Source organism: Streptomyces sp. NPDC026672 (genome assembly GCF_040638185.1).
GTDB lineage: Bacteria > Actinomycetota > Actinomycetes > Streptomycetales > Streptomycetaceae > Streptomyces.
In genome coordinates this window covers 1-57,120 of sequence record NZ_JBEZXS010000041.1, presented here as the reverse complement: position 1 = coordinate 57,120, position 57,120 = coordinate 1, and the positions used below count along the sequence as shown (strand labels likewise).

The following is a 57,120-nucleotide window of genomic DNA, read 5'->3' as shown; positions in this document are numbered from 1 at the left end:
CCCGCAACTGGGCGGGGCACGCCCGCGCGTTGGGGCAGCGCAGGTCGATGTCGCCCTCCTTCATGGGGCGCAGCGGGGTCCCGCACTCCGGGCACTCGGCGGGCATCACGAACTCCCGCTCGCTGCCGTCGCGCAGGTCGACGACCGGGCCGAGGATCTCGGGGATGACGTCGCCCGCCTTGCGCAGCACCACCGTGTCGCCGATGAGGACGCCCTTGGCCTTGACCACGTCCTGGTTGTGCAGGGTGGCGAACTCGACCTCGGAGCCCGCGACCGTGACCGGCTCGACCTGGGCGTACGGCGTGACGCGGCCGGTGCGGCCGACGCCCACCTTGATGTCGACGAGGCGGGTGTTGACCTCCTCCGGCGCGTACTTGTACGCGATGGCCCAGCGCGGGGCGCGCGAGGTGGAGCCGAGGCGGCCCTGGAGGCGGATCTCGTCGAGCTTGACGACGACGCCGTCGATCTCGTGCTCCACGGAGTGGCGGTTCTCGCCGTAGTACGCGATGAACTCCCGTACGCCGTCGAGGTCGTCGACCACCCGGTTGTGCGGCGAGGTGGGCAGGCCCCAGGTCTTCAGCAGGTCGTACGCCCCGGAGAGGCGGTCGAGGCCGGTGTAGCCCTCCAGGGCGCCGATGCCGTGGACGACCATGTGTAGCGGGCGGGTGGCGGTGACGCGCGGGTCCTTCTGGCGCAGTGAACCGGCCGCCGCGTTGCGGGGGTTGGCGAAGGGCTTGTCCTCGGCGGCGACCAGGCGTTCGTTCAGCTCGGCGAACTTGTCCATCGGGAAGTAGACCTCGCCGCGGATCTCCACGAGGTCGGGGACGTGCTCGCCGTCCAGCCGGTCCGGGATCTCGGCGATCGTCCGGACGTTGGGCGTGATGTCCTCGCCGGTGCGGCCGTCGCCGCGGGTGGCCGCGCGCGTGAGGCGGCCGTGTTCGTAGGTGAGGTTGACCGCGAGGCCGTCGACCTTGAGCTCGCACAGGAAGTGGTACTCCTGGTCCCCCAGTTCGCGGTGGATGCGGTCGGTCCAGGCGGCGAGTTCGTCGTCGTTGAAGGTGTTGTCGAGCGACATCATGCGCTCGCGGTGCTCGACCGCCGTGAACTCCGTCTCGTACGACCCGGACACCTTCTGGGTCGGCGAGTCGGGCGTGCGCAGTTCGGGGTGCTCCTCCTCCAGGGCCTCCAGGGTGCGCAGGAGCCGGTCGAACTCCGCGTCGCTGACGACCGGGGCGTCCTTCACGTAGTACCGGAAGCGGTGCTCCTCGATCTGCTCAGCGAGCCGCGCGTGCTTCTCCCGTGCCTCGGCGGGCACTGCCGTCTCCGCCTGCTGCTTGTCGCCGGCCACCGTGTGGTCCTCCCGTTACTCTGGGTTGTCCGCGAGGGATCTCGCCGCCCGGACGCAGTGGGCGAGCGCCGCGCGGGCGTACGCGGGGGAAGCGCCCGCGAGGCCGCACGACGGGGTGACCGTGACGGCGTCCGCGAGAAGCCCCGGATGCAGCCCCAGCCTGCGCCACAGCGTCCTGACACCCATGACGCTACCGGCAGGGTCTGACAACGGGGTGTCCGTGCCGGGGACGACACCGGCGAACAGCCGTGTCCCGCCCTCCACGGCCTCGCCGATCGCCTCGTCGTCACGTTCGGTGAGCAGCGAGAAGTCGAAGGAGATGCCGCGGGCGCCGGTGCGGCACAGCAGGGCGAAGGGGACGTCGGGCGCGCAGGAGTGGACCACGACCGGGCCGTCGCCGTGGACGCCGACGACGTCGCGGAGGGTGGACTCGACGAGCTGGCGGTCGACGGCGCGGTGGGTGCGGTAGCCGCTGGCGGTGCGGACCTGGCCGCGCAGCACGGGGGTGAGGGAGGGTTCGTCGAGCTGGAGCACGATGCGGGCGCCGGGGATGCGGCGGGCGACCTCGGCGAGGTGCTGGCGCAGGCCCTCGGTGAGGGAGGCGGCGAGGTCGCGGCAGGCGCCGGGGTCGGAGATCGCTGCCTCCCCGTTGCGCAGTTCCAGGGCGGTGGCCAGGGTCCAGGGGCCGACGGCCTGCACCTTGAGGGGGCCCTCGTAGTCCTGGGTGAACTCCTCCAGGGCGTCCAGGTCCTCGCCGAGCCAGGAGCGTGCGCGCCGGGTGTCCCGGCCGGGGCGGTCCCCGATCCGCCAGCCGCTGGGCTCCACGCGCGCGTAGACCTCGACGAGCAGGCCGGCGGTACGGCCGATCATGTCGGCGCCGGGGCCGCGGGCGGGGAGTTCGGGCAGGAACGGGAAGTCCTCGAAGGTGCCGGTGACGGTCCTGGCGGCTTCCCGGGCGTCGCCCCCGGGCAACGATCCGACGCCGGTGGCCGCGCCGAACCTGGGCTGGCTGTTTTCACTCACGGCCCGAAGCCTAAGTCCCTGCGGGGGCGGCCGGCGGCCAACGGTGACCGGGCTGTTCCGTCGCTCCCGGGGCTGTCCTCCTGTCCCGGGGGCTGCCGCCCCCGAACCCCCGCACGGCCCGAACGGCCTCGTCCTCGAACGCCGGACGGGCCGAGTCGTGGTGCCGGTCGGCCTTCAGCGGCCCGGGCGGACCGTCAGGTCGTCGATCTCCGCGTCCCGGGGGAGGTCCAGGGCCGTCAGGATGGTCGTGGCGACCGATTCGGGGTCGATCCAGCGGGCGGGGTCGTAGTCCTTGCCCTCCTGCTGGTGGACCTTGGCCTGCATGGGGCTGGCCGTGCGGCCGGGGTAGACGGAGGTGACGCGGACGCCCGCCGCGTGCTCCTCGGCGCGCAGGGAGTCGGCGAGGGCCTTCAGACCGTGCTTGGACGCCGCGTACGCGGACCAGTCGGCGCTCGCCCGCAGTCCCGCGCCCGAGTTGACGAACAGCACGTGCCCGCGCGTGGCGCGCAGCTGGGGCAGGAACAGCCGGGTCAGCTCGGCGGGGGCGATCAGGTTGACGTTGAGCTGGTGCCGCCAGGACTTGGGGGTCAGTTCCCCGACCGGCCCGAGGTCGACGACGCCTGCGATGTGCAGCAGGGAGTCCACCCGGTCCGGCAGGGTCTGGTGGGAGAACGCCCACGACAGCCTGTCGGGGTCGGCGAGGTCCCCCACCAGCGTTCTCGCCCCGGGGAACTCCGCCGTCAGTTCCTTGGCGCGGCCCGCGGCCCGCGCGTGGAGGACGAGTTCGTCACCGCGCGCGTGCAGCCGGCGGGCCACGGCCGCGCCGATGCCGGAGCCCGCCCCGGTGATCACATGAGTAGCCATGACGGCCATGCTCGCATCACCGCATGCCGAGGCTCTCCTCCAGGTAGGCCAGTGCGCCGACCGGCTCCTCGGCGAAGAACACCAGCTCACCGAGCGGCCTCGGCAGGAACCCCTCGGCCTCCATGCGCCGGAACTGCTCCTTGAGGCCGTCGTAGAAGCCCGCGGAGTTGAGCAGGACCACGGGCTTGTCGGTGTGCCCGTGCTTCTTGAGTTCGAGGATCTCGGTGGCCTCGTCGAGCGTCCCGGTGCCGCCCACCATGATCACCACGCCGTCGGCCTTCTCCAGCAGCAGCCGCTTGCGCTCGGCGAGGTCCGCGGCGACGACCATCTCGTCCGCGTCGGGCCGCGCCTTGGCCTGGAGGAACGTGACGGAGACGCCCACCAGCCGGCCGCCCGCCTCCTGCACCCCGTCGGCGACGACCTTCATCAGGCCGACGTCGGAGCCTCCCCAGACCAGGGTGTGACCGCCCTTGCCGAGGAGTTCCGCGAACTCGCGCGCGGGGCGCGTGTAACGGACGTCGAGGTCGGCGGCGGAGAGGAAGACACAGATGTTCATGCGCCTCACCGTACGCGGGAAGAACCGGGCGCCCGCGAGCGCTCCTGTGGGGAGACCGAAGGAGACGTGATTATGGCCGACGGACACACCATCACCATCGAGCGGGGCGAGCGGCACGTGCGCGTGGTGCACGGGGACCAGGTGCTCGCCGAGTCGGACCGCCCCCTCGTGCTGCGCGAGACGGGCTCGCCCGTGCGGTACTACATCCCGGCCGAGGACGTGCGCCTCGACCTGCTCACCCCGTCCGACACCCACACGATCTGCCCGTTCAAGGGCACGGCGTCCTACTGGTCGCTGCCGAACGCGCCGGACCTCGTGTGGGCGTACCCGGAGCCCAAGGAGGGCGTCGAACAGATCAAGGACCACCTCTGCTTCTACGAAGTGGAAGTGTCGTGACCGATTAATCCCGTGCCCGGTGGCAGTCTGCTCAGGCATGGACAGGCAGATCATCTCGCGCGACGGCACACCGATCGCGTACACACGCGGCGGGCGGGGCCCGGCGGTCGTCCTGGTGAGCGGTGCCATGTCGACGGGCGGCACGCTGGCCCCGCTCGCGGCCCGGCTCGCGGACCGCTGCACGGTGGTCCCGTTCGACCGCCGGGGCCGCGGCGCGAGCGGTGACACACCGCCGTACGCGGTGGCGCGGGAGGTCGAGGACCTGGCCGCGCTCATCGAGGTGGTGGGCGGCACGGCGTCGCTCTACGGCGTGTCCTCGGGCGGCGCGCTGGTGCTGGAGGCGGTGGCGAGCGGACTGCCCGTCGAGCGGGCGGCCGTCTACGAGACGCCGTACGCCGACCACGGGGGCGGTGTGCCGGAGCGCGTCGAGTACAGCGAGCGGCTGGCGCGGGCGCTCGGCGAGGGGCGGCGCGGGGACGCCGTGGAGCTGTTCCTGCGGCTGACCGGGCTGGCCGAGGAGATGATCCAGGGTGCCCGCCGCTCCCCCATGTGGGCCGGGATGGAGGAGATCGCGCCCAGCCTCGCCCACGACGACGCGGTGATGGCCGGCGGTCTGGTGCCCCGGGAGCGGATCGCGTCGATCGGCGTGCCGGTGCTGGCGATCGCGGGCGGCGCGAGCCCGGCGTGGCTGCGGGCGGCGGTCCGGGACGTCGCCGACGTGGCGCCGCGGGGCACGTACACCGTCCTGGAGGACCAGACCCACATGGTGGACCCCGACGTCCTCGCACCGGTCCTGGCGGAGTTCTTCACGGCCTAGGGGACCGCGCCGCTCCCACGCGCGGGGTCGTCCCGGGTCGCCCGCGTGTGGGGTCACCCCAGGTCGGCGCGGACGGTCTCCCGGCCGGGGGCGCCGGTCCGCCACGGCTGCGGCGCGAGGGGGACGGCCTCGGTCACGGGGTCGTGGTGGATGCGCCCTGGCGGCAGGCCGAGGGCGGTCAGCCGGTGCACGGCGGTGGTGACCAGGGCGGGCGGGCCGCTCACGTACACGTCGCGCGTGCCCCGGGCCGCGGCGGCGCGGGTCATCGCCTCGACCAGCGCGGACGGCCCGGCGACCGGCGGGCCGTCGTCGACGACGGTGACCGCCCTCAGCCAGGGGTGACGATTCTCCAGCCGGGTCAGCGCGGGGGCGTCGTACACGTCGTCCGCGCTGCGGGCGCCGAGGTACAGGTGGACGGAGCAGCCCGGAGCGCGCCGTGCGGCCAGGTCCTCGACGAGTGCCCGCGCGGTGGCCCAGCCGGTGCCGGCCGCGACGATCAGCACGTCGCGGGTGAGCGGGTCGTCGAGCGTCATGGCGCCCTGCGCGGGTCCGAGCCGCAGGGTGTCGCCCACGCCGGTGCGGGTCACCAGCGCGTCGCTCACGCCGTCGGGGCCGGTGCGCCGGACGTGGAACTCCAGCTCGCCGTCGCGGCCCGGTGGGGCGACCACCGTGTAGGGCCGCCAGGTGTGCGGCAGCAGCGGGGTCTGGAGGGTCGCGTACTGGCCGGGGCGGTACGGATACGGCTCGGAGGGGCGCACCCGCAGCACGGCGAGGTCCTGGCGGCGGCGCTGGTGGTCGGTGACCGTGCCGCTCCAGTACGCCGGTTCGGCCAGCGCCTCGCGGGCGCCCTCCGCCATGGTGTCGGCGGCGAGGCGGATCATGCGCAGCCACGCCTGCTCCGCCTCCTGGTCGAGCGGGCCCGCCGCGGACCGCCGCAGCGCCTCGGTGAGGGCGTCGGCGAACAGCTCGTAGTGCACGGGCAGCACCCCGAGTTTGCGGTGGTCGCGCCCCAGGCGGGCACAGAAGGCGGTGAGTTCGTCGGGGTGGTCCAGGTGCTCGATCAGGAACCAGAACGCGCGCTCCAGCCGGCTGCGCTGGAAGTCCATCGACGCGGGGAACAACTGCCGCAGATACGGGTGCCGTTGGAACAGGACGTCGTAGAGCCGCCCGATGAGCGCGTCGAAGGGCGTGACGCGGGCGAGGCCGCGGGTGATCAGCTCCTGGTCCGCCGCGGTGTCCTGGGCGCGGGGCCGGCCGGGGGCGTGCGCCGCGCGTGGGGCGGGTGACAGCAGCCGGTCCCGCAGGCGCATGGCCTCCCGGCGGGCGAGCAGGGCGTGGTAGTCGTCGCTCACGGGCGCGCCTCCCCCACGCGGGTGGGGTTCCCGCCGCCCCGCGCGCGGAGGGTCGGGGCCGGGGTCGGTGGGGCTGGGCGGGGCGTCACGGCGGTGTCCTGTCGGCTCTGCGGCGGTGTCCGCGCCGCCGCCGGTCCGGGCGGGGCGCCTCGGCATCACACCACCGTCGGCGGTCCGCGGGCGGCGGCCGAACGGCCCCGCCCCCGGGGCCGTTCGCCCCTTTCGCTCGCCCGTGGGGGCTACGCGACCGCGGCCGTCGCCCGCTCGGTCGTCGCGATGGTCGCCGAGCCGACCACGCGGGTGCCGTCGTAGAGGACGACGGCCTGGCCGGGGGCGACGCCGCGGACCGGCTCGGTGAAGCGCACGCGCAGTTCGCCGTCGACCGGTTCCGCGGTGACCCGGGTCTCGCCGCCGTGGGCACGCAGCTGGGCCGTGTACGTGCCGGGGCCGGTGGGGGCGGTGCCGCACCAGCGGGGCTTGATCGCGGTGAGGGCGACGACGTCCAGGGCGGCGGCCGGGCCGACCGTGACCGTGTTGTCCACCGGGGAGATGTCGAGGACGTAGCGCGGCTTGCCGTCGGCGGCCGGGGTGCCGATGCGCAGGCCCTTGCGCTGGCCGATCGTGAAGCCGTACGCCCCCTCGTGCGTGCCCACCTTGGTGCCGGACTCGTCGACGATGTCGCCCTCGGCCCGGCCGAGGCGCCGCGCGAGGAAGCCCTGGGTGTCGCCGTCGGCGATGAAGCAGATGTCGTGCGAGTCGGGCTTGCGCGCGACGGCGAGGCCGCGGCGCTCGGCCTCGGCGCGGATCTCGTCCTTGGTGGTCACGGTGTCGCCGAGCGGGAACAGGGCGTGGGCGAGCTGCCGCTCGTCGAGGACACCGAGGACGTACGACTGGTCCTTCGCCATGTCGGAGGCGCGGTGCAGCTCGCGGGTGCCGTCGCGACCCATGACCACCTGCGCGTAGTGGCCGGTGCAGACGGCGTCGAAGCCGAGGGCGAGCGCCTTGTCCAGGAGGGCGGCGAACTTGATCTTCTCGTTGCAGCGCAGGCACGGGTTGGGGGTGCGCCCGGCCTCGTACTCGGCGACGAAGTCCTCGACGACGTCCTCGCGGAAGCGGTCGGCGAGGTCCCAGACGTAGAACGGGATGCCGATGACGTCGGCGGCGCGGCGCGCGTCGCGGGAGTCCTCGATGGTGCAGCAGCCCCGCGCGCCGGTGCGGAAGGACTGCGGGTTCGCGGAGAGCGCGAGGTGGACGCCGGTGACGTCGTGCCCGGCTTCCGCGGCGCGGGCGGCGGCGACGGCGGAGTCGACTCCGCCGGACATGGCGGCGAGGACGCGGAGGGGGCGCTGCGGGGTCTCAGTCATAACCCTTCCAGGGTACGGGGCGGCGGGAACCAGGGCCCGCGGGTATCCGTTGACGATCACATGGGGGACACTCAGGCCGACGCGAAGCGCGGCGACTCGGACCGCCGGCTGGGGCGGCGCGCCCTGCTCGTGGGCGGCGTCGTGGCCGCGGTGGGCACGGCGGCGCTGGCCCGCGAGGAGCTGGACCGGCTGTGGTGGCGGCTGCCGGGCGTGGAGCGGCCACGGGTGGCGGGCGCGGTGGACTTCCGTGGCGCGCGCTGGATCGCGGCGTCCCCGGCGAACTACCGGCGGGCGGACCGGCCGGACGACTACCGGATCGACCGGGTGGTCGTCCATGTCACCCAGGGCGGCTACGACAGCGCGGTGAAGGTGTTCCAGGACCCGGGGCACGGGGCGGCGGCGCACTACATCGTGCGGCAGGACGGGCGGGTCACCCAGCTGATCCGCGAGCTGGACGTGGCGTTCCACGCGGGCAACCGGGAGTACAACGAGCGCAGCGTCGGCATCGAGCACGTCGGCTTCGTGGAGAAGGCGTCGTCGTTCACGGACGCGATGTACGCGGCGTCGGCGCGGCTGACGGCGGCGATATGCAAGCGGTACGGCATACCGGTCGACCGGGAGCACGTCATCGGCCACTCCCAGGTGCCGGGCACGGACCACACGGACCCGGGGCCCCACTGGGACTGGGACCGGTACATGAGGCTGGTGCGGGAGGCCCGTGCCGGCCTCGACCGGCCCGCACCGCAGGAGACCCGGGCCGACGCCCCGAAGGGGACGTGAACCGGCGCTCCCCGGTGGAGCGTTGAACCGGCGCCTCGGAGCGGGGGCGAGCCCGGCGGCGCCCCGGTTTCGGGCGGGCGCCCCGGCTCAGGTGAGGCCGGCCGCGCGGGCCCGTTCGACGGCGGGGCCGATCGCCTTGGCGACCGCTTCCACGTCCGCCCTGGTCGAGGTGTGGCCCAGGGAGAAGCGGAGGGTGCCGCGGGCCAGGTCCGGGTCGGTGCCGGTGGCCAGCAGGACGTGGCTGGGCTGGGCGATGCCGGCGGTGCAGGCGGAGCCGGTGGAGCACTCGATGCCCTGGGCGTCCAGCAGGAGCAGCAGGGAGTCGCCCTCGCAGCCGGGGAAGGTGAAGTGGGCGTTGGCGGGCAGCCGGCCCTCGGGCGCGGGGTCGCCGCCGAGGATCGCGTCGGGCACGGCCGCGCGGACGGCGTCGGTCAACTCGTCGCGCAGGGCGCCGATCTCGCGGGCGAACCAGGCCCGGCGCTCGGTGGAGACGCGGGCGGCGACGGCGAAGGAGGCGACGGCCGGCACGTCCAGGGTGCCGGAGCGCACGTGCCGTTCCTGGCCGCCGCCGTGCAGCACGGGCACGGGGGTGTGCTCCCGGCCGAGGACGAGCGCGCCGATGCCGTAGGGGCCGCCGATCTTGTGACCGGAGACGGTCATCGCGGCGAGCCCCGACGCGGCGAAGTCGACGGGGACCTGTCCCGTGGCCTGCACCGCGTCGGAGTGCAGCGGTACACCGAACTCGGCGGCGACGTCGGCCAGTTCACGCACCGGCATGATCGTGCCGATCTCGTTGTTGGCCCACATGACGGTGGCGAGGGCGACGTCGTCGGGGTTACGGGCGATGGCCTCGCGCAGGACCTCCGGGCGGACGCGGCCGTGGGCGTCGACGGGCAGGTACTCGACGGTGGCGCCCTCGTGCTCGCCGAGCCAGTGGACGGCGTCGAGCACGGCGTGGTGCTCGACGGGGCTGCTGAGGACGCGGGTGCGGGCGGGGTCGGCGTCGTGCCGGGACCAGTACAGGCCCTTCACGGCGAGGTTGTCGGCCTCGGTGCCGCCGGCCGTGAAGACGATCTCGCTGGGCCGGGCGCCCAGTGCCTCGGCGACGGTCTCCCGGGCTTCCTCGACCGTGCGGCGGGCCCGGCGGCCGGATGCGTGCAGGGAGGACGCGTTGCCGGTGACGCTCAGCAGGGCGGTCAGAGCCTCTGCCGCCTCGGGAAGCATCGGGGTGGTCGCGGCGTGATCGAGGTAAGCCATGATGGGCCCGATTCTACGGCGCCCCGTTTCCGTGGTCGGCTCCGGCCGGGTGCCTTCCCGCCGCGGCCGGATCGGGGGCCGCGGCGGGGCGTTCGTACCGTCAGAAGCTCCACGACACCGTGTGGTCCGCCTGTACGAAGGCCAGCAGGACCACGAGGTCGGCGACGCCCAGGGTGAGGCCCAGCAGGGCGCGGCCCGGGCGGGTGGTGCCGCGCCGGAGGGCGACGCCGGCCAGGACCATGGCGAAGGGGCCGAGGAAGAGGTTCAGGACGAGAAGGCCGAGCAGGCCGAGGACGAAGGACGCGACGGCCATGCCGTCGGCGTCGCGCGTGCCGGTGCGGCGGGTGGCCGCTGCGGTGAGCTGCATGGTGTCGGCTCCCTGTGGTGGGCGGTCGCGGGGTCAGTCCGTGGACGCGGCGTGCCGGCGGTGGCGCTCGCGCAGGGCGAAGACGCCGAGCCAGACGGCGATGACGGCGGCGGCGAGGGCGGTGAACGGCAGCGGCGCGTGGGCGACGGTGCCGATCACGACACCGAACAGCAGGAGCGCGGCGACGATGAACAGCATGGGCGGTGGCCCCCCTCCGGGACACTCGGACGAGATGTCGGCGATCGGATGCGGTGAACTCTGCGGTGAACTCTTTCGGTAACAACTGTTCACTGACCGACGAGTCTAACGCGGGCGTCGGGTTTGCAATCCCGGAGAACAGTTGTTAACTGGATGACATGAGTCACACTCTTGGCGTCCGCGAGGCACAGAAGCGGAAGACCAGGCAGGCGCTCCTGGACGCGGCGCTCGCGCTGCTGGAGGAGCAGAGCCTGAGCAGCCTGGGCCTGCGCGAGGTCACCCGGGCCGTCGGAGTCGCCCCGACCGCCTTCTACCGGCACTTCCGCTCCACCGCCGACCTGGGCGTGGCCCTGGTCGACGAGGCACTGGACGGACTGCACCCGATGGTCGGCGCGACGGTGTCCTCTGACGGCGACGCCGAGGCGCGCATCGCCCGCGCCGTCGGGCTGATCGCCCGTCATGTGGCCGAGCACCCCGCCCACGTCCGGTTCGTCGCGCGCGAGCGGCACGGCGGGGTGCAGCCGGTGCGGGAGGCCATCCGCGCCCAGCTGGACCGGTTCGCCGAGGAGGTGCGGGCCGAGCTGGCCGAGGACCCGGAGTCGGCGGGCTGGAGCGACGACGACCTGCTGATGCTGGCGCACGTCTACGTCGACCAGATGCTCGTCACCGCGTCGCTGTTCCTGGAGGCCCTGGAGGGGTCGGAGGAGGAGCGCGAACACGTCACCCGGATCGCGGCCCGCCGACTGCGCCTGATCAACACGGGTCGCCGCCACTGGCTGGACTGACCCCGCCGCCGCCCCGGCCGGCCCTCACTCCGGGCCGGCCCCCGGCTCGCCGTACAGCCGCGCGACCGAGCGGACCGCCGCCATGATCTCCTCGCGCACCTCCGGCGGGCCCACCACCTCCACCTGGTCGGAGAACGCGAGGAGCTGGCGGGTCGCGCGCAGGACGGGGTAGGCCGTCCTGGCGGTCACCCAGGCGCTCTCGCCGTCGTCCTCGTCCACGTCGACGAGGGACGCGGCGGCCATCCGCCGGAACATGTCGAGCCGTTCGCGCCGCACCCGCACCGTGACCTCGATCCCCCCGCCGCCCTCCTCGACCTGGCGGCGCAACACCTCCCAGACGTCGGCCAGTTCGACACCCGGACGCCGCCGTACCGGATCGGCGAGCAGCCGGGCCGAGCACACCCGGTCGGCCCGGAACAGCCGGGGCTTCCCGCGCCGGTCGGCGACCAGGTACCAGACGCCCGCCTTGGCGACCAGGCCGTACGGATCGACGGTGTACGTCCGCGGCTCCCGTTCCCCGCTGTGCCGGTAGCGCAGTCCGAGGCGCCGGTCGGCGAACACCGCCTCCTGGAGCGTCTCCAGGTCGGCCGTCGCCCCCGGGCCGCCCTTCCAGCGGGTGGCGTCGACGAGGATGCGGCGGCTGGTGACCTCGGCGGCCGGGCGGTACGGAGCGGGCAGGGCGGCCATCACCTTGCGCAGCGCCGAGCCGAGCGCCGCGTCCAGGCCGAGCGCGGCGTGCGCGCCCTGCGCGGCGAGGACGAACAGCGCCCGGGACTCGTCGGCCGTCAGCCCCGTGACGTCCGTGCGGAACCCGGCGAGCAGTTCGATCCCGCCGTGCCGGCCACGTTCGGCGTACACCGGCACACCGGAGGCGGACAGGGCCTCGACGTCGCGGTAGACGGTGCGCACCGACACCTCAAGCCGCTCGGCGAGTTCCCGCGCGGGGACCCGGCCCCGGGTCTGGAGGAGCAGCAGGATCGACAGCAGCCGGTCGGACTTCACGGCGCCCAGGATCCCGCCCGGCCGGGCGTCCGGCAAATGTTGACGGGATCTGTCAGGTTATCCGCGGATGCTCGGTCCACGGACGCACGGAAGGACACCGGCGCACGACGGGACACCGCCGTGCGCCGGGCCGGACGTGCGAGAAGGCACCGACTCACCGGAGGACACCGACATGACCACCGCTTCCCCCGACCCGCGCCCCGTCTACACCCGCGCCACCGAGCAGGCCGCCGCGCTCATCGGGACCGTGCGGCCCGAGCAACTGGCCTCCCCCACCCCCTGTACCGAGTTCGACGTGCGCGCCCTGCTGAGTCACATCGTCGGCGGCAGCCGGCGGATCGCGGTGGTCGGCGAGGGCGGTGACGGGGCCGCGGTGCGGCCGGTCGCCGAGGGCGTCGCCGACGACGGCTGGTCCGCGGCCTACGAGGACGCCAGGGCCCGGGTCATCAGGGCGTGGGAGAGCGACGAGCGGATGGCGACGCCGGTCCGTGTGCCATGGGGCGAGGTCCCGGGGAGCGGGGCACTGTCCGGCTATGTGATGGAGCTGGTCACCCACACCTGGGACCTGTCCGAGGCGCTCGGCCGGCCGCGTGCACTCGACCCGGAACTGGCCGAGTCGCCCTCGCCACCGCGCGCGCCACGCTTCCGCCGTCCCGGCCGAGGGACGAGAACGTCCCGTTCGCACCGGCCGTCGAGCCCTCCGGGGACGCCGACGCCTACGGCCGCCTCGCGGCCTGGCTGGGCCGCACGCCGCTCACGTCCCGGGCGTGACCCCGCTCGCCCGCCCGCCGGTCGTGCCCCGGAACCCCACCGGCCCCGTGATCAGGGCAGTCGGACGCGGGCGAGCTGGCGGGACTGGGCCACGAGGCGGTCGTTCGTGTCCCAGATCTCGGCGTCCTCCTCCAGGAAGCCGCCGGCCAGGTTGCGCGTGGTGATCGACACCCGCAGCGGGCCGGGCGCCGGGCGCTGCCGCACGTGGACCGTCAGCTCGACCGTGGGCACCCAGCCGGACAGGCCGAGCTCGAAGGCGGTGGGCGGCAGGGTGTCCACGGCGAGGAGCAGGGAGAGCGGGTCGGCGTCCCGTCCGTCCGCGAGGCCGAACCAGGCACGCATCTCGCCCCTGCCGGACGGCGCCCCCAGCGCCCAGCCGAGGGTGGCCGGGTCGAGCCTGAGCCTCAGCCGGTCGGCGAGGGGGGAGCTGCCGGCGAGCGGGGAGGGACCGTCCTCGGGGCCGAAGCACCGTGCCGGCGGGGGCAGCTCGGGCGGTACGGCGGTCGTGCGGACGTCGTCGGGGAGGGCGGTGAGGTCGCCGTAGGAGGCGAGGACGCGGATGCGTTCGACCTCGCGGCCCTGCTCGTCGTACTGGAGGAGGGACGCCTGGCCGGTGGAGAGGGTACGGCCGGTGCGCACGGTCTCGGTACGGACGACCGCCGGGCCCGGCCGGGAGGCGGTCAGGTAGTGCGCGGAGATCGTGAACGGGTCCGGGTGCGGCAGCGTGTCCGCGAGGGCCCGGCCGAGGACGGCCAGCAGATAACCGCCGTTGACCGCGTCGAAGACGGTCCACCCGGCGGAGAGGTCGATGTCGTGGACGCCGGGCTCGCGGCGGGTGACCGCCGTGTCGCGGTCGAACTCGCTGTCGCCGATCGTGGCGCGGCGGTCGGGGACGGTGGCTGCTTGGGGCATGGATGAACCGTACAACATCACATTACTAAGCAGTAGCTTTGGCCTGAGTGAGATGCGCCCCGGACAGTCATTCCTCCGTCACCGTCGAGCGGCGGTTCCACGCGCGCGGCGCCCGCCAGTGGAACCGCATCGCCAGCAGCCGCAGCACGAAGGCGGTGACGACCGCCACCCCGCTGGTCAGCGGGGTCAGCGCGTCGTAGCGGATGCAGACCACCACGATGAGGGCGCCGACGATCGCCGGGACCGCGTACAGGTCGCGGTCCCAGCGCAGCAGCGAAGGCACCTCGTTGGCGAGGACGTCGCGCAGCACACCGCCGCCGACGGCGGTGGCGAGGCCGAGGGCCGCGGACGCGGTGAGGTTGAGGCCGTAGGCGTACGCCTTCGTCGTGCCCGTGACGCAGAACAGGCCGAGGCCGGCCGCGTCGAAGACGTTCACGCCGACCTGGATGCGCTCCACCTGAGGGTGCAGGAAGAAGACCAGGAGGGCGGCGAACAGCGGGGTGACGAAGTACCCGTGGTCCGTGAAGGCCGCCGGGGGCACGGCGCCGATGACCAGGTCGCGGAAGAGCCCTCCGCCCAGCGCGGTGACCTCGGCGAGGACGGCGATGCCGAAGACGTCGAAGTTCTTGCGCACGGCCAGCAGGGCGCCTGAGATGGCGAACACGAAGATGCCGACGACATCGAGGGTGTGCTGGACGGATGGACTGAAGAATTGCTGGAACACCCACATATTCTCACCCAACAACGAACCCCCGCCTTACATTGCAAGGCGGGGGCTCGTCTCAGGCTTGGTGTTCTACTTGTTGTCGGCCTCGGGCGCGTTGTCCTCAGGAGCGTCGGTCGCCTCGACGGCCTCCGTCGCCGCGACCTCCGCGGCCACCGCCGCCGACGTCTCGGCAGACTCCGCGAGGACCTCGTCGGCGACCAGCTCGGCCGCCTCCTTGGCCGCGGTCAGCAGCACCGTGTCCTGCGGGGCCTGGTCGGCGAAGTTCTCCGGGTGGTGGCAGGCCACGCGCTGACCGGGCTTGAGCTCCAGGAGCTGCGGCTCGGTCGTCCGGCAGATCTCCGTCGCCTTCCAGCACCGGGTGTGGAAGCGGCAGCCGCTCGGCGGGGCGATCGGCGAGGGGACGTCGCCCTTGAGCAGGATGCGCTCGCTCTTGGCGTTCTTCCGCCTCGGGTCCGGGATCGGCACCGCCGACATCAGCGCCTTGGTGTACGGGTGCATCGGCGCCTTGTAGAGCGACTCGCGGTCGGCCAGCTCGACGATCTTGCCGAGGTACATCACCGCGATCCGGTCCGAGACGTGCCGCACCACGGACAGGTCGTGCGCGATGATCACGTACGTCAGGCCCAGCTCCTGCTGGAGGTCGTCCAGCAGGTTGACGACCTGCGCCTGGATCGACACGTCAAGGGCCGACACCGGCTCGTCCGCCACGACCAGCTTCGGGTTGAGCGCGAGCGCGCGGGCGATGCCGATGCGCTGGCGCTGACCGCCGGAGAACTCGTGCGGGTAGCGGTTGTAGTGCTCGGGGTTGAGACCCACGACCGACAGCAGCCGCTGCACTTCCTTCTTGACGCCGCCCTCGGGCTCGACGCCCTGGAGCCGGAAGGGAGCACCGATGATCGTGCCGATGGTGTGCCGCGGGTTCAGCGACGAGTACGGGTCCTGGAAGATCATCTGCACGTCGCGGCGCAGCGGACGCATGCCGCTCACCCCGAGGTGCGTGATGTCCCGGCCCTCGAACTCGACCGTGCCGGCCGTCGGTTCGAGCAGCCGCGTGATCAGCCGGCCCATGGTCGACTTGCCGCAGCCCGACTCGCCCACGACGCCGAGGGTCTCACCGGCCTTGACCTCGAAGTCCAGGCCGTCGACCGCGCGGACCGCACCGACCTGCCGCTGGAGCAGGCCCTTGCGGATCGGGAAGTGCTTCTTGAGCCCCGTCACCTTCAGCAGGGTCTCGCCGGGGGCGGCGTCCTTGGCGAGGACGGCACCGCCGCTCTGCGCGGGGATGGTCACTGCTTTTTCGTCGCTCACAGCTTCGGCGCAATCTCTTCGGTCCAGATACGCTCCCGCTGCTCCTGCGTCATGTGGCAGGCGGCCCAGTGCTGGCTGCCGACCTCGGTCAGCTCGGGGCGGACCGTGCGGGTGACGTTGTCCTTGGGGACGTCGGCGTACGGGCAGCGCGGGTTGAAGGCACAGCCGGACGGCACGTTGATCAGCGAGGGCGGGGAGCCCTTCACCGGGATCAGGCGCTCCTGCTGGTCGCGGTCGAGCCGCGGCATCGAGCCGAGCAGGCCCCAGGTGTAGGGGTGGCGGGGCTCGTAGAACACCTTGTCGGCCGGACCGCGCTCGACGCAGCGGCCGCCGTACATCACCAGGAGGTCGTCGGCCAGTTCGGCGACGACGCCCAGGTCGTGGGTGATGATGATGACCGCGGAGCCGAACTCCTTCTGGAGATCGCGGATGAGGTCGAGGATCTGCGCCTGGACGGTCACGTCGAGGGCGGTCGTCGGCTCGTCGGCGATGAGCAGTTCGGGGTTGTTGACCAGCGACATGGCGATCATCGCGCGCTGGCGCATACCGCCGGAGAACTCGTGCGGGTAGCTGTCCACCCGCTTGTCCGGCTGCGGGATGCCCACGCGGTCGAGCATCTCGACCGCCCGCTTGCGGGCGGTCTTCTTGTCGACGTCGTGGTGGACGCGGTACGCCTCCACGATCTGCTGGCCGATCGTGTAGTACGGGTGCAGCGCCGACAGCGGGTCCTGGAAGATCATCGCCATCCGGCGGCCGCGCAGCTTGCGCACCTCGTCCGGGTCGGCGGACAGCAGCTCGGTGCCGTCCAGCCAGATCTCGCCGGAGATCTGGGCCTTGCGCTTGCCGTACTGGCCGGCGGTGTGCAGGCCCATGATGCCGAGCGAGGTCACCGACTTGCCGGAGCCGGACTCGCCCACGATGCCGAGGGTCTTGCCCTTCTCCAGCGTGAAGCTGAGCCCGTCGACGGACTTGACGAGGCCGTCGTCCGTCGGGAAGTGCACCTTCAGGTCGCGCACGTCCAGGAAGGTGGACGGCGCGGGCGAGGCGGAGGTGGGCTCGCCCACGGCTGCTCCGGTCTTGCTGAGTTCAGTCATGACAGCCTCACTCGGGGGTCGATCACGGCGTACAGGATGTCCACCACGAGGTTGGCGATCAGCACCGCGAGGGAAGTGATCAGGGTGACGCCCAGGATGATCGGCAGGTCCTGGTTCTTGATGGCGCTGAGCACCGCCTGTCCGAGGCCGGGCAGGTTGAACGTCGACTCCGTCAGGATCGCGCCGCCGATGAGGGCGCCGAGGTCCATGCCGAGCATGGTCAGGATGGGCGTCATCGTCGAGCGCATGGCGTGCTTGCCGATGACGGTGCCCTCCTTGAGGCCCTTCGCGCGCGCCGTGCGGATGTAGTCCTCACCGAGGATCTCCATCATGGTCGCGCGGGTGATCCGGGCGTACATCGCGGCGTAGAGGAACGCGAGGGTGATCCAGGGCAGGATCATGGCGCCGAACCAGCCGGAGAAGCTGTCGTCCAGCGGCACGTACTTCGCGTCGATCCATTTCAGCCCGAAGGCGAAGATCGCCAGGGAGAGCATGCCGGTGAAGTAGATGGGGAGGGAGACACCCGACAGCGCGACGACCATCGCGCCGCGGTCCCAGATGCTGCCGCGCTTGAGCGCGGACAGGACACCCGCCGCCACGCCGAAGACCAGCCACAGCACGGCGGCACCGAGCGCGAGACCCAGGGTCACCGGGAAGCGGTCGGTGAGCACCGGCCACACGGCCTGCTCGCTGCGGAAGGAGTAGCCGAAGCACGGCGCGGCACAGTGCGTGACGTCACCGCCGGCCGCGTACGTGCGGCCCGCGAAGATGCCCTTGAAGAACTCCCAGACCTGAGCGTAGATCGGGTCGTTGAGTCCGAGCTTCACCCGCACCGCTTCGACGGCGGCAGGGTCGGCCTGCTTGCCCACGAAGCTCGTGGCGATGTCCACCCCCGCCCACTTGGGGATGAGGAAGAAGATGCCGAAGACCACCATGATGATGACCACGAGCATCACTGCGGCGGCGAACAACCGCCTGATGAGGTAAGCGAGCACAGCTCTCGGCCCGTCGCGGACCGCGGGCCACCGGAGGTCTTCCGGTGGCCCGCGCTCACACGTCGCCGGCCTTCACCTGCCTTTCGTGCCGTTCGGCGGGTGTGCCGGGTTTACTTCGCGGACTTCAGGCCGAGGTTGACGAAGTCGTACATCCCGCTGTAGCCGTCGGTGGTGTACACGTTCGCCAGGTTGTCCCCGCGCCAGTTGATGAACTTCTCGAAGGTGAAGGGCAGGTAGTAGCCGCCCTCCATGACCTTGTGGTTGATCTCAGTGGCGATCTTGGTCTTGCCGGCGTCGTCGAGCGTGTTGACGTAGTCGTCGAACAGGCCGTCGATCGCCTTGTCCTTGATCAGCGCGTAGTTGTTGTTACCGCTCTGCGCGATGTACTTGCTGTCCCACAGCGGCAGACCGAAGCCCTGCACGGACGGGAAGTCCGGGCCCCAGCCCATGATGATGATGCCGTAGCCCTTCTTCTGCACGTTCGAGGGGCTGCCGATGATGCCGGTGGTCTGCGAGCCGTCGTACTGGTCGATCTGCGCGGTGATGCCGATCTTCTTCAGCGACGCCTGGAGCGACTGGGCGGTGGCCACCTCGACCGGCTTGTTGTTGCGGACCGCGATGGTGGTCGAGAAGCCGTTCGGCTTGCCGCAGGCCTTCAGGGCCGCCTTGGCCTTGGCCTCGTCGCCGTTCTTGCCGGCACCGGCCAGCGCGAACGGGTCGTACTTCTGGCCCTCGGAGCCCGGGACGGACGGCGGGAGCATGTTGGTGCCGATGTCACCACCGGCGACCGGGCCGCCACGAGCGGTCTGGAGCGACACGTGGTCGGCGCCGTAGATGACGGCCTTGCGGCACTCGATGTTGTCGAACGGCTTGACGCTCTGCGGGAAGACCGCGTAGCGGATGTAGCCGGACACCGGGTTGTCCAGGTTGCCCTTGTGCTCCTTCAGGGCGGTGGTGCGGCCCTGCGGGGACATGCCGGTCTGGTTGATGTCCAGGTCCAGGTCACCGTTGAGCAGACGCTGGTCGAGCTGGTTGGCGTCCGAGAAGAACTGAACGGTGATCTTGTCCGGGTAGGCCTTGCGGATCGGGTCCGAGGCCTGCTTCCACTGGTCGTTGCGGACCAGCGTCAGGTCCTTGTTCGGGCTGTACGACTGGAACTTGTACGGGCCCGAGGAGAACGGGTGCAGACCGTACTTGGACTTGGTGTCCTTGTCCTGGCGGACCGGGGACGCCGAGACCAGGGCCAGCATCTCCTCGAAGTCCGAGTTGGCCTTCGGGAGGTGGAAGACGATGGTCTTGTCGTCGGGCGTGTCGATCGCCTTCAGACCGAGCTTGTCCTTCGAGGTGTCCTTGTAGGGGCCCTTGTACTCACCCTTGGGGTCGAGGACGTCCTTCAGGTACGTCGGACCGCCGGACAGCACGTCCTGCGCCCAGACGCGCTCGATGCCGTACTTGACGTCCTTGGACGTGATCGCCTTGCCGTCCTCCCACGTCACGCCGTCCCGCAGCGTGTACGTGTAGGTCTTGCCGTCGTCGGTGACCTTGGCGAGACCGGTGGCGAGGTCGGGGGCGAGCTGGGCGCCGGCCTTACCGGGCTCCGTCTTGTTCGTGACGAGCTGGCGGCTGTAGTACCGCGCGAAGTTCCACATGAAGCCGTAGTAACCGCGCGTGGTGTCCCACGAGTCGGCGTCCTGGGCCCCACCGAAGCGCAGCGTGCCGCCCTTCTTGGCCAGGTCCGCCTGGGCGACCTTGTTGTTGGCGGCGTCGAAGCCGGCGGCGCCGGTCTTCGAACCGTTGTCGCCGTCACCGCTGTCACTGCCGCCGCACGCTGCCGTGGTCAGCAGCGCAGCGACCGCGGCAGCAGCGGCCAACGCCTGCTTACGCCGCCCTGAGGTGCGTTGGGTAGTCACGATCTCGGATCCTCCGGATTAGATGAGAGACCCCGTGTTGGTGCCACGGGACGCTTGGGGTGCAGCGGCTCAGCGGGAGCCCTTCGGGTCGAGCGCGTCTCGCACGCCGTCGCCGAAGAGGTTGAACGCAAGAACGGTGATGAAGATCGCGACACCCGGGACGACCATGTACATCGGGTCCGACTCGAAGTAGTCGATCGCGCTCGACAGCATCTGTCCCCAGGAGGCCGTGGGCGGCTTCACGCCCACGCCCAGGAAGCTGAGTGCCGCCTCGGTGAGGATGTTCGTGGGGATCATCATGGTCGTGTACACGATGATCGGGGCGACCAGGTTGGGGAGCAGTTCCCTGAACAGGATGTACAGGCGCCCGGCGCCCAGGGAGCGGGCGGCCTCGACGTACTCGCGCTCGCGCATCGAGAGGGTCTGGCCGCGCACCACACGTCCGATGTAGGGCCAGCCGAAGAAGCCGATCACCACGATCATCACGAACACCCGCACGCTGGAACCGGTCAGGCCGAGCAGGTTGTTCGGCATGACGGAGACCAGGGCGATGGTGAACAGCAACTGCGGGAAGGCCAGGAGGCCGTCCATGACGCGGCTGATGAGCGCGTCCACCCAGCCGCCGAAGAAGCCCGCCAGGATGCCCAGGACGACGCCCAGGACCACCGCGACGACGGCGGACAGGAAGCCGACCAGCAGGGAGATCTGAGCGCCGTAGAGGACGCGCGCGAAGATGTCGCGCCCGTTGACGGGCTCCACGCCGAGCAGGTGGTCGCCGCTGATGCCGCCGAGGGACCCCGTGGGGGTGCCGAACAGCGGGTCGATCAGGTTCTCGTGGTAGGCGTCCGGGTCCTGCCCGACCAGGTTGGTGATCACGGGCGCGAGCAGCGCGACCAGGATGAGGAGGAGCACGACGATGCCGCCCGTGAGGGCGAGCTTGTCCCGCTTCAGGCGCTCCCAGGCGATCCGGCCCAGGGAACGTCCCTGTACGGCCTTCGCCGCGGCGCTCGCCACCGCCGCTTCCTCGGCCGCGCTCGGGGCCGCTTCCGCGGTCGGCTCGTGCAATGGTGCCGTCATCTGGCAGGGACCCCTCTCAACCGGCGGTAGCCGGCCCGCACTTGCCGCGGTAGCGGCGTGATCAGTCCGTAGTACACAGGGGCTAAAGACCCCTGGTGCGGGAGTCTTCAACGCTTCGGCGATCTGTTGCCAGACTTGACGGCGAATGGATGCGCAAACGTGATGCTGTCAGGAGGGTTCCGTTATCCGGACAGTGGGTAACGGGGGCCGGACGGGGCACAGGGTGGCGAATGGGGCGGAGTTGGTCGTTCCACCTCGCTCTACGCGCGAAGAAACGTTCGCCTCTGTCCACTGACCGGACGGTCGCCGACGCGTCGGCCGGAGGGTCAGTACCGTCCCTGGACCGGCGGATACCCGTACCCCGCCGCCGGGGACTGGACCGGGGCCGTGGCATGGGACTCGCGGTCGTAGAACGGACGGGCGCCCGCGCGCATCCACATCACGACCGGGTCGTGGTCGTCGGTCATCGCGACCGTCGAGACCGGCAGCCCGTCCGGCACCACGCCGACCGACTGCTGCATCATCGCGCGGACCGAGTCGACCGCCTGCGGCGAGGTGTCGTACACGTCCAGCCCGATGGCGAGGTACGGCGCTCCGAGCGCGGGCTGGACCCAGGCGCGGCGCAGCGAGCGGACCACGGGCGTGCGGTGGGCGTTCTGCGCGAGCAGGGCGTAGAACTGGGGGATCTCGATGGCAGGCTCGGACAGCCGCAGCGGGCCGGCCGGCTGGCGGTCCAGGCCGGTCGCGATCCGGCGCAGGTCGAGCCAGGGGACGCCCACTCCGCCGCCCGGGGCGTGCGGATTGAGCCAGAGGCCGTAGCGGTCCGGATAGAGGGTGCGGGCGACGTCGATGCCCTCGACCACCTCGTAGGAACGGTTCCAGCCGCTGGCGGAGAGCTCCTGGGCCGAGGTGACGCACGGCGCGTAGCCGTAGCCGTCGATCTCCATGTTCCCGTACTGGGCGTCCGGGGAGCCGGCCTGGCCGTGCCACAGGAGCATCCAGACCTGGCCAGAACCGGGGGTCGCTAGGGCGCGCAGCAGCGCCTCGTACGCGTCGTAGCGCCCGGGCGTGACCTGGCGCAGCATGTGTTCGACGCCGGCGCTGCGGCTCGCGCTCACGTGTGGTACCGCCCCTCGATGAGTCACCCCGTGTCGGGGGACAGCTTATGCGCCCACCGGCCGTGGCCCCTCGGCCGCGGCCGGAAGGGGCGCGGGGAACCGCGCGGCCGACCGTGCCGGGCCCGCGCACCGAGGAGGGCCCGTCGCGGCCCTCCCGGCGGGGTCCTCAGTGGCCGTGCTGGTGGAAGGGGCGGACGTTCTCCCGCATCCAGTGGGCGACCGGGTCGTCCGCGACGTCCAGCAGGACCAGGTTGACCGGCCAGGGCACGGGGACCGCGCCGAGCGCCTTGCCCAGGGCGTCCAGGGGCAGGGCCCGCAGGTCGCCCTCCCACTGGGAGAGTTCGACGCCGATGAACAGCACCGGCTCCGCCGTCTCGATCGCGGCGAGGCAGCGGCGGGCCGTGGCGACCACGCCCGTCGCGGCGAACTCGGCCGCGGCGGCGGAGAGGAAGTCGACCGGGTCGTCCTGCCAGTCGGGCTCGAAGAGGCGGACCCGGCCGCCGACCGCCGGGCCGTCGAGCGGGGTGCTGCCCGCGCGGCAGATCTCGGCGACGGCCTCCGGCGGCAGCGGCACCCCGACCACGCCGCCGGGGTTGACGGCCAGTCCGACCTGCGGGGGCAGCCCGCGGGCGAACTCGACGGCGGGGGCGATGGTGAACGAGAGGTGGGCGCCGACGACCTGGCGGTACTGCTCCTCGGAGCTGAACACCGGGACGTACGCCTGGCCGTCGATGTCCACCGTGGGCAGGTCCAGCGAGCCGCTGTCCGGGCCGCCCCCGGAGGGCAGGGGTATCCAGACGAAGCTGCGGCCCAGGACCTCGATGATGCGGCCGCCGGCCGAGGGCACGCCGAGGGACGCCGAGAGGACCTCCTCCAGTTCGTTGCCGGGCCATCCGCCGTGCGGCTGGGGGTGTGCCTGTGCCGGGAAGTCAGCGGGGATGTCCGCCGGGAAGTCCATGTGCCTACCGCCTGCTGGGAACCACGGGTCTGGCTGAAAAGGCTAGCGGGTGCCGCCGACAGTGCCTCACTCCCCGAATCCGATCCGGTGCAGCACGTCGGCGGCGTCCCGGTCGAGCAGCACCGCCGAACCGCAGCCCTCGGGCAGCCGCCCCCGCTCCACCGAGCGCAGGAGGCGGCCGGCGGCCGTGCGGTGGCGCAGGAACGCGTAGCGGGAGACGCCCCGGCCGCGCTCGCGCTGCCCGGCGAGCGCGGTGTCCGCGCCGACGTCCAGGAACAGCAGGTGCAGGGTGCCGCCGCGGCGCCGGGCCTCGCGGGTCAGCCAGCCGCGCACCCAGCGCTGGGTGCCGCAGTCGTGCACGACGACGCCCTCACCGGAGCGCAGGGCGCGGCGCAGCCCGGCGTAGTGGGCCAGCCGGACCAAGGGGCGGTAAAGCGCGTAGGGCACGAACCGCGGGAGGCGGTGCTCCCAGCGGTCGCGGGTGTCCTGGGAGTCGACGCGCCGGCCCTCGACCGCGCGGTGCATCAGGGTCGACTTGCCGCTGCCCGGAAGGCCGGTGACGACCACCAGGTCGCGGGGTCCGAACAGCAGCTCGCGTGTGCTGTGTCCCGCGCGCTCGCGCAGGTCGCGGACGACGGGGGCCGGGAACTCGGCCCAGCGCGCGCGGGTCGGTGCTGCGGGGCGCTTCGGCAGCGCTAGGCCCGTGGTCGTGGCGTACGCCGTGGTCCTGTTCACCGTGATCGTCCTCCCCTGGGGCTCGGAGATCCCCTGCCCGTCGAGTGTAAAGAGAAGGTAATGCCCGGTGTCTCTGGTTTCGTCCGCGTACTGCCACAGCTCGGTCACGGAAAGTGGGGCCTGCCGCCCGCGCGCCGGGCGTGCGATGATGTGCGCGCCAACTGCATATCGGCCGTTTGAATCCGCGCGGGAGAGTCCCCGGCCGCACGCCGACCGGGGCGCCGAAGGAGCAAGTCCCTCCCTTGAATCTCTCAGGCCCCGTTACCGCGCGGGCGAGGCACATCTGAAAAGCGGGCCGCTGCGACAGCGGCCCCACCCAAGGTGCAAGTCCTGACCCGCCCGTGTCGGCGGTCATGGCGAACCTCTCAGGTCCCGATGACAGATGGGGAGGAACGACCTCGCCCGTCCTTTCCTGGGAGACGACCGTCCGATGAGCAGCACCGAATCCGCAGCATCCCCCGGAGTCCGCCGCACCGCGCTCGACGCGCTGCACCGTTCGCTCGGCGCGACGATGACCGACTTCGCCGGCTGGGACATGCCCCTGCGCTACGGCTCCGAGCGTGACGAGCACGTCGCCGTGCGGACCCGGGCCGGTCTCTTCGACCTGTCGCACATGGGCGAGATCACGGTCACCGGCGCGCAGGCCGCCGCGCTGCTGGGTTACGCCCTGGTCGGCGACATCGCCTCCGTCGCCGTGGGCCGGGCCCGCTACACGATGATCTGCCGGGCCGACGGCGGCATCCTGGACGACCTGATCGTCTACCGCCTGGCCGAGACCGAGTACATGGTCGTGGCCAACGCCTCCAACGCCCAGGTGGTCCTGGACGCACTCGTCGAACGCGCCGCGGGCTTCGACGCCGAGGTGCGCGACGACCGCGACGCCTACGCGCTGCTCGCCGTCCAGGGCCCCGAGTCCCCGGCGATCCTCGCGTCGCTCACGGACGCCGACCTGGACGGCCTGAAGTACTACGCGGGTCTGCCCGGCACCGTCGCCGGCGTCCCCGCGCTGATCGCGCGGACCGGCTACACCGGCGAGGACGGCTTCGAGCTGTTCGTGGCGCCGGAGCACGCCGTCGAGCTGTGGCACGCGCTGACCAAGGCGGGCGAGGCCGCCGGCCTCGTGCCCTGCGGGCTGTCCTGCCGCGACACGCTGCGCCTGGAGGCGGGCATGCCGCTGTACGGGCACGAGCTGACCACCGCCCTGACCCCGTTCGACGCGGGGCTCGGCCGGGTCGTGAAGTTCGGCAAGGAGGGCGACTTCGTGGGCCGCGAGGCGCTGACCGAGGCCGCCTCCCGCGCGGAGACCGACCCGCCGCGCGTCCTGGTCGGCCTGGTCGCCGAGGGCCGCCGGGTGCCGCGCGCCGGGTACCCGGTCGTCGCGGGCGGGGCGGTGGTCGGCGAGGTCACCTCGGGCGCCCCCTCCCCCACGCTGGGCCGGCCCATCGCCATGGCGTACGTCGACGCGGCGCACGCGGCGCCGGGCACGGCCGGCGTCGGCGTCGACATCCGGGGCAGCCACGAGCCCTACGAGGTCGTGGCGCTGCCCTTCTACAAGCGCCGCAAGTAGAACCGTAGAACCGGAAGCAGACCCGGAAGCGGAACGGAAGCGGACACCGGGCGCGGTCACCCGCGCGCGGGCCTGCGGCCCCGAGCGGGCCGACGATCCCCCCTTTTCACCAGCACATCCCCGCGTACAGGAGAATTCAGGCCATGAGCAACCCCCAGCAGCTGCGCTACAGCAAGGAACACGAGTGGCTGTCGGTCGCCGAGGACGGCGTCTCGACGGTCGGGATCACCGAGTTCGCCGCCAACGCGCTCGGCGACGTCGTCTACGCCCAGCTCCCCGAGGTCGGCTCCGCGGTGACCGCGGGCGACTCCTGCGGCGAGCTGGAGTCGACCAAGTCCGTCAGCGACCTCTACTCGCCCGTCACCGGTGAGATCACGGAGATCAACGAGGACGTGGTGAACGACCCGTCGCTGGTGAACTCGGCCCCCTTCGAGGGCGGCTGGCTGTTCAAGGTGCGCGTCACGGAGGAGCCGGCCGACCTGCTCTCCGCCGACGAGTACGCCGCCCACACCGCCGGCTGAGGAGTCACCGACCGCATGTCGCTTCTGAACACCCCCCTGCACGAGCTCGACCCGGACGTGGCCGCCGCGGTCGACGCCGAGCTGCGCCGCCAGCAGTCCACGCTGGAGATGATCGCGTCGGAGAACTTCGCTCCGCTCGCGGTCATGGAGGCGCAGGGCTCGGTCCTCACCAACAAGTACGCCGAGGGCTATCCGGGCCGCCGCTACTACGGCGGCTGCGAGCACGTCGACGTCACCGAGCAGATCGCGATCGACCGGCTCAAGGAGCTGTTCGGCGCCGAGTACGCCAACGTCCAGCCGCACTCCGGCGCCTCCGCCAACCAGGCGGCCCTGTTCGCGCTGGCCCAGCCCGGCGACACGATCCTCGGCCTGGACCTGGCCCACGGCGGCCACCTCACCCACGGGATGCGGCTGAACTTCTCCGGCAAGCAGTTCGACGTGGTCGCCTACCACGTCGACCCGGCGACCGGTCTGGTCGACATGGCCGAGCTGGAGAAGCTCGCGCGGGAGCACCGCCCGAAGGTGATCATCGCGGGCTGGTCGGCGTACCCGCGGCAGCTGGACTTCGCCGAGTTCCGCCGGATCGCCGACGAGGTCGGGGCATACCTGTGGGTCGACATGGCGCACTTCGCGGGTCTGGTCGCCGCCGGTCTGCACCCGAACCCGGTGCCGTACGCGGACGTGGTGACCTCCACCACCCACAAGACGCTGGGCGGTCCGCGCGGCGGGATCATCCTCGCGAAGAAGGAGTTCGCGAAGAAGCTGAACTCCTCGGTCTTCCCGGGCTTCCAGGGCGGTCCGCTGGAGCACGTGATCGCGGCCAAGGCGGTCTCCTTCAAGGTCGCCGCCTCGGACGAGTTCAAGGAGCGCCAGCGCCGTACGGTCGAGGGGGCGCGGATCCTCGCCGAGCGGCTGACGGCGGAGGACGCCCGCGCGGCCGGTGTGAACGTGCTGTCCGGCGGTACGGACGTGCACCTCGTCCTGGTCGACCTGCGCGAGTCGGAGCTGGACGGTCAGCAGGCCGAGGACCGGCTGCACGAGGTCGGCGTCACCGTGAACCGCAACGCCGTCCCGAACGACCCGCGTCCGCCGATGGTCACGTCCGGGCTGCGTGTCGGCACGCCGGCGCTGGCCACCCGCGGCTTCCTGGCGGAGGACTTCGCCGAGGTCGCGGACGTGATCGCCGAGACGCTCAAGGCACCCGCCCCGTTCGGGGAGGCCGAGGCGTCGAAGCTGAGGGCCCGGGTCACCGCCCTGGCCGAGAAGCACCCGCTGTACCCCGGTCTGGGCAAGTAGTCCCCTTCGCGGGGTGCCGCGCGACACTCGTAGGTGGGCGCGGCACCCCGCCCCCGCACCACCCCGTATTGAGGAGTCACCGTGGCCGTCTCGGTCTTCGACCTGTTCTCGATCGGCATCGGCCCGTCCAGCTCCCACACGGTCGGCCCGATGCGCGCGGCGCACATGTTCGCCCGCAGGCTGCGCAACGAGGGCCTGCTGGACCCCGTCGCGTCGATCCGCTCCGAGCTGTACGGCTCGCTGGGCGCCACCGGCCACGGCCACGGCACGCCGAAGGCGGTGCTGCTCGGCCTGGAGGGCGAATCGCCGCGCACGGTGGACGTGGAGACGGCGGACGAGCGGGTGGCCGCCATCAGGTCGTCGCGCCGGCTGAACCTCCTCGGCGAGCACGAGATCGTCTTCGACGCCGACCGGGACCTGAAGCTGCACCGGCGCAAGGCGCTGCCGTACCACGCCAACGGCATGACGCTGTGGGCGTACGACGCCTCGGGCGCGGAGCTGCTGGCGAAGACGTACTACTCGGTGGGCGGCGGGTTCGTCGTCGACGAGGACGCGGTCGGCGCGGACCGGATCAAGCTGGACGACACGGTCCTCAAGTACCCCTTCCGCACGGGCGACGAGCTGCTGCGGCTGACGAAGGAGACGGGTCTGTCGATCTCCTCGCTGATGCTGGAGAACGAGCGGGCCTGGCGCACGGAGGAGGAGATCCGGGCGGGGCTGCTGGAGATCTGGGGGGTCATGCGGGCGTGCGTGTCGCGCGGCATGTCCCGCGAGGGCATCCTGCCGGGCGGTCTGAAGGTGCGCCGGCGCGCGGCCGTCACCGCGCGGCAGCTGCGCGCCGAGGGTGATCCGCTGGCCCACGCGATGGAGTGGATCACGCTCTACGCGATGGCGGTGAACGAGGAGAACGCGGCGGGCGGACGGGTGGTGACGGCGCCGACGAACGGCGCGGCCGGCATCATCCCGGCGGTGCTCCACTACTACATGGACTTCGTGCCCGGCGCGGACGAGGACGGCGTGGTCCGCTTCCTGCTGGCCGCGGGCGCGATCGGCATGCTCTTCAAGGAGAACGCGTCCATCTCCGGCGCGGAGGTCGGCTGCCAGGGCGAGGTCGGTTCGGCCTGCTCGATGGCGGCGGGCGCGCTGGCCGAGGTGCTGGGCGGGTCTCCCGAGCAGGTGGAGAACGCGGCGGAGATCGGCATGGAGCACAACCTCGGCCTCACCTGCGACCCCGTGGGCGGCCTGGTCCAGATCCCCTGCATCGAGCGCAACGGCATGGCCGCGGTCAAGGCGGTCACGGCGGCCCGTATGGCGATGCGCGGCGACGGCTCCCACAAGGTGTCCCTGGACAAGGTCATCAAGACGATGAAGGACACGGGCGCGGACATGTCGGTCAAGTACAAGGAGACGGCCCGCGGCGGCCTGGCGGTCAACATCATCGAGTGCTGAGCGCGCGGCCCCCGGTCGATGGGCCGGGGGCCGGTGAGTGTGTGGGGGCGGTCAGCCCCGGAAGGTGTCCGGGCGGGTCGGGGACGCCTCCGACAGGGCCTTGGTGACCGCGGCCGTTCCCTCGCGGAGGCCGTAGACCGGGGTGCCCGGCTGCTGGCGCCAGGAGTCGGCGACGGTGCCCGCGTCGACCGTGTCGAAGCCGAGTTCGTCGATCAGGGCGCGCACCGTGGCCTTGGCCGCCGCGTCGTCGCCGGCCACCGGGAGGGCCATGCGGTCGGGGGCGCCGGCCGGGCGGTGGCGGTCCAGGATGTCCTGCGCGAAGGTGCCGTTGAACGCCTTGACGACCGGGTGGCCGATCCGCTGCTGCGTCCAGGCGCTCTCGGTGATGCCGTCGTCCTCGATCCCGGCGATACGGCCGTCCCGTTCACGCGGGTAGTAGTTGCCGGTGTCGATCACGGCGACGTTCGCGGCGGCGCCGTCCAGCAGGCCGGACGGGAGGTCCGGGACCGCCTTCACGGGGACGGTGACCACGACGACCTCCGCGCCGCGGGCCGCCTCCTCGACGGGGACCGGGGTCGCGCCCGTCTCCCGCGCGAGTTCGGTGAGCGTCTGCGGGCCGCGCGAGTTGGCCACGGAGACGTCGTGGCCGAGGGCGGTGAGCCGGCGTGTCAGATTGCCGCCGATGTTGCCCGCGCCGATGATGCCGATCTTCATGACAGCCCCTTAGGGATCGATGCATGCGCATGCTTCTGTGCCCGGCATCAACCCGGAGTGACGGTCTCGTATTCCGGCGTCACGGCGAACGGGTGAGACACCGCGAGCGGACGTGACGGAGGGGGCGCCGAGAGCGGCGCCCCCTCCACCGGGCCCGCGTCACTTGCTCAGGTACGCCCAGAACTCGTCGAACGACAGGACCTTGTCGCCGTTGAGGTCACGGGTCCTGATGACGGCCTCGGCCACCGTGTCGGTGACGTTCCAGTCGCCTCCCTGGGCGAGGGCGGACTTGAACTCGGCGGCGGTGATGAATCCGTCACCGTCCGCGTCGATCCGCTGGAACTGCTTGCGTGCTTCCTCGATGTCCGCCACCGATCCGCCCCTTTTGCTCGTGTTTCTCGTGCCGTGTCGGCGTACTGCCGCAGGTCAGATTAACGGCCCCGGCGGAACTCCAGTGCAGCGACCACCCAGGCGAAGTCCTCCTCGTGCGCCGGCTGGGACGTCCCCTTGAGGATGCCGAGCAACTCGCGGTAGCGGGCGAGCCGTACGTTGTGCGACGCCCTCATCCGGTCGAGGACCGCGGCGCGGTCGGCGTCGCCGAGCAGGTCCCGCAGCACCTGTTCGGCCTCGGGAGCCCGCGGGTCGACCCCTTGCTCTCGGGCGCGCCCGACCAGCTCCACGAGCCGCTTGAAGAACCACATGGACGCCCCGGCCGGCGTCTCGTGTCCCCGGTCCGCGGCGTTGAACTCGGCCGCCCGCCGCATCTGGGCCCGGAACGCGGGGTCCTGGATCATCTCGGCCAACTCCACCCAGGCGTCGACCTGTTCGGGTGTCGGATCGTCGGGCAGGGACAGGGCGGTGGTGCGCATGCGCTCGCGGACATCCGGGTCCGCGGTGTCCAGTCCGGCGAACAGTTCCGCCACGAACTCCTCCAGGATGCGCCTGCGTTCGGCGGCCGACAGCCGTGCCAGTCGGTTCATCAGGGTCATCTCCTCCGCGGTCGAACCGCGTCGCGCGACAGTGGACAGCACCGCGCGGGTCACCCGTAGCGACCTGATCTGCGCGTCCAGGGCCGCCACGTGCGCCTCCGCGACCCGCGCCACGGTGGTCTCGCCCGCGAGCACCGCGCGCACGTCGTCCAGGCCGAGGCCCAACTCGCGGAGGGTGCGCACGAGTTCCAGACGGGCCATGGAGGCGGCGTCGTAGAGCCGGTAGCCGCCCGCGGACCGGGCCACCGGGGGCAGGGCGCCCGCGTCGGACCAGTAACGGATGGTGCGCACACCGAGACCGGTGGCCCGCGCCAGCTCACCGATGGTGAACAGCGCGGTGCCGTCGTCGTACGGCGGGTCTGGGGGCGCTCCCCCCGGCTGGTGCTGCATGTCTGCGAGTCTGAGCCCTCCAGCGGGTGGAGACTCAAGGAGCGGCCCACTCCCGCGTGGCCCACGCCCGGCGGCGGCGCGACGCTGTGCGTGCGTGGGGCGCGGAGGGGGCTGGGGCGGCTGCTGGTGACGGCGGCCCGGCATCTCGCCGGGGAGCCGTTGTGGGCGCGGGTCTCGCCGGGGAACGCCCGCGGTGTGCGGGCGTTCCGGGCGGCGGGCCACGTGCCGGTCGGGGCCGAGGCCCTGTTCCTCGCGGCCCGGGAGTGACGGGCCGGGGGGCTCAGTGCCAGGGCACGTAGCCGGGGTTGCTCTCGCAGTCCGAGAGGATCTCCGTGCGGGTCGCGCGGTCGACCGGGCACGCGCCGACGACGTACTGCCGGGCGATGCCGCCGGGGAAGGCCACCTCGACCTGGCCGGCCCATTTGTGGGTGTCGCCGATGGTCTTGTTGACGTCGATGCCGCCGGGCGCGTCGACGTAGTAGTTGTAGGCGGACCTCCAGGACTTGTAGAGGTCGTGGTCGTACGTCGTCGAGACGTACGGCGAGGGCTGGTTGACCAGGACGTACTTCTCGACGTCGTACTGCCCGCCGGTCACGTCCTTCGGCCGGAAGCCCTGGTCGAAGATCACGGCGGGGGCGCGGTCGTCGCTGCGCCACAGCGTGCCGCAGGTGGTGCGCCACACGGGCCGGGGGGTGATGCGGTCGACGTCGACGCGCCGGTCCGCGGCCGCCTCGACCGGGTCGGCGAACTGGGGACAGGCCGGGGCGGCGGCCTTGGCGGGAGCGGCGGACGACGGCAGGGCGGCCGTGGTCGCGAGGACGGCTCCCAGGGACAGGACGGCGGCGACGGTCCGCCGCCGGACGCTGGTGGTGATCATGGACAGCACGATGGCGGCCGGCCGGCGGCGGGGCGTGGACCGTCACCCGATCGACGGCGTGTCCGGCCGCCGGCCAACGCGCCCCGTGTCAGCGGAAGATGCCGGTGTGCCCGAGCGAGTAGCGGCCCGGCTGGGGATAGACGGCGAGGCCGTGCGGCCCCTTGCCGACCTTGACGCGCGCCAGCAGGGTCCCGGTGCGGGTGTTGATGGCGTACACCTCGGAGTCGTAACGGCCCGACAGCCACAGGACCTTGCCGTCCGCGGAGACGCCGCCCATGTCGGGGCTGCCGCCACCGGGCAGGTGCCACTTCGCGGTGAGCCGGCCGCGGGCGAAGTCGAAGAGCGAGATCGTCCCCTCGCCCCGGTTGGAGATGTACATCTCGCGGGAGTCGCGGCTGACGTAGAGGCCGTGGGCGCCCTTGCCGGTGGGCAGGAAGCCGGGCCTGGCGAAGGTGTCACCGTTCAGCACCCACAGCCCGTCGGCCTTCATGTCGGCGATGTAGAAGCGCCGGCCGTCGGGCGAGACCTTGACGTCCTGCGGCATCGCCCCGTCGAAGGGGAGCCGCTCCTGGGCGACGACCGCCATCCGCGCGGTGTCGACCTTGAGGATCTCTCCGCTGAACTCGCAGGAGACGATGAAGTAGCGGCCGTCCCGGGAGAAGTCGGCGTGGTTGACGCCGTAGCAGCTGACCGGGACGGTCTTGACGCGCTTCATGGTGTGCGCGTCGCGGAAGACGAGTTCGCGGTCGAGGGACGCCATGACGACGGCGTACTTGCCGTCGGGCGTGAAGTAGAGGTTGTAGGGGTCGTGCACCGCGACCGGCCGGCCGGCGCGGCCGGTGCGGGGGTCGAGGGGCGTGAGGCTGTTGCCGCGGTCGTTGTTGACCCACAGCGTGCGCAGGTCCCAGGAGGGCACGACGTGCTGGGGCTGCCGGCCGACGGGGACGGTCGCCACGACCCGGTAGGTCGCCGGGTCGATCACCGAGACGGTGTCGGACTCGGTGTTGGGGACGTAGACCCGGGACGGGAGATCCGCGACGACCGGGGAGAGCCGGCCCGGCCGGTCGGCGGCGTAGACGTCGGCCGGGTCGAGCAGCGGCGGCATCCCGGGCAGGCCGTCGGCGCTCGCCCGGGGCACGGGCCGGACGGGGGTCGTGCCGCCGGGGGTCTCCTTCGCGCGGGGGGTGCCGGTGCCGCAGCCGGGCAGCAGCGCGAGGGCGGTGAGCGCGGCGCCGGACACGGCCAGCAGGCGAGCGGTCGGACGAGGGCGCATCAGCTCAGCAGCTCCGTGGTGGTGACGGCGCGCAGCCCGCGGCGGCCGAGTTCGTGGAGGACGTCGGGGAGGGCGGCGACCGTGCCGGGGTGCCCGAGGTGCAGGCTCACCACGGAACCGGCGCGGACCCGGTCGAGGACGGCGCGGACGACGGCGGGGGCGCCCGGGTCGGTGTGGTCGAGCGAGTCGACGTCGTACGACAGCACGTGCGGGTAGCCCGCCGCGTGGGCCAGCCGGGTCACGAGCGGGGAGGCGACGGCGGTCTGCGAGGGGCGGAACCAGGTGCCGATGGAACCGGTGAGCCGGCGCAGCCGGTCGGCGCACTCGGTGATCTCGGCGCGGGCGTCCTCCTCGGGCAGGGTGTTGACGGCGATGTGCCGCTGGGTGTGGTTGCCCAGGTCGTGGCCGCCGTCGAGGACCCGGCGGGCGAGTTCGGGGTTGGCGTCGAGCCAGCCGCCGACGGCGAGCACGGTGATCCGGGCGCCCTGCCGCTCGGCCGCGGTGAGCAGGTCCTCGGCGAGGGCGGGATCGCCCTGGCCGTGGAAGGTGAGGGCGACCCGGGGGCGGTCGCGGGGGCCGTGGGTGATCTGCGCGGGGTGCCCGGGGAAGGCGCGGGGTGCGGGGGCGGGCCCCGGCGGGGTGGCCTTCGCGGCGGTCCGCGAGGGGGTGGACCGCTGGGGGTCCTGGGGCGCGGCGGTGCCGGTGGCGGCGCATCCGGCGAGGGCGCCCGCGGCGACGAGTCCGGCACCGGCGCGCAACGCCGAGCGGCGATCGGTCGTGGTCACGCCCCCCATTTAAGGGGTGAAGGGCGCGAAAACGCTCCATTGCGACGATCGGGGTGATTCTCGGCCGGACCCGGCTCTCCCGGCCGGACTACTGGGGCGGGCGCTCCGCCACCCTCATCTCGAACCACGTCGTCTTGCCGCGCGGCAGCAGGTCCACGCCCCAGCGGTCGGAGAGCTTGTCCACCAGGAACAGGCCCCGGCCGCTCAGGTCCAGTTCCTGAACCGGCATCAGACACGGCAGCCCGCGCGAGGGATCGCGCACCTCGACGCGGATCCAGCCGCGGCGGCGGCGCATGCGCAGCCCGAAGACCCGGGCGCCGGTGTGCCGTACGGCGTTGCCGACGAGTTCGGAGACGAGCAGGACCGCGTCCTCGGCCATCTTGGGCGTGAGCCCCCAGTGCCTCAGGACGACGACCTGGGTGAGCCTGCGGGCGGTGGCGGCGGACTCGGGGCGGGACGGGAGCGGGATCTCGGCGTCGGCCGGGTTGCCGTACAACTCCAGTGCTCTGAGCGCTCGTTCGTCCTCGACCGCGGGCGACCAACGCGCCGCAGGCGCACGGCTGTGTCCCCGCGGCTGTTCGATGCCCTCCAGCCCCGCCATGCCCCCATCATGGCGGCCCGTACCACGCTCCGGGGCCGTTCCCTGGGAATCCAACCCCCGGAACGCCTCGTTCCGTGCCGTTCCCTGGACATATGCCGAGGGCATCCCCGAGGTCTCGAAGGACCCACCCACCTGCGCGGACGACTCGTCACCTGGCAATCGACAGGCCTCCTCGACAAGGCAGGCTTAAGGGTGCGTTAAGGCTCCCATAAACCGCCCGATCGAGGGACCCGAATGAGACATCACGTCAATTGCAAGAGGGCGGGGCGGGTTTCTCAGAGGAACTTGGCCTTGCCGGGGCCTTCCTCCACGAAGCTGCGCATGCCCCGCTCGCGGTCCTCGGTGGCGAACAGCCCGGCGAACCAGTTCCGTTCGACGGCGAGCCCGGTCTCCAGGTCCGTCTCGATCCCGGTGTCGACCGACTCCTTCGCCGCGCGCAGCGCGAGCGCCGGGCCCTGTGCGAGCTTCGCCGCCCAGGCGTGCGCCTCGGTGTAGACCTCGGCGGCCGGTACGACCCGGTCGACGAGCCCGATGGACAGCGCCTCGTCGGCCTTCACCATGCGGCCCGTGAAGATCAGGTCCTTCGCCCGGGAGGGCCCGACCAGCCGGGGCAGGCGCTGGGTGCCGCCGGCCCCGGGGATCAGACCGAGCAGGATCTCCGGCTGGGCGAGCTTGGCGTTGTCTGCGGCGATGCGGTAGTCGGCGCACAGGGCCAGTTCGCAGCCGCCACCCAGGGCGTACCCGGTGACGGCCGCGACGACCGGCTTGGGGATGCGGGCCACGGCGGTGAAGGAGTCCTGGAGGGCGCGGGCGCGCAGGACCATCGCGGTGTGGTCCATGGCCTGCATCTCCTTGATGTCCGCACCCGCCGCAAACACCTTCTCGCCGCCGTAGATCACCACGGCGCGCACGTCGTCGCGCCGCCCGGCCTCCTCGGCGAGTTCCTTGAGCCGGTCCTGCGTGGCGACGTCCAGGGCGTTCATCGGCGGGCGGTCCAGGCGCAGCGTTCCGACGCCTCCGGCGACTTCCAGATTCACGGTCATGCCCGCAGGTTAGCGGGCGTTCACCGCGCGGGGGACGGCGGTGCGCCGCCGTCCGCCGTCACGCCTTCCACTTGTCCCAGGACATGTTCCAGCCGTTGAGACCGTTGGCCGCGTCCACCGTGCGGTCGTGGGAGTTCTTGACGACGACCACGTCGCCGACCATCGAGTGGTTGAAGAACCAGGCGGCCGGGACGGACTTGCTGTAGCCGCCGCGCACGTCGCGCAGGCCCACGCAGCCGTGGCTGGCGTTGTAGTTGCCGAAGGCGCCGCCGCCCCAGTAGTTGCCGTGGATGAAGGTGCCGGAGTCGGTGAGCCGGATGGCGTGCGGGACGTCCTTGATGTCGTACTCGCCGCCGTAGCCGACGGTCTCGCCGTTCATCCGGGTCACCGTGAGCTTCTCGCTCATGACCATCTGGCCGTTCCAGGTGTCGTAGCCGGGCTTGCCGGTGGTGACGGGGATGGTCTTGACGACCTTGCCGTCCTGGGTGACCTTCATGGTGTGCTTCTTGGCGTCCACGACGGACACCTGGTTGCGGCCGATGGTGAACGTCACCGTCTTGGCCTGCTTGCCGTAGACGCCCGGACGGCCCTCGACGCCGTCGAGGTCGAGGCCGACGGTGACCTTGGTGCCTTCCTTCCAGTACTGCTCGGGGCGGAAGTCGAGGCGGTCGTTGCCGAACCAGTGGCCCTCGACGTCGACGGGCGGCTCGGTCTTGATCGTGATGGCCTTCTCGACGTCCCCGGGGTGGGTGATGCCCCGGGTGAAGCGTATGGAGAACGGCATGCCGACGCCGACGGTGGAGCCGTCCTCGGGGGTGAAGCTGCCGACGAAGGTGTTCTTCGGCGTGAGCGTGGTGAAGCTGGAGTCCTCGGCGGCCTCGCGGCCGGCGGAGTCCTTGGCGACCGCGTGCACGGTGTACCGGGTGGCGGCGGCGAGATGGCCCGCGGGCTTCCAGCCGGTGCCACCGCCCGTGATGCCGCCCTCGACCTTCTCGCCCTTGGCGTCCTTGACCACGACGTCGACGAGCTTGCCCTTGGCCGCGCTCACTTCGAGGGCGCCGCTGGTGTCGACCGACTTGGCGCCGTCCTTGGGCGCGATGGTGACGACGGCCTCCGACTGCTTGCTCTGCTGACCGGTGGAGTCCCCGGCCTTTCCGCCGCCGGATCCGGACCCCGCGTCGGATCCTCCCCCGCCGCAGGCGGTGACCGCCATCAGCAGCACACCTGAGACCAGCACCAGCCCCTTCCGGCCCCGCCCCCGGACGTCGCTCGACGCCCCCGATATCGGCCGCACGTTCACGTTCTCTCCCCTCGCGGGGCCTGGTCAGGCCCGCACCCCGGCGCGTCCCGCGCCCGCATTGGCGCATATTAACCGGACGGTTTTGAGCTTCGTGTCAGGCGAAGGTCACTGTTCAGTCGCAAGTCGGGCCGACCGCCGGGGTTCCCAACGGCTTTCCCCTCCTGATTACTTGACCGCGCCGCCCGCCTTCCATGCCTGCCACCCCATGTTCCACCCGCCGAGCCCGTTGTCGGGAGCCACCTTCTTGTCGTTGCTGCGGACGACCTCGACGACGTCCCCCACGAGGCTGCGGTCGTAGAACCAGCCGGCCGGGGTGTCCGAACTGCCGCCCTTCACGTCGCGCAGTCCCACGCAGCCGTGGCTGACGTTGACGTTGCCGGGGGCGTCGGGGGACCAGTAGTTGCCGTGCAGATAGGTGCCGGAGTCGGTGAGCTTCATCGCGTGCGGGACGTCCGGGATGTCGTACTCCCCGCCGAAGCCGACCGTCCGTCCGTTCATCCGGGTCACCTCGAACATGTCCATCACCACCATCTTCCCGTTGTAGGTGGTGGACTTGGGGGCGCCCGCCGTGATCGGGACGGTGGCGAGGAGTTCGCCGTCGCGCCGGACCTCCATCGTGTGCGCGGCGGCGTCGACCAGGGAGACCTGGCTGCGGCCGACGGTGAACCCGATCGTCCGGTCCTGGAGCCCGTAGACACCGGGCGCCCCCTCCACGTCGCGCAGCCGCAGGTCGACGGTGACCTGGGTGCCGGGCTTCCAGTAGCGCTCGGGGCGGAAGTCCAGGCGGTCCTTGCCGAACCAGTGCGGGCGGATCTCCACGCCGGGCCGGGCCGTGACCCGTACGGCGCGCTCGACGGCGGCGCGGTCGGTGATCTCCCGGCTGAAGGACAGCGAGACGATCATGCCGGTGCCGACGGTGGAGCGGTTCTCCGGGGTGACGTACGCGATGAACCGCTCGTCGGGGACGTACGTCGTGAACGTGGAGTGCCGGGCCGAGCGGCGGCCGTGGGCGTCACGGGCGACCACGTCCACCGTGTACGTGGCGGCCGGCGCCAGTCGGCGTTCCTTGGGCTCCCAGACCGTGCCGTCGTCGGTGACGCGGCCGGGCACCGGAGTGTCCCGGGCGTCCTGGGAGCGGACCACGCTCACCGACTCCAGCCGTCCGCCGGGGACTTCGACCCGCAGCCGCTCGCCGGGGCGCACGGCCCTGCTGCCGTCGCCCGGGGTCACCCGGACGGGCTCCTCGGGTCCTGGGGGTTTCCCCAGGACCTCGTCCAGGACGCCCCGTCCGCCGCCGCCGTCCGAAGTGCAGCCGGCCGCCCCGGCCAGCAGCCCCGCCCATGTCAGTGCCGCGGCCAGTGCCGCCGCCGCGCGCCTCGCGCGCCCTTGTGCATGCCTCACGTCGGGACAACGACCGGGCACGCCCTGGGGAAACGTGAGTGCGACGCAAGCGGTGGGCAGAACAGTGGGGAGGACGAACAGGGGAGCCGCCGCGCCCGCGAGCCGTCGTGGGCGCGACCGTGCCGTGCGGTCGTGCGCGCTCCGGGCCCGTGGGGCGCGGAGCGACCGCCCGGCGCGGGCCGAGTGCGCCCCGGAGGCGGACCAGCCGACACAGAGGGGCCGACAGTGACGAGCGCAGCCGAGCAGCAGGGCGTGGCTCAGGAACGGACCGTGGACGACGGGCCCGCCACGGGTGTGGCACACGGCGCGAGGAGGGCGGTGCCCCCGTCCCCCGCCGCCCGGCCGGGGGCGTCCACCCCGCTGGGGGCCCGCTTCCGGGCGGGCCAGGACGGGGTCGCGGGCACCAACTTCGCGCTCTGGGCGGCCGGGGCGGAGGCCGTCCAGCTGTGTCTCTTCGACGAGCGGGGCCGTGAGACGCGGGTGCGGCTGACCGAGCTGACCCATGAGATCTGGCACGGCTTCGTGCCCGGGGTGATGCCCGGTCAGCGCTACGGCTTCCGCGTGGACGGCCGCTGGGACCCGTGGATCGGCGCCCGCTGGAACCCGGCGAAGCTGCTCCTCGATCCGTACGCCCGTGCGGTGGACGGCGAGTTCACCCTGCCGGCGGAGGTGTACGGGCACGTCCGGGACTGGCCCCAGCAGCACGTCGCGGACACCGTGCGCGACGACCGGGACTCCGCGCCGTACGTCCCCAAGGGCGTTGTCGTCCACGATGACGACGACTGGTCGGACGACCACCGCCCCAAGACACCGTGGGCGGACTCGGTCATCTACGAGCTGCACGTCAAGGGTTTCACCCGGCTGCACCCCGGCATCCCCGAGGAGCTGCGCGGCACCTACGCCGGGCTCGCGCACCCGGCGGCCGTCGAGCACCTGGTCCGGCTGGGCGTGACGGCCGTGGAGCTGCTGCCGGTGCACCAGTTCGCGCACGAGGACCACCTGCTGCGCCGGGGCCTGCGCAACTACTGGGGCTACAACTCCATCGGCTACTTCGCCCCGCACGCGGCCTACGCGGCCTCCGGTACGACGGGGCAGCAGGTCGGCGAGTTCAAGCGGATGGTCAGGGCGCTGCACGAGGCCGGCATCGAGGTCATCCTCGACGTGGTCTACAACCACACGGCGGAGGCCGGGGAACTGGGGCCCACGCTCTCCCTGAAGGGCATCGACAACCGCGGCTACTACCGGCTCCAGGACGACGCGCGCCGGTACGCCGACTACACCGGCTGCGGCAACACCCTGCACGTGGTCCAGCCGCAGGTGCTGCGGCTGATCACCGACTCGCTGCGCTACTGGGTGACCGAGATGGGCGTGGACGGCTTCCGCTTCGACCTCGCGGCGGCGCTGGCCCGTTCGATGCACGACGTCGACATGCTCTCGCCGTTCCTCGCGGTGATCGCGCAGGACCCGGTGCTGCGCCGGGTGAAGCTGATCGCCGAGCCGTGGGACATCGGCTCGGGCGGCTACCAGGTGGGGGCGTTCCCGCCGCTGTGGACGGAGTGGAACGACCGCTACCGGGGGGCGGTGCGGGACTTCTGGCGCGGCGCCCTGCCGGACGTGCGGGACCTCGGCTACCGGCTGTCCGGCTCCAGCGACCTGTACGCCTGGGGCGGGCGCCGCCCCTACGCCTCCGTCAACTTCGTCACCGCGCACGACGGGTTCACCCTGCGCGACCTGGTGTCGTACGGGCACAAGCACAACGAGGCCAACGGCGAGGACAACCGGGACGGCTCCGACGACAACCGCGCCTGGAACTGCGGGGCGGAGGGGGAGAGCGCGGACGAGGAGGTGCGGGGGCTGCGCCGGCGCCAGTTGCGCAACCTGCTGACCACCCTGCTGCTGTCCACGGGGGTGCCGATGCTGGTGGCGGGGGACGAGATGGGCCGCACCCAGGGCGGCAACAACAACGCCTACTGCCAGGACAACGAGATCAGCTGGCTGGACTGGGGGCTGCTGGAGGAGCCGGGCTGGCGGGCCCTGTTCGACCTGACCTCCCGGCTGATCGCGCTGCGCCACCGCCATCCGGTGCTGCGCCGGCGGGCGTTCTTCTCCGGCCGGGCCCACTCGGCGGACGGGCTGCGGGACCTGGCCTGGTTCACGGCACGGGGCACGGAGATGACGGAGGGCGACTGGTACGCGCCCGCGGCGACGCTCGGCATGTATCTGTCGGGGCGGGACATCCCGGGCCGGGACGAGCGGGGGGCGCCGGTCGTGGACGACAGCTTCCTCGCGGTGCTGCACGCCGGGGACCGGCCGACCTCCTTCGTGCTGCCCGGTCCGCCGTGGGCGGAGCGGTACGCGGTCGTCGTGGACACCTCGCGCGAGGAGCAGGCCGAGGCGCCGGACACGGTCCACGCGGCGGGCGCGGAGATCACGGTCCCGGCGCGGACGGTGCTGCTGCTGCGCGTGGAGTGACCCCGCGCCGCCGACACGGCCGGGGTCAGCCGAGGATGCCCCGGTCGTAGCCGACGGCGACCGCGGCGGCCCGGTCGTTGACGCCCAACTTGGCGTAGAGGTGGGTGAGATGGGTCTTCACGGTCGCCTCGCTGATGAACAGCTCGCGGGCGATCTCCCGGTTGGAGGTGCCCCGGGCGACCAGGGCCAGCACCTCGCGCTCGCGGGCGGACAGCGGTTCGTTGCCCGGGGCCCGGACGGCCGAGACCAGCCGGGAGGCGACGGCCGGGGAGAGCACCGTACGGCCCTCGGCGGCGGCGCGGACCGCGGTGAACAGCTCGTCGCGCGGGGCGTCCTTGAGCAGGTAGCCGGTGGCGCCCGCCTCGATCGCGGGGAGCGTGTCGGAGTCGGTGTCGTAGGTCGTCAGCACCAGGACGCGGGCGCGCGAGCCCTGCCGGGCGAGGGCCCGGATGGCGTCCACTCCGCCGCCGCCGGGCATGCGCAGGTCCATCAGGATCACGTCCGGGTCGAGGGCCGCGGCCCGTTCGACCGCCTGGACGCCGTCGGCCGCCTCGCCGAGGACCGCGAAGCCGGGCGCGGAGGCGAACATGCCGCGCAGGCCGTCCCGTACGACGGGGTGGTCGTCGACGATCAGCAGGGAGATCCGGGGCTCATCGGTCATCGCCGACCAACGGTACGCGAGCCGACACCGCCGTGCCGTGTCCGGGCTCCGACTCGACCGTGAGGGAGCCGGCGATGCGCTCGGCGCGGGCCCGCATGCCGTCCAGGCCGAAGCCGCCCGCGCGGGTGCGGGCGGGGACGGCGGCCGGGTCGAAGCCGGTGCCGTCGTCGCGGACGTCCAGGGTGACCTCGTCGCCCATGAAGGACAGGGTGACGCCGACGCGCTCGGGGCGGGCGTGCCGGGCGGCGTTCGACAGGGCTTCCTGGGCGATGCGCAGCAGGGTGGCGGAGACCTCGTCGTGGAGTTGCTCGGCGGTGCCGGTGAGGGTGAAGTCGGCGCGGGTGCCGGTGCGTTCGGCCCAGTCGTGGACGGTCCTGTGCAGGGCCTCGGGCAGTCCGGCGTCGGCGAGGGCGACGGGGGCGAGGTTGTGGACGGAGCGGCGGGCCTCGCCGAGGCTGTGCCGGGCCAGGGCCAGCGCGCGGCCGGCGTGCTCGCGGGCGGCCTCCGGGTCGGGGACGTTCGCCACCACCTGGAGCTGGGCGATGATGCCGGCCAGGCCCTGGGCGATGGTGTCGTGGATCTCGGCGGCGAGGCGGCGGCGTTCGTCGGCGACACCGGCCTCCCGTGCCTGGCGGAGGAGTTGGGCGTGCAGGGCGGCGTTCTCCTCCAGCGCCTGCTGCAACGCGCTGTTGGTGCGCTCCAGTTCGGTGATGGTGCCGGCCTGGACGCGGGCGCGTTCGTCCTCGGTGAGGGCCAGGCGGTCGAAGACGGCGACCAGGACCAGGGTGATGACGAGGATCGCCCCGAACAGCAGCCACTGCGAGCGCTCGCGCGGCGGCATCCCGCCGGACTGGGCACCGGCCATGGTGACGGCGGTGGCGAACAGTCCGGGGCCGCGCAGGCGTTCGGGCAGCAGACGGCGGGCGCCGAAGTAGCCGGTGAACGCGTAGAAGCAGAAGAACGGGTTGAGCCAGGTGAGGGCGAAGGCGATGACCCAGCGGACGGCGTAGTAGAGGACGCTGGTCCGCGACGGCCGTTGCCGGGCGACGGGTACGGTTCCCCACCACATCTGGAGGGCGAGCCCGGCGGCGACCAGGGCCCCGGCCGCGTACAGCTCGCCCCGTTCCATGCCGACCGGGCCTGCGGTCGCCGCCGCGAGCGCGGCACCGACCAGCAGCAGCCAGTACGGCGCCCGGTGGTTGACCGTCGCCCAGCGCTCCTCGACCCCCGTCACGTCCCCGCCCATGGGGCCAGTGTCGGGCACGGCGGTCCTCATTCCCAGCGGAACCAACGGCCCGCCGCCCCGGTGAGGAGCAGGATCCACACCACCAGGACGCCCAGGTGGGTCCAGCCCGGCCAGTGTCCCGCGGCGGCCCGGTCGAGGGCCTGGGCGGCGGCCCCGAAGGGGGTGTACCCGACGGCCCTGGCCAGTGGACCGGGCATGGCCCGCACCGGGAGCCAGACGCCGGCGCAGAACATCATGGGGAAGAACACCGCCGATCCGATCGCGCCGGCGATCTTCGTGGTGCGGGACAGGGCGGAGACCACCGAGCCGAGCGCCAGGGCGGCCAGCACGGCGAGCAGCAGGGCGAGGGCGTATCCGAGGGGCCGGCGCGGCAGTCGTACGTCGAAGACGAGCCGCCCGACGGCCAGGGCGAGCAGGGCGGAGGCGAGCGCGGCCGTGCCGAAGACCGTCATCTGCGCGGACAGCAGCGCGGCGGGGCGCACCGGGGTGACGGACATACGGCGCAGGATGCCGCGTTCGCGGTAGCCGGTGAGGCTCTGCGGCATGGACTGGAGGCCGCCGACGATCATGCCGAGCAGCACGGCGACCGGGACGTAGGCGTCGATGGGGCGCAGGCCGCCGAAGGAGTCGCCGGGCTGCCGGAAGGAGGGGATGGAGCCGAGGATGACGAGGAGCAGGGCCGGGAAGACCAGGATCCAGAAGACAGCGGCGGGTTCGCGGCGGAAGAGGCGCAGCTCGCTCCGCAGGACACCGAGGTGCAGTACGCGGAGGTGCGGGAGGCCGGTGTGCGGGGCGCCGGGGCCGGGGGCCGGGGCGGTGGCGGGTCGTGTGGTCGCGGGGTTCACGCGTCCTCCTTGGTCAGGTCGAGGAAGGCGTCGTCGAGCGTCGCGTCGAGGACGCGGAGCCGGTGGGCGGTGACGTGGCGGCGGGCGAGGAGGGTGAGGACGGCGTCGACCGTCTCGTCGGTGCCGGTGAGGGTGATCCGGCCGTCCTTGTACTCGACGGAGGCCAGCGCGGGCAGGGCGTCCAGGTCGGTGGCGTCCAGCGGCTCGGACGGGGTGAAGCCGATGACGGTGGAGCCCGCCGAGCGGCGGATCAGACCGGCCGGGGTGTCGAGCGCGGCGATCCGGCCGCGGTCGATCACGGCGATCCGGTCGCACAGCCGCTGGGCCTCCTCCATGAAGTGCGTGACGAGCAGGACGGTCACGCCGTCGGCCCGTACGTCCTCGATGAGCTGCCAGGTGTCGCGGCGGGCGCGGGGGTCGAGGCCGGTGGTGAGTTCGTCGAGCACGACGACCCGGGGGTTGCCGACGAGGGCGAGGGCGATGAACAGGCGCTGCTTCTGACCGCCGGAGAGCCTGCCGAAGCGGGCGGTGAGCCGGTCGGTGAGCCCGAGGCGCTCGGCGAGCGGACGCCAGTCGCGGGGGTCGGGGTAGAAGGAGGCGTGCAGTTCGAGCGCCTCGCGGACGGTGAGCTTGGCCTGGAGTTCGCTCTGCTGGAGCTGGGCGCCCAGGACGCGGGAGACTCGTTCGTGGTCGGTGACGGGGTCGAGCCCGGTCACCCGGACCCGCCCGCCGTCGGGGACGCGCAGCCCCTCGACGCACTCGACGGTGGTGGTCTTCCCCGCGCCGTTGGGCCCGAGGATCCCGAAGATCTCCCCCTCCTCGACGGCGAAGGAGACCCCGTCGACCGCACGGCGACCGGCGTAGGACTTGCGCAGCGCGCTGACTTCGATGACGGACATACCGAGAGCGTCCCGTTCCCGGCCCCTGCCCCGCATCGGCCGACCCGCTCGACCCGGCATCGTCCGATCGGTCGATGCCGGGCTACGACTCCCGCGCATCCGTGCGAGCGGGGCCGTACGGCTGCCCGAAACCGTGGTCGTGGGGCGGGCGGTGGGAGTTGTCCGGCCGAAACTCGCTGGGAGTGCGCGGCGGCGGTCCGTAGGCTCGCGGATGATGCCCACGACACGTGCCACCACCCAGGACCCTGCCGGCCGTTCCACCGTACGTACGCTGCTGCGTCTGTGGCCCTATGTCCGCCCGGTGCGGGTGCGATTGGCGACCGCGGCGTTCGTGGCGGTGGTCGCCTCCTGCACGGGACTGGTGATCCCGCTCGTCCTCAAGTGGATCGTGGACGGGCCCGTGGCCGACCGCGACACGGGCGGGGTGTGGCTCGGCGCGCTGTACCTGCTGCTGCTCGGTCTCGCGGAGGCGGGGCTGTTCGGGCTGCGGCGCTGGCTGGTGGCCCGGCCGCTGTCGCACGTCGAGGCGGAGATGCGGGCGGATCTGTACCGGCATCTGCAACGGTTGCCCGTCGCCTTCCACGACCGCTGGGCCTCCGGCCAGCTGCTGTCGCGGGGCACGACCGATCTGATGCTGCTGCGCATGTTCCTCGCGTTCCCGCTGACCTTCCTGCTGGTGAACGGGGTGACCATCCTCATCGGCGTGGTGATCATGCTGGTGCAGGACTGGACGCTGGGGCTGGTCATCCTGGGGCCGGCCGTGCCGGTGCTGTGGACGTGCGTGGTCTTCGAGCGGCGGTACGCGGAGGTGGCGCGGCGGGCGCAGGACCAGGTCGGCGACCTCACCACCCTCGTCGAGGAGAGCGTGCTCGGCATCCGCATCGTGAAGGGCTTCGGCCGGCACCGCAGCCAGGCACACGCGTTCCGGAAGCTGTCGTGGACGCTGCGCGGCACGGAGTTGCGCAAGGCGCGGCTGCTGGCGACGATCTGGGCCGTCATCGTGACGCTGCCCGAGGTGGCGATCGGGGCGGCGCTGGTCCTGGGCGTCGTGCAGGTCGCCGACGGCGACCTCTCCGCGGGCACGCTGGTCGCCTTCCTGAGCACCGCGCTGGCGCTGCGCTGGCCCGTGGACTCGATCGGCTTCCTCCTGGCCATGACCCAGGAGGCGGCAACAGCCACGGAACGCTATTTCGAGGTCATGACCGCAAAAGCAGAATCGAAAACCGTACCGGGGGCGGGGGCGGACGGTGCCGCGGGGGTTGGTGCGGGTGGGGGTACGGCGACCTTGCCGAGAGACCGCGCGGCCGTGGAAGACCCGGCGAAGGCCCCGGCCGACGGAGGCGCAGGGGACTCGGCGCACGTCGCAGCTCGCGCGAGTGGCGAGGGCGCGGCGGGTCTCGTGGTCGGGGCGGGGGCGGACGGTTCCGTGGGGGTTGGTGCGGGTGGGGGTGGGATGCGGTTCGATGGGGTGCGGTTCTGTTATCCCGACGCCGATCCGGGCTCGGCGCCGATCCTCGAACTCGTCGATCTGCACGTCCGCCCCGGTGAGTCCATGGCGCTCGTCGGGGCGACCGGGAGCGGCAAGACCACGCTCACCGCGCTCGTCCCCCGCCTCCACGAGGTGACCGAGGGGCGGATCACCCTCGACGGGGTGGACATCACCTCCCTGCCCCGCGAGGAACTGCGCGCCATGGTCGCCGTGGCCTTCGAGGAGCCCACCCTCTTCTCGGCGAGCGTCGGCGAGAACGTGCTGATGGGCGCCGACGGCACCGCGGGCGCCCCGGAGCTGGCGCGGGCCCTCGACGTCGCGCAGGCCGGGTTCGCGCACGCGCTGCCGCAGGGCACCGACACACAGGTGGGCGAGCAGGGCCTGAGCCTGTCCGGCGGACAGCGGCAGCGGCTGGCGCTCGCGCGGGCCGTGGTCGGCCGGCCCCGCTTCCTCGTCCTGGACGACCCGCTCTCCGCGCTCGACGTGCACACCGAGGCCGCCGTGGAGGCCGCGCTGCGCCGGGTCCTCGCGGACACCACCGCCCTCATCGTGGCTCACCGCCCCTCCACCGTCCTGCTCGCCGACCGCGTCGCCCTCCTCTCGCAGGGCAGGATCGCGGCGGTCGGCACCCACCAGGAACTCCTGCGCACCAACCCGGAGTACGCCCATCTGATGTCCGGCCGGGAGACCGAACCCGAGGAACCCTCACCACCGCCACCGTTCCCCGCACCCGCCGCCCGTGAGGCCCAAGAAGCCCGCGAAATCGACGAAGCCCGTGCGGCCCAGGAAGCGGAGGACGCCCGATGACCGCCCCCACCGCCTCCCTCCCCGGCGTCGGTGACGAGGACGAACTCCCCGGCGCGGCCCCGTCGGACGACCCCTTCGACCGGGACGTCCTGCCCACCCCGCCCGGCGCCACGGCCACCCTGCTGCGGTCGCTGCTCGCGCCGATGCGGGCCCGGGTCGCGGTGACCACCCTGCTCCTGCTGCTCCAGCAGGCCGCCGTGCAGGCGGGCCCGCTGCTGGTGGCGTACGCCATCGACCGCGCCGTGCCGGCGTTCCGGCACCACGACCACGGTCCGCTGATCGCGGTCGGGGTCGGCTACGCGCTGTGCTCGCTGCTGTCGGGCGTCCTCCAGTTCGCGTTCATCGACGCCTCCGCCCGCGTCAACCAGGACGTGCTGCTCGACCTGCGCGGCCGGATCTTCCGCCACGCGCAGGCGCTGAGCGTCGACTTCCACGAGCGCTACACCTCGGGCCGGCTGATCTCCCGTTCCACGACGGACGTCGAGTCGCTGCGCGAACTGCTCAGTGAGGGCCTCCAGGAACTCGTCACCGTCATCCTGTCGTTCGTCTACATCTCGGCGATGCTGCTCTGGCTCGATCTGGGCCTCGGCGCGGTAGCGGTGGCCTCGTTCGTCCCCCTGTACCTGCTGGTACGGCTCTACCAGCGGCGCGCCGGACGGGTGTTCGAGGCCCGCTCCACCGCGATCGCGGCCGTGATCGTCAAGTTCGTGGAGACGATGAACGGCATCCGCCCGGTGCGCACGTTCCGCCGGGAGGCCGCGAACGACGCCGCGTTCCGGGTCCTGAACCGCCGGCACGAGCGCACCAACGGCGACGCCCTGCTGGAGATGGCCCGTTATGTCGTCGGCTCCCGGGTGGTCGCCAACACGGCGGTCGCCCTGATCGTCCTGTGGGGCGCCCACCGGGTGGCGTCCGGCTCGCTGGAACTGGGCGTGCTGGCCGCGGCGGTGCTGTACCTGCGGCGCCTGTACGACCCCATCGACCGGATGGGCATGTTCCTCAACTCGTACCAGTCGGCCGCCGCCTCCCTGGAGAAGATCGCCGGTCTGCTCGCCCAGGTGCCGTCGGTCCCCGAGCCGTCCGTGCCGAGTGAACTTCCGCCGCGCGAAGGCGGGTTCCCCGGGCGCGAGGTCGTCTTCGACGGGGTGCGGTTCGCGTACCGCACGGGCGGCGAGGTGCTGCCCCGCTTCGATCTGACGCTCCCGGCCGGGCAGACCGTCGCGGTCGTCGGCTCGACCGGCGCGGGCAAGTCGACGCTGGCCAAGCTGCTCGCCCGGTTCTACGACCCCTCCGACGGCCGGGTCCTGCTCGACGGCGTCGACCTGCGCGAGCTGGCCCTGCCCGAACTGCGGCGCGGGGTGGTGATGGTGACGCAGGAGGCGTTCCTGTTCTCCGGGACGGTCGCCGACAACATCGCCGTCGGGCGCCCGGACGCCGGCCGTGAGGAGATCGAGCGGGCGGCGAAGGCCATCGGCGCGCACGAGTTCATCAGCGCCCTGCCCGACGGCTACGACACGGACGTCCGCAGGCGCGGCGGTCGCATCTCGGCGGGTCAGCGCCAACTGGTGTCGTTCGCACGGGCGTTGCTGGCCGACCCGGCGGTGCTGATCCTGGACGAGGCGACCAGTTCGCTGGACGTGCCCGGCGAACGGGCCGTGCAGCGCGCGATGTCGACGGTGCTGAAGGGCCGTACGGCGGTGATCGTCGCGCACCGGCTGTCCACCGTGGAGATCGCCGACCGGGTGCTGGTGATGGAGCACGGCCGGATCGTCGAGGACGGCGAGCCAGCCGAACTGATCGCCGGCACGGGCCGGTTCGCCGATCTGCACCGGGCGTGGCGGGACAGTCTCGCATAGCGGACACGGGGGCGGCCGGGTCCCGGCCGCCCCCGCCCGTACGCGGAGCCGACGGCCGCGGACGACCGTCCGCATACCGAACGGGAACATCCGGTCAACGACCGCAATCCGGCCAAATTCCTGACGCGCACCTGACAGGCGGCACAAACTCCTGCCACTCTTCCCGGGTCCGGCCCACAGCGGCCCCACAGCCGCCACGCGATCTGCACGGGCCGGTCCTGCACGCGCACGTGGTTCCGCGTCACGCCCAGTTCTGCCCGGGCCGCGCATCCCCGCACCCGGAACTCCCCTGGCCGCGCGACCCCGCGGTCACGCAGAAGGAGTCAGTGTTGAGCAGCAGTTCCTCTCGCAGACGCACCCCCCGCGCCCCGCGCCACCGCACCGCCGCGGTCGCCCTCGCCGGTGTCGCCGCGCTGGTCGCCGCCGCCGTCCAGTCGGGGGCCGCGAGCGCGGCCCCGTCGGCCCCGGCCCCCACCGGCCGGGCGAACCCCGCCCACCTCGCGGTCCAGCTCACCCCCGCGGAGCGCACCGGGCTGATCCGTGACGCCGGCGCCGCCCAGGCGGGCACGGCCCGCGCGCTCGGGCTCGGCGCGAAGGAGAGACTGGTCGTCAAGGACGTCGTCAAGGACGCCGACGGCACCCTGCACACCCGCTACGAGCGCACCTACGCGGGCCTGCCCGTGCTCGGCGGCGACCTCGTCGTGGAGAGCACCCCCTCGGGCGCGACCCGGAACGTCGTCAGGGCGACCGGCGCGGCCCTGGACGTCACCGACCTCACCCCGGCGGTCCCCGCGGCCACGGCCGAGAAGCAGGCCGTGGCGCGCGCGAAGGCGCTGGGCGGCACCGAGTCGGCGGCGGACGGCGTCCGCAAGGTGATCTGGGCGGCCTCCGGCACGCCCGTCCTCGCGCTCGAAACCGTCGTCGGCGGCTTCCAGGACGACGGCACCCCCAACGAGCTCCACGTCGTCACCGACGCCGCCACCGGCAAGAAGCTGCACGAGTACCAGGCCGTCGAGACCGGCGTGGGCAACACCCAGTACAGCGGGCAGGTCACGCTGACGACGACCCAGTCGGGTTCGACGTACACGCTGACCGACGGGGCGCGCGGCGGCCACCGGACGTACAACCTGAACCGCGGCAGCTCCGGCACGGGCACGCTGTTCTCGCAGACCAGCGACACCTGGGGCAACGGCACGGTCTCCAACGCGGCGACGGCCGGCGCGGACGCGCACTACGGCGCCGCCGAGACCTGGGACTTCTACAAGAACACGTTCGGCCGCAACGGCATCAGGAACGACGGCGTGGGCGCCTACTCCCGGGTCCACTACGGCAACAACTACGTCAACGCGTTCTGGCAGGACAGCTGCTTCTGCATGACGTACGGCGACGGTTCGGGCAACGCCAAACCGCTCACCGCGATCGACGTGGCCGGCCACGAGATGAGCCACGGCGTCACCTCCAACACCGCGGGGCTCGTCTACTCCGGCGAGTCGGGCGGGTTGAACGAGGCGACCTCCGACATCTTCGGTTCCGGCGTGGAGTTCTACTCGGGCAACTCCAGCGACGTCGGCGACTACCTCATCGGCGAGAAGATCGACATCAACGGCAACGGCACCCCGCTGCGCTACATGGACAAGCCGAGCAAGGACGGCGCGTCCAAGGACAGCTGGTACTCGGGGATCGGGTCGGTCGACGTGCACTTCTCGTCGGGCCCGGCGAACCACTTCTTCTATCTGCTGGCCGAGGGCAGCGGCACCAAGACGATCAACGGTGTGACCTACAACTCGGCGACGGCGGACGGCCTTCCGGTCACCGGCATCGGCCGCGACAAGGCGCTCCAGATCTGGTACCGGGCGCTGACCACGAAGTTCACCTCGACGACCAACTACGCGGCCGCCCGCACCGGCACCCTCGCGGCGACGGGTGAGCTCTACGGCACGACGAGCGCCGAGTACAAGGCCGTGCAGGACGCCTGGGCCGGCGTGGCGGTCGGCTCCCGCCCGGGCGGCGGTGGTGGCGGCACGACGTACGAGAGCACCGCGCCGGTGTCGATCCCGGACAACGGGGCCGCGGTCACCTCGTCGATCGCGGTCTCCGGGCGCACCGGGAACGCCCCGGCCGCCCTCCAGGTGTCCGTGGACATCACCCACACCTGGCGCGGTGACCTGGTGGTCGACCTGCTCGGCCCGTCGGGCACCGCGTACCGCCTCAAGAGCTTCAGCTCCTCGGACTCGGCGGACGACGTGAACGCCACGTACACGGTGAACGCCTCGTCGGAATCGGCCAATGGGACCTGGCGGCTGCGGGTCCAGGACCAGGCGTCGCAGGACACCGGCCGGATCAACGGCTGGAGGCTGACCTTCCCGTAAACCGCGGCGCACGCGGCGGGAACGGGGTGGCGTCCCGGGGAACCGGCTCCCCGGGACGGCGCCCGTTCACACGGCCGAAACGTTCTTCGGACAGTCGGTTTCCGGCCAACGTCCTCACAGGGTCCTGACATGTACGCGTCGATGCTGGCACGCTTCCCTCACCCGCCGCACAGCAGCTTCACAACAGCATCCCGGGTCGCACCCCCACACGGCCCGACTCCCCCACCTGAAGGAGCTTGCGTGAGCCCCCGCTACGCGCGTCACCAGCGCACCACTCTGGCCATCGCCACCGCGGTCGCCGCCGGAGCCCTGCTCACCACGGGCCTGACCACCACCGCCTCGGCCCAGGTCCCCGCAGGGAGCACCACCACCACCCCGGCCGCCGCCCCCACGGCGCTCACCGCCTCGGCGCGCACCACCCTCATCCAGCAGGCGCAGGACGACGCCGCCGGCACCGCGCGGGAGATAGGTCTCGGCGCCCAGGAGAAGCTGGTCGTCAAGGACGTCGTCAAGGACACCGACGGCACCCTCCACACCCGCTACGAGCGCACCTACGCGGGCCTGCCCGTGCTCGGCGGCGACCTCGTCGTCCACACCTCGCCGGCCGGCGCGACCGAGGGCGTCACCAAGGCCACGCAGGCGGCCGTCAAGGTGTCCTCGCTCAAGCCGCAGATCAGCGCCGCCACCGCCGAGAAGCAGGCCGTGGGCGCCGCCAGGACGCTCGGGTCCGCCGAGTCGTCCTCCGACGGCGCGCGCAAGGTGATCTGGGCCGGCTCGGGCACGCCCGTCCTCGCCTACGAGACCGTCGTCGGCGGCTTCCAGGACGACGGCACCCCCAACCAGCTGCACGTCATCACCGACGCCGCCACCGGCAAGAAGCTCTACGAGTACCAGGGCATCGAGACCGGCTCCGGCAGGACGCTGTACTCGGGCACGGTCACCCTCAACACGACCAGGTCCGGGTCGACGTACCAGCTGACCGACTCCACGCGCGGCGGCCACAGGACGTACAACCTCGCGCGCAGGACCTCGGGCACCGGCACGCTGTTCACCGATGCGGACGACGTGTGGGGCACCGGCGCGGCCTCCAGCTCGTCCACGGACCAGACCGCCGCCGCCGACGCCGCCTACGGCGCGCAGCTCACCTGGGACTTCTACAAGAACACCTTCGGCCGCAGCGGCATCCGCAACGACGGTGTCGCCGCCTACTCCCGCGTCCACTACAGCAGCGGCTACGTCAACGCCTTCTGGGACGACAGCTGCTTCTGCATGACCTACGGCGACGGCTCGGGGAACACCCACCCGCTGACCGCGATCGACGTGGCCGGCCACGAGATGAGCCACGGCGTCACCTCCAACACCGCGGGACTCAACTACAGCGGCGAGTCCGGCGGCCTGAACGAGGCGACCTCCGACATCTTCGGCACGGGCGTGGAGTTCTCCGCGAACAACGCCAACGACGTCGGCGACTACCTCATCGGCGAGAAGATCAACATCAACGGCAACGGCACCCCGCTGCGCTACATGGACAAGCCGAGCAAGGACGGCGCCTCGGCGGACTCCTGGTCCTCCAGCGTTGGCGGCAAGGACGTCCACTACTCCTCGGGCGTCGCGAACCACTTCTTCTACCTGCTGTCCGAGGGCAGCGGCTCGAAGACCATCAACGGCGTGGCCTACAACTCGCCGACGTCCAACGGCTCCACGGTCACCGGCATCGGCCGCGCCAAGGCGCTCCAGATCTGGTACAAGGCGCTGACGACGTACTTCACGTCGACGACCAACTACAAGTCGGCCCGCACCGGCACCCTGTCGGCGGCGGCCGCGCTGTACGGCTCCGGCAGCGCCGAGTACAACGCGGTGGCGGCGGCCTGGTCGGCGGTCAACGTCAGCTGACCGCGCGCACGTCGACGGTGGCGGCACCCGGGGGCGAGGGCTCCCGGGTGCCGCCCTAGTCTTGGGTGTCATGCCCACGGACTCTTCGGCGGACTTCACCTACGAGCCGGTCGGCGCGACCCGCGAAAGCCACATGGTCTGCCCGCCCGGCTTCCACCCCCTGCATGTGCGCACCCGTGTCGGCGAGGGTCAGGAGGTGTTCCGCCGGGCCGCCGACGCCCTCCTGACCTGGGAGCTGCACCGCGCGCTCGGCGTGGGCATCAACGCGACGGCGGAGCGCGCGGCACCCGGCGTCGACGTCACGGTCACCCTGGCGGGCGTCATCAAGGCACCGTGCCGGGTGGTCTGGACGACCGAGGAACACCGCCGCGCGGGCTGGGCCTACGGCACCCTCGCCGGCCACCCCGAGCGCGGCGAGGAGGCGTTCGTGGTGGACCGCACCGGCGACGGCACCGTCTGGCTGACGATCACCGCGTTCAGCCGCCCGGCCAAGTGGTACGCCCGCGCGGGCGGCCCGGCCACCCGCGGCCTCCAGCACGCCTACGCCCGCAGATGCGGAGCGGTCCTGCGCCGGCTGTGCGCGGACACCGAGGACTGACCCGCCGTACGCCCCGCCCGGTGCCGTCCGCTCAGCGCAGCAGGACCCCCGCGCCCTCCGTCGCGTCGTCCGGTGGGACCGAGACGAGGCCCAGTTCGGCGCCGGTGGCGAGGAGGCGGTGGGAGGGCAGGACGCGGACCGTGTAGCCGTAGGGGCCCGTGCGGTCGAGGGACAGGGGGCCCTCGTAGGACCAGCGGCCCTCCAGGTCGGGGCCGCCCACCGGCTTCAGCGGGACCGCCGTCGCGTCGGCGATGCGGTCCTCCGCGTCGACCCGCCCGGACACCGCCTGCACCTCGACGTCGTCGGGCCCGAGGTCGCCGAGGTGGACACGGACGCGCAACCCCAGCGTGGCGCCCAGCTCCGCCGTGGCGGTGGCCGCCGTCGTCTCCACGTGGTCGACCCGTACCCCGTGCCACCCGGCGCGCACCCGCGCCTTCCAGCCCGCCAGTTCCCGCGCCGCGTCCGCGGTGAGGGAGCGGTGCGCGTGGGCGGCCGGTGTGTAGAGCCGCTCGACGTACTCGCGCACCATCCGCCCGGCCAGCACCTTCGGGCCGAGCAGGGTGAGGGTCTGGCGGACCATCTCGATCCACCGGTCGGGCAGTCCGCTCTGCCCGCGCTCGTAGAACCGGGGCGTCACCCGCTGTTCGAGCAGGTCGTAGAGGGCCGCGGCCTCCACGTCGTCCCGGTGCTCGGGGTCCGTGCCCGGCCCGTCCGCCGTGGGGATCGCCCAGCCGAAGTCGGGCTGGAACCACTCGTCCCACCAGCCGTCCAGGACGGACAGGTTGAGGCAGCCGTTGAGCGCGGCCTTCATCCCTGAGGTGCCGCACGCCTCCAGCGGGCGCAGCGGGTTGTTGAGCCAGATGTCGCAGCCGGGGTAGAGCTTCTGCGCCATCGCCATGCCGTAGTCGGGCAGGAAGACGATGCGGTGGCGCACGCGCGGGTCGTCGGCGAAGCGGACCAGTTCCTGCACCAGCCGCTTGCCGCCGTCGTCGGCCGGGTGCGCCTTGCCCGCCACCACGATCTGGACGGGCCGCTCGGGGTGCAGGAGCAGGTCCATGAGCCGGTCGCGGTCGCGCAGCATCAGCGTCAGCCGCTTGTACGAGGGGACGCGCCGCGCGAAGCCGATGGTCAGCACGTCGGGGTCGAGCACGCCGTCGATCCAGCCCAGCTCGGCCGTGCCGGCACCGCGCTGGCGCCAGGAGGCGCGCAGCCGGCCGCGCACCTCGGTCACCAGCTGCTCGCGCAGGGTGCGGCGCAGCTCCCAGACGTCCTGGTCGGCGACGTCCGCGACGACGTCCCAGCGGTCCGAACCGCCGGACGCCAGCTCGTCCTCGGTGCGCTCGGCGCCGATCCTGCGCGCGCCGAGCCGGAAGACCTCGGGGGCGACCCAGGTCGGGGCGTGCACCCCGTTGGTGACGGAGGTGATCGGCACCTCGTCGTGGTCGAACCCGGGCCACAGCCCGGAGAACATGCCCCGGCTGACGTTGCCGTGCAGCAGTGAGACGCCGTTGGCGCGCTGGGCGAGCCGCAGCCCCATCACGGCCATGTTGAACAGGTTGGGCTCGCCGCCCGGGTAGGTCTCCATGCCCAGGTTCAGGACGCGCTGGACGTCGATGCGCGGGAGTTCGGCGTCGGGCCCGAAGTGCCGGGCGACCAGCTCGCGGTCGAAGCGGTCGATGCCGGCCGGGACGGGCGTGTGGGTGGTGAAGACGGTCCCGGCCCGCACCGCCTCCAGTGCCGCGTCGAAGTCGAGCCCCCGGTCGGTGAGTTCGTTGATCCGCTCCAGGCCGAGGAAGCCCGCGTGCCCCTCGTTGGTGTGGAAGACCTCGGGCTCGGGGTGCCCGGTCAGCCGGCAGTACGTCCGTACCGCCCGGACACCTCCTATGCCGAGCAGCATCTCCTGGAGCAGCCGGTGCTCGCTGCCGCCGCCGTAGAGCCGGTCGGTGACGCCGCGTTCACCGAGGTCGTTCTCCTCGACGTCGGAGTCGAGCATCAGCAGCGGGACCCGACCGACCTGGGCCAGCCAGATCCGGGCGTGCAGCAGCCGGCCGCCGGGCAGCGCGAGGGTGACCTGGGCGGGGGTGCCGTCGGCGTCCTTGAGCGGGACGACGGGTAGTTCGTTGGGGTCGAGCACGGGGTAGTGCTCCTGCTGCCAGCCGTCCCGGGAGAGGGTCTGCCGGAAGTAGCCGTGCCGGTAGAGCAGGCCCACGCCGATGAGGGGCACGCCGAGGTCGCTGGCCGCCTTGAGGTGGTCGCCGGCGAGGATGCCGAGGCCGCCGGAGTACTGGGGCAGGGCCGCGGTGATGCCGAACTCGGGCGAGAAGTAGGCGACGGCGGACGGGAGTTCGGCGGACCGGGTCTGGTACCAGCGCTCTCCGGTGACGTAGTCGGTCAGGTCGTCGGCGGCTGCGGTGAGCCGGCGCAGGAAGCGGCGGTCCTCGGCGAGTTCGGCCAGGCGCGCGGGCGGCACGCTGCCCAGCAGCCGTACGGGGTCGCCCTCGGAGGCGGCCCAGCGTTCGGGGTCGACGGTCTGGAAGAGGTCGCGCGTCTCCGCGTGCCAGGACCAGCGCAGATTGCGCGCCAGGTCGCTCAGCGGCCGGAGGGGTTCGGGGAGAACGGGACGGACGGTGAACCGGCGGATCGCCTTCACATTCCACCTCGGGCGCGTTGCACGGTGAGGCGCACGGCGGTGTGCGCCTCGTGGTCTGTGACGACGGTACCGGTGTTGTCCCCGGCTCGCGGCGGGCTTCGCCGGGTGGTCGCGACCCTGTCCGTTCCTTGACCGGTATGGCCGATTCCACCCCCGCGGGTGTCCTTGTCGCGCCCGCCCGTGCACGAGAGGCTGCCCGGGTACGCCGAGGAGGGGACCACGACCTGTGAGACGGACGCGAACACGGTGGAACGAGTACCTGGTCGGGCAGCGCTCCGGGCGACAGGGGCGGGACCGGGCTCGCCGGGCAAAATGTTCCGCGTGCCGTGGCGGTGGTGGCAGAGTGTCGCTCGCCGGCCCCGTGCGCACCGGACGGGGCCTGTCTTGTGCGTAGACGACGCACAAGGAGTTAACAACGCGCCGGATTGTTCATCCGAATAGGGTGGGAAGGCTCTTCCGGTACGCCCCAGGCTCGCCACAGCAGTATCCGCAGGACCCCCTCCCCACATCCATCCGCCCACACCTCAGTTGATGCGGACAGGAGCGGTCATGCCCGCCACGCACCATTCGTCAGCACCACCGACAAGCGACAGGAACGGCCCGGGGACCGGTACGCCGGAACGCTCGGCCCCCGTCGCGGAACCGACGGACCGGGCGGACACCCGGCCGGCGTCCCGGGAGCGATCCTCCGGAGCACAGGACACCGCCGTCGGCCGTATACCCGTCCTCGACGTCCGCCCCGTGGTCCTCCACGGGAAGCGGCCCGCCAAGGCGGTCACCGGAGAGTCCTTCGAGATCTCGGCCACCGTGTTCCGCGAGGGTCACGACGCCGTGTCGGCCAATGTCGTCCTGCGGGACCCGGAGGGACGTCCGGGTCCGTGGACGCCGATGCGTGAACTCGCCCCGGGCACCGACCGCTGGGGCGCCACCGTCACGGCCGGCGCACCCGGCCCGTGGACGTACACGGTCGAGGCGTGGGGCGACCCGGTCGCCACCTGGCAGCACCACGCCGAGATCAAGATCCCGGCCGGCATCGACACGGATCTGGTCCTGGAGGAGGGCGCGCTGCTGTACGAGCGGGCCGCCGCCGGGGTGCCCGTCGAGGGCGGGGAGCGTGGGCGCGTCCTGGCGGCGGCGGCCACCCTGCGCGACGACGGCCGGCCGGCCGCCTGGCGACTGGCGGCGGCGTTGGCGCCGGAGGTGGTGGGGGTGCTGGCCCGGTATCCCCTGCGGGAACTGGTCACCGCGTCGCAGGCGTTGCCGCTGCTGGTGGAGCGGGAGCGGGCGTTGTTCGGGTCGTGGTACGAGTTCTTCCCCCGCTCCGAGGGCACCCCGCAGCAGCCGCACGGCACGTTCCGCACGGCGGCGCGGCGGCTGGAGGCGATCGCCGCGATGGGCTTCGACGTCGTCTACCT

50 protein-coding genes, 2 pseudogenes and 1 riboswitch (1 of these 53 only partly in view) are annotated in these 57,120 nt (G+C 72.5%); of the genes and pseudogenes, 17 read left to right on the top strand and 35 right to left on the bottom strand.

Annotation, left to right across the window (positions count from 1 at the left end; genetic code table 11):
- The 4 genes from ligA to AB0F77_RS34290 all read right to left on the bottom strand — a co-directional run.
- Nucleotides 1–1,348, bottom strand: the 5' portion of a protein-coding gene (gene ligA / locus AB0F77_RS34305; protein ID WP_361955801.1) for an NAD-dependent DNA ligase LigA. It extends 848 nt beyond the left edge of the window; 1,348 of the gene's 2,196 nt are visible here — the first part of the coding sequence; its start codon is at nucleotides 1,346–1,348; its stop codon lies off the left edge, out of view.
- Nucleotides 1,349–1,363: 15 nt separating this feature from the next.
- Nucleotides 1,364–2,371: a methionine synthase gene (locus tag AB0F77_RS34300; RefSeq protein ID WP_361955799.1), complete on the bottom strand. Its 1,008-nt coding sequence runs from the start codon at nucleotides 2,369–2,371 to the stop codon at nucleotides 1,364–1,366.
- 174 nt (nucleotides 2,372–2,545) lie between these two features.
- Nucleotides 2,546–3,244, bottom strand: coding sequence for an SDR family oxidoreductase (locus AB0F77_RS34295; RefSeq protein WP_361955797.1), 699 nt, complete (start codon nucleotides 3,242–3,244; stop codon nucleotides 2,546–2,548).
- Nucleotides 3,245–3,251: 7 nt separating this feature from the next.
- Nucleotides 3,252–3,791: a TIGR00730 family Rossman fold protein gene (locus AB0F77_RS34290; protein WP_361955795.1), complete on the bottom strand. Its 540-nt coding sequence runs from the start codon at nucleotides 3,789–3,791 to the stop codon at nucleotides 3,252–3,254.
- A gap of 72 nt (nucleotides 3,792–3,863) precedes the next feature.
- Here AB0F77_RS34290 and AB0F77_RS34285 point away from each other — a divergent pair, with 72 nt between their 5' ends.
- A complete protein-coding gene (locus AB0F77_RS34285) occupies nucleotides 3,864–4,187 on the top strand; it encodes a DUF427 domain-containing protein (RefSeq protein ID WP_361955793.1) in 324 nt (107 codons plus the stop codon).
- A gap of 37 nt (nucleotides 4,188–4,224) precedes the next feature.
- A complete protein-coding gene (locus tag AB0F77_RS34280; RefSeq protein WP_361955791.1) occupies nucleotides 4,225–5,004 on the top strand; it encodes an alpha/beta hydrolase in 780 nt (259 codons plus the stop codon).
- 53 nt (nucleotides 5,005–5,057) lie between these two features.
- Here the strand turns inward: AB0F77_RS34280 and AB0F77_RS34275 are convergent, their stop codons facing one another.
- Nucleotides 5,058–6,356, bottom strand: coding sequence for a globin domain-containing protein (locus AB0F77_RS34275; protein WP_361955789.1), 1,299 nt, complete (start codon nucleotides 6,354–6,356; stop codon nucleotides 5,058–5,060).
- A gap of 239 nt (nucleotides 6,357–6,595) precedes the next feature.
- Nucleotides 6,596–7,720 carry a tRNA 2-thiouridine(34) synthase MnmA gene (gene mnmA, locus AB0F77_RS34270; RefSeq protein ID WP_361955787.1) on the bottom strand — a complete coding sequence of 375 codons (1,125 nt, stop codon included), beginning with the start codon at nucleotides 7,718–7,720 and terminating at the stop codon, nucleotides 6,596–6,598.
- Nucleotides 7,721–7,780: 60 nt separating this feature from the next.
- On the opposite strand from mnmA, the gene AB0F77_RS34265 reads away from it, so the two are divergent.
- A complete protein-coding gene (locus AB0F77_RS34265) occupies nucleotides 7,781–8,500 on the top strand; it encodes an N-acetylmuramoyl-L-alanine amidase (RefSeq protein WP_361955785.1) in 720 nt (239 codons plus the stop codon).
- A gap of 87 nt (nucleotides 8,501–8,587) precedes the next feature.
- Here AB0F77_RS34265 and AB0F77_RS34260 read toward each other — a convergent pair whose 3' ends face one another.
- The 3 genes from AB0F77_RS34260 to AB0F77_RS34250 form a co-directional block, all read right to left on the bottom strand.
- On the bottom strand, nucleotides 8,588–9,757 hold the full coding sequence (locus tag AB0F77_RS34260) for a cysteine desulfurase family protein (RefSeq protein ID WP_361955783.1): 1,170 nt from the start codon (nucleotides 9,755–9,757) through the stop codon (nucleotides 8,588–8,590).
- Nucleotides 9,758–9,857: 100 nt separating this feature from the next.
- Nucleotides 9,858–10,124 (bottom strand): DUF4190 domain-containing protein, encoded by a 267-nt coding sequence (locus AB0F77_RS34255; protein WP_361955781.1) that lies wholly within the window; start codon nucleotides 10,122–10,124, stop codon nucleotides 9,858–9,860.
- Between the two features lie 33 nt (nucleotides 10,125–10,157).
- Nucleotides 10,158–10,322 carry a hypothetical protein gene (locus AB0F77_RS34250; protein ID WP_361955779.1) on the bottom strand — a complete coding sequence of 55 codons (165 nt, stop codon included), beginning with the start codon at nucleotides 10,320–10,322 and terminating at the stop codon, nucleotides 10,158–10,160.
- Nucleotides 10,323–10,480: 158 nt separating this feature from the next.
- On the opposite strand from AB0F77_RS34250, the gene AB0F77_RS34245 reads away from it, so the two are divergent.
- Nucleotides 10,481–11,107: a TetR family transcriptional regulator gene (locus AB0F77_RS34245; protein ID WP_361955777.1), complete on the top strand. Its 627-nt coding sequence runs from the start codon at nucleotides 10,481–10,483 to the stop codon at nucleotides 11,105–11,107.
- Nucleotides 11,108–11,131: 24 nt separating this feature from the next.
- Here the strand turns inward: AB0F77_RS34245 and AB0F77_RS34240 are convergent, their stop codons facing one another.
- Nucleotides 11,132–12,109, bottom strand: coding sequence for a YafY family protein (locus tag AB0F77_RS34240; protein WP_361955775.1), 978 nt, complete (start codon nucleotides 12,107–12,109; stop codon nucleotides 11,132–11,134).
- Nucleotides 12,110–12,281: 172 nt separating this feature from the next.
- Between AB0F77_RS34240 and AB0F77_RS34235 the strand changes: the two are divergent.
- Nucleotides 12,282–12,880 (top strand): annotated as a pseudogene (locus tag AB0F77_RS34235) (TIGR03086 family metal-binding protein).
- 51 nt (nucleotides 12,881–12,931) lie between these two features.
- Here the strand turns inward: AB0F77_RS34235 and AB0F77_RS34230 are convergent.
- From AB0F77_RS34230 to AB0F77_RS34185, 10 genes are all read right to left on the bottom strand, one after another.
- Nucleotides 12,932–13,792 carry a thioesterase family protein gene (locus AB0F77_RS34230; protein WP_361955773.1) on the bottom strand — a complete coding sequence of 287 codons (861 nt, stop codon included), beginning with the start codon at nucleotides 13,790–13,792 and terminating at the stop codon, nucleotides 12,932–12,934.
- Nucleotides 13,793–13,859: 67 nt separating this feature from the next.
- On the bottom strand, nucleotides 13,860–14,516 hold the full coding sequence (locus AB0F77_RS34225; RefSeq protein ID WP_361955771.1) for a trimeric intracellular cation channel family protein: 657 nt from the start codon (nucleotides 14,514–14,516) through the stop codon (nucleotides 13,860–13,862).
- A 72-nt stretch (nucleotides 14,517–14,588) separates the two neighbouring features.
- Entirely contained in the window at nucleotides 14,589–15,809 is a 1,221-nt protein-coding gene (locus tag AB0F77_RS34220; protein ID WP_361955769.1) for a dipeptide ABC transporter ATP-binding protein, read from the bottom strand.
- 14 nt (nucleotides 15,810–15,823) lie between these two features.
- A complete protein-coding gene (locus AB0F77_RS34215) occupies nucleotides 15,824–16,921 on the bottom strand; it encodes an ABC transporter ATP-binding protein (protein WP_361955767.1) in 1,098 nt (365 codons plus the stop codon).
- Nucleotides 16,918–17,916: an ABC transporter permease gene (locus AB0F77_RS34210; RefSeq protein WP_361955765.1), complete on the bottom strand. Its 999-nt coding sequence runs from the start codon at nucleotides 17,914–17,916 to the stop codon at nucleotides 16,918–16,920. Before AB0F77_RS34210 ends, AB0F77_RS34215 begins: the two co-directional genes overlap by 4 nt.
- 110 nt (nucleotides 17,917–18,026) lie before the next feature.
- Nucleotides 18,027–19,826 carry an ABC transporter substrate-binding protein gene (locus AB0F77_RS34205; RefSeq protein ID WP_361955763.1) on the bottom strand — a complete coding sequence of 600 codons (1,800 nt, stop codon included), beginning with the start codon at nucleotides 19,824–19,826 and terminating at the stop codon, nucleotides 18,027–18,029.
- 69 nt (nucleotides 19,827–19,895) lie between these two features.
- Nucleotides 19,896–20,903, bottom strand: coding sequence for an ABC transporter permease (locus AB0F77_RS34200; protein WP_361955761.1), 1,008 nt, complete (start codon nucleotides 20,901–20,903; stop codon nucleotides 19,896–19,898).
- A 326-nt stretch (nucleotides 20,904–21,229) separates the two neighbouring features.
- Complete coding sequence (locus tag AB0F77_RS34195; protein WP_361955759.1) at nucleotides 21,230–22,021, bottom strand: enhanced serine sensitivity protein SseB C-terminal domain-containing protein; 792 nt, start codon at nucleotides 22,019–22,021, stop codon at nucleotides 21,230–21,232.
- A 166-nt stretch (nucleotides 22,022–22,187) separates the two neighbouring features.
- Nucleotides 22,188–22,979, bottom strand: a complete 792-nt coding sequence (locus AB0F77_RS34190; protein WP_361955757.1) for an enhanced serine sensitivity protein SseB — start codon at nucleotides 22,977–22,979, stop codon at nucleotides 22,188–22,190.
- 66 nt (nucleotides 22,980–23,045) lie between these two features.
- Entirely contained in the window at nucleotides 23,046–23,714 is a 669-nt protein-coding gene (locus AB0F77_RS34185; protein ID WP_361955755.1) for an AAA family ATPase, read from the bottom strand.
- Between the two features lie 177 nt (nucleotides 23,715–23,891).
- Nucleotides 23,892–23,991: riboswitch (glycine riboswitch) on the top strand.
- A 153-nt stretch (nucleotides 23,992–24,144) separates the two neighbouring features.
- Between AB0F77_RS34185 and gcvT the strand changes: the two genes are divergently transcribed.
- From gcvT to AB0F77_RS34165, 4 genes are all read left to right on the top strand, one after another.
- The gene (gcvT, locus tag AB0F77_RS34180) at nucleotides 24,145–25,281 is read left to right on the top strand and encodes a glycine cleavage system aminomethyltransferase GcvT (protein ID WP_361955753.1); all 1,137 of its coding nucleotides are present in this window, start codon (nucleotides 24,145–24,147) and stop codon (nucleotides 25,279–25,281) included.
- Between the two features lie 143 nt (nucleotides 25,282–25,424).
- The gene (gene gcvH, locus AB0F77_RS34175) at nucleotides 25,425–25,802 is read left to right on the top strand and encodes a glycine cleavage system protein GcvH (RefSeq protein WP_361955751.1); all 378 of its coding nucleotides are present in this window, start codon (nucleotides 25,425–25,427) and stop codon (nucleotides 25,800–25,802) included.
- Nucleotides 25,803–25,817: 15 nt separating this feature from the next.
- Complete coding sequence (gene glyA, locus AB0F77_RS34170) at nucleotides 25,818–27,098, top strand: serine hydroxymethyltransferase (RefSeq protein WP_361955749.1); 1,281 nt, start codon at nucleotides 25,818–25,820, stop codon at nucleotides 27,096–27,098.
- Nucleotides 27,099–27,179: 81 nt separating this feature from the next.
- On the top strand, nucleotides 27,180–28,547 hold the full coding sequence (locus tag AB0F77_RS34165; protein ID WP_361955747.1) for an L-serine ammonia-lyase: 1,368 nt from the start codon (nucleotides 27,180–27,182) through the stop codon (nucleotides 28,545–28,547).
- Between the two features lie 51 nt (nucleotides 28,548–28,598).
- Here the strand turns inward: AB0F77_RS34165 and AB0F77_RS34160 are convergent, their stop codons facing one another.
- The 3 genes from AB0F77_RS34160 to AB0F77_RS34150 form a co-directional block, all read right to left on the bottom strand.
- Nucleotides 28,599–29,261, bottom strand: coding sequence for an NAD(P)-binding domain-containing protein (locus tag AB0F77_RS34160; protein WP_361955745.1), 663 nt, complete (start codon nucleotides 29,259–29,261; stop codon nucleotides 28,599–28,601).
- 159 nt (nucleotides 29,262–29,420) lie between these two features.
- Nucleotides 29,421–29,633: an EF-hand domain-containing protein gene (locus AB0F77_RS34155; RefSeq protein ID WP_199213668.1), complete on the bottom strand. Its 213-nt coding sequence runs from the start codon at nucleotides 29,631–29,633 to the stop codon at nucleotides 29,421–29,423.
- Nucleotides 29,634–29,692: 59 nt separating this feature from the next.
- Complete coding sequence (locus tag AB0F77_RS34150) at nucleotides 29,693–30,640, bottom strand: MerR family transcriptional regulator (protein ID WP_361955742.1); 948 nt, start codon at nucleotides 30,638–30,640, stop codon at nucleotides 29,693–29,695.
- 29 nt (nucleotides 30,641–30,669) lie between these two features.
- On the opposite strand from AB0F77_RS34150, the pseudogene AB0F77_RS34145 reads away from it, so the two are divergent.
- A pseudogene (locus AB0F77_RS34145) lies at nucleotides 30,670–30,907 on the top strand (GNAT family N-acetyltransferase); the annotation flags it as partial.
- Between the two features lie 13 nt (nucleotides 30,908–30,920).
- Here AB0F77_RS34145 and AB0F77_RS34140 read toward each other — a convergent pair.
- The 7 genes from AB0F77_RS34140 to AB0F77_RS34110 form a co-directional block, all read right to left on the bottom strand.
- The gene (locus AB0F77_RS34140; RefSeq protein ID WP_361955740.1) at nucleotides 30,921–31,517 is read right to left on the bottom strand and encodes an ADP-ribosyltransferase; all 597 of its coding nucleotides are present in this window, start codon (nucleotides 31,515–31,517) and stop codon (nucleotides 30,921–30,923) included.
- Between the two features lie 88 nt (nucleotides 31,518–31,605).
- Entirely contained in the window at nucleotides 31,606–32,790 is a 1,185-nt protein-coding gene (locus AB0F77_RS34135) for a hypothetical protein (RefSeq protein WP_361955738.1), read from the bottom strand.
- The gene (locus tag AB0F77_RS34130) at nucleotides 32,790–33,584 is read right to left on the bottom strand and encodes a polysaccharide deacetylase family protein (RefSeq protein WP_361955736.1); all 795 of its coding nucleotides are present in this window, start codon (nucleotides 33,582–33,584) and stop codon (nucleotides 32,790–32,792) included. Before AB0F77_RS34130 ends, AB0F77_RS34135 begins: the two co-directional genes overlap by 1 nt.
- Nucleotides 33,585–33,663: 79 nt before the next feature.
- Nucleotides 33,664–34,281, bottom strand: a complete 618-nt coding sequence (locus AB0F77_RS34125; RefSeq protein ID WP_361955734.1) for an ATP-binding protein — start codon at nucleotides 34,279–34,281, stop codon at nucleotides 33,664–33,666.
- A gap of 170 nt (nucleotides 34,282–34,451) precedes the next feature.
- Nucleotides 34,452–35,219, bottom strand: coding sequence for an enoyl-CoA hydratase-related protein (locus tag AB0F77_RS34120; protein WP_361955732.1), 768 nt, complete (start codon nucleotides 35,217–35,219; stop codon nucleotides 34,452–34,454).
- Nucleotides 35,220–35,277: 58 nt separating this feature from the next.
- Complete coding sequence (locus AB0F77_RS34115; RefSeq protein ID WP_361955730.1) at nucleotides 35,278–36,519, bottom strand: Ig-like domain-containing protein; 1,242 nt, start codon at nucleotides 36,517–36,519, stop codon at nucleotides 35,278–35,280.
- A gap of 165 nt (nucleotides 36,520–36,684) precedes the next feature.
- Nucleotides 36,685–37,920 carry an Ig-like domain-containing protein gene (locus AB0F77_RS34110; RefSeq protein WP_361955728.1) on the bottom strand — a complete coding sequence of 412 codons (1,236 nt, stop codon included), beginning with the start codon at nucleotides 37,918–37,920 and terminating at the stop codon, nucleotides 36,685–36,687.
- Nucleotides 37,921–38,145: 225 nt separating this feature from the next.
- Between AB0F77_RS34110 and glgX the strand changes: the two genes are divergently transcribed.
- Nucleotides 38,146–40,392, top strand: coding sequence for a glycogen debranching protein GlgX (gene glgX / locus AB0F77_RS34105; RefSeq protein ID WP_361955726.1), 2,247 nt, complete (start codon nucleotides 38,146–38,148; stop codon nucleotides 40,390–40,392).
- 25 nt (nucleotides 40,393–40,417) lie between these two features.
- Here glgX and AB0F77_RS34100 read toward each other — a convergent pair whose 3' ends face one another.
- From AB0F77_RS34100 to AB0F77_RS34085, 4 genes are all read right to left on the bottom strand, one after another.
- On the bottom strand, nucleotides 40,418–41,053 hold the full coding sequence (locus tag AB0F77_RS34100; protein WP_361955724.1) for a response regulator transcription factor: 636 nt from the start codon (nucleotides 41,051–41,053) through the stop codon (nucleotides 40,418–40,420).
- Entirely contained in the window at nucleotides 41,043–42,299 is a 1,257-nt protein-coding gene (locus AB0F77_RS34095) for a sensor histidine kinase (protein ID WP_361955833.1), read from the bottom strand. Before AB0F77_RS34095 ends, AB0F77_RS34100 begins: the two co-directional genes overlap by 11 nt.
- Nucleotides 42,300–42,325: 26 nt before the next feature.
- Nucleotides 42,326–43,060 (bottom strand): ABC transporter permease, encoded by a 735-nt coding sequence (locus AB0F77_RS34090; protein WP_361955831.1) that lies wholly within the window; start codon nucleotides 43,058–43,060, stop codon nucleotides 42,326–42,328.
- Nucleotides 43,061–43,140: 80 nt separating this feature from the next.
- Nucleotides 43,141–44,043 (bottom strand): ABC transporter ATP-binding protein, encoded by a 903-nt coding sequence (locus AB0F77_RS34085; RefSeq protein ID WP_361955722.1) that lies wholly within the window; start codon nucleotides 44,041–44,043, stop codon nucleotides 43,141–43,143.
- A 214-nt stretch (nucleotides 44,044–44,257) separates the two neighbouring features.
- On the opposite strand from AB0F77_RS34085, the gene AB0F77_RS34080 reads away from it, so the two are divergent.
- The 5 genes from AB0F77_RS34080 (at nucleotide 44,258) to AB0F77_RS34060 (ending at nucleotide 53,055) form a co-directional block, all read left to right on the top strand.
- Entirely contained in the window at nucleotides 44,258–46,339 is a 2,082-nt protein-coding gene (locus AB0F77_RS34080) for an ABC transporter ATP-binding protein (RefSeq protein WP_361955720.1), read from the top strand.
- The gene (locus AB0F77_RS34075; protein ID WP_361955718.1) at nucleotides 46,336–48,195 is read left to right on the top strand and encodes an ABC transporter ATP-binding protein; all 1,860 of its coding nucleotides are present in this window, start codon (nucleotides 46,336–46,338) and stop codon (nucleotides 48,193–48,195) included. The genes AB0F77_RS34080 and AB0F77_RS34075 overlap by 4 nt, the downstream gene beginning before the upstream one ends.
- 329 nt (nucleotides 48,196–48,524) lie before the next feature.
- A complete protein-coding gene (locus AB0F77_RS34070; protein WP_361955716.1) occupies nucleotides 48,525–50,564 on the top strand; it encodes a M4 family metallopeptidase in 2,040 nt (679 codons plus the stop codon).
- 240 nt (nucleotides 50,565–50,804) lie between these two features.
- On the top strand, nucleotides 50,805–52,457 hold the full coding sequence (locus AB0F77_RS34065) for a M4 family metallopeptidase (protein ID WP_361955714.1): 1,653 nt from the start codon (nucleotides 50,805–50,807) through the stop codon (nucleotides 52,455–52,457).
- A 70-nt stretch (nucleotides 52,458–52,527) separates the two neighbouring features.
- On the top strand, nucleotides 52,528–53,055 hold the full coding sequence (locus tag AB0F77_RS34060; protein WP_361955712.1) for a DUF1990 domain-containing protein: 528 nt from the start codon (nucleotides 52,528–52,530) through the stop codon (nucleotides 53,053–53,055).
- 31 nt (nucleotides 53,056–53,086) lie between these two features.
- Here the strand turns inward: AB0F77_RS34060 and AB0F77_RS34055 are convergent, their stop codons facing one another.
- Nucleotides 53,087–55,705, bottom strand: coding sequence for a glycosyltransferase family 1 protein (locus AB0F77_RS34055; protein ID WP_361955710.1), 2,619 nt, complete (start codon nucleotides 55,703–55,705; stop codon nucleotides 53,087–53,089).
- Between the two features lie 549 nt (nucleotides 55,706–56,254).
- Between AB0F77_RS34055 and AB0F77_RS34050 the strand changes: the two genes are divergently transcribed.
- On the top strand, nucleotides 56,255–57,120 hold an 866-nt coding region (locus AB0F77_RS34050), incomplete at its 3' end, for a maltotransferase domain-containing protein (RefSeq protein ID WP_361955708.1).

Coding starts and splice junctions, on each gene's coding strand:
- AB0F77_RS34295 (WP_361955797.1), bottom strand. CDS start 3,244: ATGGCCGTCATGGCTACTCATGTGATCACCGGGGCGGGCTCCGGCATC.
- AB0F77_RS34290 (WP_361955795.1), bottom strand. CDS start 3,791: ATGAACATCTGTGTCTTCCTCTCCGCCGCCGACCTCGACGTCCGTTAC.
- AB0F77_RS34285 (WP_361955793.1), top strand. CDS start 3,864: ATGGCCGACGGACACACCATCACCATCGAGCGGGGCGAGCGGCACGTG.
- AB0F77_RS34280 (WP_361955791.1), top strand. CDS start 4,225: ATGGACAGGCAGATCATCTCGCGCGACGGCACACCGATCGCGTACACA.
- mnmA (WP_361955787.1), bottom strand. CDS start 7,720: ATGACTGAGACCCCGCAGCGCCCCCTCCGCGTCCTCGCCGCCATGTCC.
- AB0F77_RS34265 (WP_361955785.1), top strand. CDS start 7,781: ATGGGGGACACTCAGGCCGACGCGAAGCGCGGCGACTCGGACCGCCGG.
- AB0F77_RS34260 (WP_361955783.1), bottom strand. CDS start 9,757: ATGGCTTACCTCGATCACGCCGCGACCACCCCGATGCTTCCCGAGGCG.
- AB0F77_RS34255 (WP_361955781.1), bottom strand. CDS start 10,124: ATGCAGCTCACCGCAGCGGCCACCCGCCGCACCGGCACGCGCGACGCC.
- AB0F77_RS34250 (WP_361955779.1), bottom strand. CDS start 10,322: ATGCTGTTCATCGTCGCCGCGCTCCTGCTGTTCGGTGTCGTGATCGGC.
- AB0F77_RS34245 (WP_361955777.1), top strand. CDS start 10,481: ATGAGTCACACTCTTGGCGTCCGCGAGGCACAGAAGCGGAAGACCAGG.
- AB0F77_RS34230 (WP_361955773.1), bottom strand. CDS start 13,792: ATGCCCCAAGCAGCCACCGTCCCCGACCGCCGCGCCACGATCGGCGAC.
- AB0F77_RS34215 (WP_361955767.1), bottom strand. CDS start 16,921: ATGACTGAACTCAGCAAGACCGGAGCAGCCGTGGGCGAGCCCACCTCC.
- AB0F77_RS34200 (WP_361955761.1), bottom strand. CDS start 20,903: ATGACGGCACCATTGCACGAGCCGACCGCGGAAGCGGCCCCGAGCGCG.
- AB0F77_RS34190 (WP_361955757.1), bottom strand. CDS start 22,979: ATGGACTTCCCGGCGGACATCCCCGCTGACTTCCCGGCACAGGCACAC.
- gcvT (WP_361955753.1), top strand. CDS start 24,145: ATGAGCAGCACCGAATCCGCAGCATCCCCCGGAGTCCGCCGCACCGCG.
- gcvH (WP_361955751.1), top strand. CDS start 25,425: ATGAGCAACCCCCAGCAGCTGCGCTACAGCAAGGAACACGAGTGGCTG.
- glyA (WP_361955749.1), top strand. CDS start 25,818: ATGTCGCTTCTGAACACCCCCCTGCACGAGCTCGACCCGGACGTGGCC.
- AB0F77_RS34160 (WP_361955745.1), bottom strand. CDS start 29,261: ATGAAGATCGGCATCATCGGCGCGGGCAACATCGGCGGCAATCTGACA.
- AB0F77_RS34150 (WP_361955742.1), bottom strand. CDS start 30,640: ATGCAGCACCAGCCGGGGGGAGCGCCCCCAGACCCGCCGTACGACGAC.
- AB0F77_RS34140 (WP_361955740.1), bottom strand. CDS start 31,517: ATGATCACCACCAGCGTCCGGCGGCGGACCGTCGCCGCCGTCCTGTCC.
- AB0F77_RS34135 (WP_361955738.1), bottom strand. CDS start 32,790: ATGCGCCCTCGTCCGACCGCTCGCCTGCTGGCCGTGTCCGGCGCCGCG.
- AB0F77_RS34130 (WP_361955736.1), bottom strand. CDS start 33,584: ATGGGGGGCGTGACCACGACCGATCGCCGCTCGGCGTTGCGCGCCGGT.
- AB0F77_RS34125 (WP_361955734.1), bottom strand. CDS start 34,281: ATGCCCTCGGCATATGTCCAGGGAACGGCACGGAACGAGGCGTTCCGG.
- AB0F77_RS34120 (WP_361955732.1), bottom strand. CDS start 35,219: ATGACCGTGAATCTGGAAGTCGCCGGAGGCGTCGGAACGCTGCGCCTG.
- AB0F77_RS34100 (WP_361955724.1), bottom strand. CDS start 41,053: ATGACCGATGAGCCCCGGATCTCCCTGCTGATCGTCGACGACCACCCC.
- AB0F77_RS34095 (WP_361955833.1), bottom strand. CDS start 42,299: ATGGGCGGGGACGTGACGGGGGTCGAGGAGCGCTGGGCGACGGTCAAC.
- AB0F77_RS34085 (WP_361955722.1), bottom strand. CDS start 44,043: ATGTCCGTCATCGAAGTCAGCGCGCTGCGCAAGTCCTACGCCGGTCGC.
- AB0F77_RS34080 (WP_361955720.1), top strand. CDS start 44,258: ATGCCCACGACACGTGCCACCACCCAGGACCCTGCCGGCCGTTCCACC.
- AB0F77_RS34075 (WP_361955718.1), top strand. CDS start 46,336: ATGACCGCCCCCACCGCCTCCCTCCCCGGCGTCGGTGACGAGGACGAA.
- AB0F77_RS34060 (WP_361955712.1), top strand. CDS start 52,528: ATGCCCACGGACTCTTCGGCGGACTTCACCTACGAGCCGGTCGGCGCG.